This window comes from Peribacillus sp. YIM B13481 (assembly GCF_042787985.1).
Classification (GTDB): domain Bacteria; phylum Bacillota; class Bacilli; order Bacillales; family DSM-1321; genus Peribacillus; species Peribacillus simplex_A.
In genome coordinates this window covers 1-57671 of sequence record NZ_JBHZPE010000028.1, presented here as the reverse complement: position 1 = coordinate 57671, position 57671 = coordinate 1, and the positions used below count along the sequence as shown (strand labels likewise).

The following is a 57671-nucleotide window of genomic DNA, read 5'->3' as shown; positions in this document are numbered from 1 at the left end:
GTGGACCTTTCGGATCCTGAAATCTCAATGGGGAACAGAACTGTCACATTTAAAATAAGTGATTTGAATGAAAGGTTAGTGGCGACGGTCGATCCTGAATATGCGGAAGTCAATGTTCAGGAACGGGTGACGAAGGAATTCCCCGTTGAAGCCGAGTATAACAACTCTTTACTAGAAGAGGGATATACCGCTGACCAGCCAACAGTAAGCCCGAAAACTGTCAAAATAACGGGTGCTAAAGATACGATTGATCAAATTTCCTATGTAAAGGCAAACCTTGAAATAAGTAAGGGACTTAACGAAAATGTGAACGGAAAGGCAACCGTTAAAGCCCTTGACCGGGACTTGAATAAGTTGGACGTGACGATCGAGCCCGCTTCAGTTGCCGTTTCCTTAAAAGTGAGCATTCCTTCCAAGACGGTGCCGATAACCCCGAAGCAAACTGGGAAGGCAAAGGATGGCATCAGGATCAAGAGTATAAGTGTCGATCCAAATGAGGTCACCTTATTCGGGTCAGAAACGAGCCTTGGGAAAATAAGTGAAGTAAATCTTCCTGTAAATATCTCGAAAATTGACGGTGATACAGACCTGGAACTCGATCTTACTAAACCCGAAAGTGTACAAAAAATGTCCTTGGGTAAAGCAAAGGTCAAGATTCGCACAGAGAAAGTGGATGTGGATGCGGATGAAGCGAATGTAGATCCAGTTGAAGAAGAGGAAAAACCGGAAACTGAACAAAAACAAGAAGAAAAGGTAGTCGATAAAGATGAACCGGCTGCCATTGAATCTAAAACATTCAGCAATATAAAAATAGTGCCTGTGGGCATAAAGGATGACCAAGACGCCGAATTGGAAACCGATGTAGCAAGCATCACCTTGCTTGGTGAAGCGGATGACTTGAAGAAAATAACTAAAGAAGACATTAATCTTACAGTAGATGTAAGTAATTTAGATGAAGGTACGCATGATGTAGAACTGATGGTAAACGCGCCTGAGGGAGTGACCTGGGAACTGGATCCTAAAACGACTTCGGTAACCATTACTCAAAAAGACGAAAAAGAGACATGACCTTCCTTTAACATCATTTAATTCAGTAAAGATTCGAAGAAGGAGCGATAAAGATGGGTAAATATTTTGGAACAGACGGAGTTAGGGGTATAGCGAATAGCGAATTAACACCGGAGTTGGCATTTAAACTAGGCCGTTTAGGTGGCTACGTTCTTACTAGAAATACAGAAAAACCCAAAGTGCTGATAGGGCGCGATACACGTATTTCTGGTGAAATGCTGGAAGGTGCACTTGTTGCCGGACTATTATCCATTGGGGCTGAAGTGATGCGCCTGGGTGTAATTTCGACACCGGGAGTTGCATATTTAACAAAGGCTTTAAGTGCTGAAGCAGGTGTCATGATTTCAGCTTCGCATAATCCGGTAGCGGATAATGGCATTAAATTCTTTGGACCGGATGGGTTTAAGCTATCCGATGATCAAGAAGCGGAAATTGAAACACTGTTAGATTTGGAAAAGGATGAACTTCCGCGCCCGGTTGGCGGAGATTTGGGCCATTTGAACGATTATTTCGAAGGAGGGCAAAAGTATCTCCAGTATTTGAAACAATCAGTGGATGAAGACTTTACAGGCATTCATGTTGCGCTTGATTGCGCACATGGGGCGACATCGGCCTTGGCCATGCATTTGTTTGCCGATCTTGATGCAGACATCTCTACAATGGGGGCATCGCCCAATGGATTGAACATTAATGACAAGGTAGGTTCCACACACCCTGAAGCACTTGCTGAATTCTTAAAAGAAAAAGGTGCTGATGTTGGACTTGCTTTTGATGGTGACGGAGACCGCGTCATTGCCATAGATGAAAAAGGAAATATAGTGGACGGCGACCAGATCATGTATATATGTGCGAAATACTTGAAAGAAAATAACCGTCTGAAACAGGGAACAGTGGTTTCTACGATCATGAGCAACCTTGGTTTTTATAAAGGTCTTGAAGAGCATGGTATACAAAGTGCCCAAACGGCAGTGGGGGATCGCTATGTGGTGGAAGAGATGCGAAAAGGCGGCTATAACCTTGGCGGCGAACAATCCGGACATATCATTTTCCTGGACTATAACACGACAGGAGATGGCTTATTGACGGGCTTACAGCTTGTGAACATCATGAGTGACACCCAAAAAACCTTATCGGAACTAGCTGGCGAGATGAAGAAATATCCACAGACACTCATCAATGTCAGAGTTACCGATAAGCACGGTGTAACTGATAATGAAAAGGTACAGGAAGTCATTAAGGCAGTCGAAGGGGAAATGGCAGGAAACGGTCGTATTTTGGTGAGACCATCCGGTACGGAACCGCTAGTCCGTGTAATGGCTGAAGCACCGACTGCTGAGGAATGCACTAATTATGTAGATCGCATCGTCTCAGTTGTTAGAGCGGAAATGGGAATAAACGAATAACAATCCAATCGTATGCATAAAAGGAACAAAATTTCCTTTTATGCATATTTTTATAAAGAAGTTCTTTTTCGTAGGTCAATGTAATAAAGAATTGACCTATGTCCCTTGTTTAAGGTATGATTATCCTGATTTACAACTCATTTTCTGAAAATGGTTGTTTCAAAAAAGGAGGGTAGGCAAGGAGAAACTGATTTACAAAAGCGCCTGAACTAAGTCTGGTCGAAAAAGGCTTAGTTGACGAGGAGGAGGTTTATCGAATGATCGGCGGATACCTCCCGGCTGAAGTGCACAGCCGCAGTAATTCCAATCTTAAAACAGTAGGGCAACTTACTGCACAAAGGATTGGAAATGCACAATGGGAAAAGTGCTTTAGGGCATTTCCTTTATAAAAATATATATCAGAGATGAGGGGGCAGGGATGCCCCCGTGCATTCCTGTTCCCTCGAATCGTTTGGAGGAACAGAAATTATGTGTGGAATTGTTGGATATATTGGACTTAATGATGCGAAGGAAATTTTATTAAAAGGTCTTGAAAAACTTGAATACCGCGGTTATGACTCTTCAGGGATTGCTGTGAGAAATGAAGCAGGCGTGACAATCTTTAAGGAAAAGGGACGAATTGCGGACTTACGCGGAGCCGTGGATGAAAACACTATTGCACATACTGGAATAGGACATACACGCTGGGCGACCCATGGTGTGCCAAGCCGTGATAATGCCCATCCTCACCAAAGTAATTCAGGTCGATTGACTTTAGTTCATAATGGGGTCATTGAAAACTATGCGATTCTAAAACGTGAATATTTGAAGGATGTTGCCTTTAAAAGTGAAACGGATACGGAGGTCATCGTTCAACTCATAGAGAAGTTCGTAAACGATGGTATGGAAGTGGAAGAGGCGTTCCGTCAAACACTCACTCTATTAGAAGGCTCATATGCAATCGCCCTATTGGATGCTGAAAATAATGAAACCATTTTTGTCGCAAAAAATAAAAGCCCGCTGCTAATCGGCGTCGGAAAAGACTTTAACGTTGTCGCTTCGGATGCAATGGCCATGTTGCAAGTCACAGATCAATTCCTTGAACTGATGGATAAGGAAATGGTTATCGTGACAAATGAAAAGGTAACGATCAAGAATCTTTCCAACGAAGAAGTTATGCGTGCTCCATACACTGCTGAACTAGATGCAAGTGATATTGAAAAAGGAACGTATCCTCACTATATGCTCAAAGAAGTCGACGAGCAGCCAGCTGTCATACGTAAAATCATTCAAGCATACCAAAATGAAGAAGGTAAACTTGCAATCGATTATAGCATTACTGAAGCCGTAAGTGAGGCTGACCGTATTTATATCATCGCTTGCGGAACTAGCTATCATGCAGGGTTGATTGGTAAGCAATTCATTGAAAAAATGACGGAAATACCGGTTGAGGTCCATGTGGCATCGGAATTCACTTACAATATGCCGTTATTATCGAAAAAACCGCTATTCATCTTCATTTCACAAAGTGGTGAAACTGCAGATAGCCGTGCCGTGTTAGTGTCCATCAAAGCGCTAGGTCATAAAGCCTTGACCATCACGAACGTACCTGGCTCTACATTGTCACGTGAAGCGGATTATACGCTCTTGCTGCATGCTGGTCCTGAAATTGCCGTTGCCTCAACAAAGGCCTACACAGCTCAAGTGGCGGTCTTGGCCATATTAGCAAATGTAACTGGCCAATTCGGTAACATGGAGTATGATTTCGACCTTGTAAAAGAGCTTGGAATCGTTGCAACGGCAATGGAAGCCCTATGTGATTCGAAAGAAGAGATGGAAGACATCGCCCGTGAATATTTGTCCGTTACAAGAAATGCCTTCTTCATTGGCCGTTCCCTTGACTACTATGTTGTTCTTGAAGGGGCGCTTAAGCTGAAGGAAATTTCATACATTCAGGCGGAAGGCTTTGCTGGCGGCGAGCTTAAACACGGAACGATCGCCTTGATTGAAGAAGGTACACCTGTCATAGCCCTTGCTACTCAGGCAGGCGTCAACTTAAGCATCCGTGGTAATGTGAAGGAAGTGGTTGCCCGCGGCGCCAACCCTTGCATCATTTCCATGAAGGGTCTGGAAGAAGAGGATGACCGTTTCGTCATCCCGGAAGTGAATGAACTATTAACACCCCTTATCTCTGTTATCCCGCTGCAGCTCATTGCTTACTACGCAGCCTTGCACCGCGAATGTGACGTGGATAAACCACGTAATCTTGCGAAAAGTGTAACGGTTGAGTAAGTTTGAATGAATGCAATGTAGATTATAAAAAGTTGCGAAGCTTTACCCCTTTGGCTATGATTAGCCAAAGGGGTATTTTTATGTTTAAAACAACGAGAACCTCTCAAGTTGACAAGTGGATTAGAAGACCGAGGTAATAAGAATCGGTGTGCAGTGTAATGCAATCTATCAAATCCATCAGTAGGTAGTCATGGCATCCATTAGTGCAATGTTAATGATCTTCCTATGGTGCATTGTTGAAAATGAAGTCTTCATAAAATTTTTTTAATTTAGGAGAGAATGACATGGAAGTCTTTGCAGAGTTTTTAACGAATATTGATAACCCGCAACATAGGGAACGAACGGAAGAAGTCCTGGCTTGGGTATCTAAGAAATTTCCAAATCTAATGCCGAAAATTGCGTGGAATCAGCCTATGTTTACCGATCATGACACATATATTATTGGCTTTAGCGTAGCCAAACATCATTTGGCTGTTGCCCCTGAAAAGGCAGGGATCGATCATTTCTCTGATGCAATCGTGCAGGCTGGCTATGATCACACCAAGCAGTTGGTACGTATCAAGTGGGACAGTCCGGTTGATTACTCATTACTTGAGAAAATGATCGAGTATAATATTTTTGATAAGGCAGACTGTTCAACTTTTTGGCGGAAATAAATAAAAATCGGAGGGTGGGCTGAATCTCTATTAAAGTGTCCATTATTCGGGGTTCTGTTCCATATTAGAAGTGAAACGATGTGGTCCTGAGGTTATAAGCTCTCCATAGGCAAAAAGGCATATGCTCCGTCCTTAATGACCTACCTTTACGGTTGCGACTCCATATAGTTTAAGTTCAAAAAAAGCACAAGGAGTTCCAAGTTTGGAACTCTTTGTGCTTTTGTTTTTTGATAAAATCGAGATAACAAATATTACAACCAAACTACTTAAGATATTAAATCAAAAATTCATAAGGGGTATCTAAGGAAAAAATATTAGGTGAGGTGAAGAGATGAAGAAGTTATTATACCTTTTTATATTAATAATTCCTGTATTTTGGTTTGGATTTAATCCCACATCAACCTTTGCAAGTTCTCCAACTGAATTAAAAGAGGAAAGCCAATCAGGTGAGTTTCTGACAGAATATACAACTCTATCAGGCTCTGATGTACTTTTAGGTCAAGAAATACCTATACTTGTAGATGAAAAAACAGGAGAAATCACGAATAATAGAATTGGTATATCTCCTGTGTGTGCTACTTGTAATCGGTATACTTGGAAAACAGCCACAGATAAACGACAATCAAGTGTCTTTCACAAAAAAGTGACTGATACTACAAACTGGAGTCTTAACCTTACCTTCAGGGTGGAGATAGCTGGTAAATTAGTTATTTCTGGTGGCGGAGAAAAGGTATATTCGGCAACGAAAAAATGGAACCAATACAAAGAAACATGGAAATTGACTGGAACTCTAAAAACATATAGTCCAACTGGTAATTTGATAAAAACAGAGCAAAGAAATGCAACTTACATTAAATATAAAAAAATGGCAATAAAATAAGTTGAAAACAGCACAAATATAAACCCTTATTCTAATATGGCTTCTTTGAAATTATTGTATAATAAAGGGGTAAGAATGGATACTGAAATTAAGCAAACACATCGTTTTATATTATACATAACTATACTAATTATGATTATTTTTCCTTTTGTCCAACTTACATTACAAGAACTTTTTTTGCAAATAAACAAACAATTATTTTTCTTTATAAGTAAACTGGTTATTATCTATGTTCTTTTTCTTTTCTTAAAAAAGAAAAAAATAACCTTATCGAGCATTAGGCTTAATAAGGTACATATAAAATATATTCTTCTGGGTATTTTAATGGGGAGTATAGCTCATATGCTAACTGTGTTTTTTGGGAGGAGCCAACATTATCTACTAACGGGCGAATGGCTTACTGCTGAAAAAATTGTTGGTACACTTATGGAGAGTAGTAAAAACATAAGTTTTTACAGCATTATGATGATTGGCTTTTCAGTGGCGATTAGTGAAGAAATTCTTTTTAGGGGTATATTATTAAAACAATATCAGAGAATGAACATAAAATCGGCCATAATTTTAAGTGCTCTTATTTTTAGCATTTATCATATGACGGTAGGAAATTTTGTTTTTGCATTTGTAATGGGTATTTCTCTTGCACTATTATCCATCTATACTGGGAGTATCGTCCCGGCTATCTTTTTTCACTTTTTGGTGAATGAAATAATGAGGATCATCATGCATTTCCCGGATAAGGTTACTGAAACTTATTTTAAGGTAATGGTATCTCCAATTACCACCATAACTGGTTTAATACTTTTTCTATCTATATTGACTTTCTTATTTGTAAAGGTAAGAAAAAATAACCATTTTCAAAGTGGAAAAGTTAAATTCTTTGATGGATATATTATTTTGTTGTTTTTGATGTATGTTATTTTCCTAACATAAATTTTAATCAAAGATAATACAGGTATTATAACGATTTCATTTAAGCGGAATGTCCATATTTATTGCCAACAACAATTTTTCCGGCTTGTTAATCGTTAGGTATCAAATTCGCTTTTTGTACCCAACGTTTATAATATAAGTAATATTAATATGTTTAAATTATCCAATTCCTATTTCGATCTTTTAAGGAAGTTTCTCCGAAATTTCAAACAATCTTTAGTAGAAGTGTTGATATTACAATATAATCATCAACGAACGGGCAGTGTTTTTAAAAATAGCAGGCAGCATTAATGATTAAAAAGGTTTTTAACAATCACAAAACCCTCACGAAACAGGCAGCAGTATCGTAAAGGTCGTTCCTTTTTCGAGTTCACTTTCCACGGATATGGTCCCTTCATGCATCTTTATAATTCTTTTCACGATGGACAGACCTAAGCCGCTGCCGCTTTTTGTACGTTCCCTTGCCAGGTCGGCTTTATAGAATCGCTCGAAAATGTGAAACTGGTCCGTTTCGGATATGCCAATTCCATTGTCGGATATCGTTATAGATGCCAGGTCATCAATCTGCTTTAACCGAATCGTGATTTTTCCACGATGGCGGGTGAATTTGATACTATTGTGTATTAAATTTGTCCATACTTGGCTCATTAAATCCTGGTCTGCAAAAATTCGAATCTTTTCTAAAGCTATATCCAATTCGAGTTCCTTTTCCAACCACGTAGGTTCACAAGCCAAAATAATGGTTCGTATTTGCTGATCCAGCCGGAAATCTGTCCTTTCAAAAGGATGATGCTCGGATTCAAGGGATGTAAGCTTTAGAAGGTTATCACTTAATTTAGATAATCTCCTGCTCTCTGTCTCTATTATATGAAGATAATGATTTCGTTCTTCAGTTGTCAGCTTATTAAATTGAAGAGCTTGGGCAAAACCTACAATGGAGGTTAGGGGCGACTGTATTTCGTGTGAGACGTTAGAGATGAATTCCTGCCGCATTTCTTCCATTTGCTTCAATTGCTTGGCCATGTGATTGAAGTGGTTAATGATATCGGTCATTTCGTTTTTCTTTTCCATTTTAAAATCCAATTGTACATTATAATCGCCATTTGCTATTTTCCTTAAGGCATCTATGATCTCGAGGTAAATATTTACCCGTTTATTGTGATGGATAGCGCGGATAAGATAACCGATGGATATCATGATTGCGATGCTTGTCATGATAGTGGCCAGAAACCGAACATAATCGGGTAACCTTAATGGCAATAGCTGAATGATATAGTAACCGGCCGAAAAGCAAATTGAAATAAACGTAAGAAAAAACAGTATGCCAAGTGTTTGTTTGAAAAATCGATCGCTTCTCATCTCGTTATCTCCAAACGGTAGCCCAATCCCCAACTCGTTTTAATCCGGAAGGGGAATTCCGATTCCGGAAACCGTTCTCTCACTCTTTTAATATGAACATCGACAGTTCGTTCATCACCTTCATAATCATAGCCCCAAATGTCTTCAATAAGATCTTCCCTGGAAAAAGTTTTTCCAGGATAGCTTGCTAATTTAAACAACAATTCGAATTCTTTTAATGGAATTGTATATTCCTGGTCTTTGAATGACATTTCATGCGTGTTGCGATTCATCTTTAATTCGCCGATATTTAATGTTTGTGAAATAGTGATTTTATACCGTTTTAATAATGCTCTTATTCTAAGAACCAATTCGATCGGTTCAAATGGCTTTACAAGATAATCATCTGCCCCAAGACCGAATCCTTTTACTTTTTGTGTTGTTTCCCCTTTTGCAGTCAGCATTAAAATGGGGATATCACTAAATTCCCTTAACTCTTTGCATAATTGCCATCCATCCATGTTAGGCATCATAATGTCGATGACTGCCAAATCTATTTTCACTTTCTCCATTACTTTCAATGCTTGCAGTCCATCCGAGGCTTCATATAAATCAAATCCTTCTTTTCTTAACAACAGGTTTATAAGCTCGCGAATATGTGCATCATCATCGACTATTAATATCTTTGTCATCCTTCTTCCTTCCTTTCGGTGAATTAGGCCAGTTCAAGTTTGTGCAACTGCTGTTGGGCAAATTCGCGATATAATGAATGCGTATTATACAGCTCTTTATGTGTACCGCTACCTGTTATTCTCCCTTTTTCCAGGAAGATGATTTGATCTGAACCGATAACGGTCGATAGGCGGTGGGCGATAACTATTGTTGTTCGGCCTTTCATTAAATCATTCAATGCCTGTTGAACGACATTTTCCGATTTGCTGTCTAGGCTGGAGGTGGCTTCATCAAGCATTAATATTTTAGGGTTTCTTAAAAATGCACGAGCGATTGCAATTCTTTGCCTTTGACCGCCTGATAATTTCATGCCCCTTTCACCAACCTCTGTATCAAATCCGTTGGGAAGCTCGGAAATAAACTGATCTGCATACGCCATTTTAGCGACTTGATTTAATTCCTCATCCGTTATATCCTGATACATTCCATAACAAATATTATCTCGAATTGTGCCTGATACAATTGGACTTTCTTGTGAAACATAACCAATCTGGCTTCTCCATGAAAGGAGCGTGAAATCATTTATGGACTTCCCGCCTATGGCAATGGAGCCTTGCTGTGGTTTGTAGAAACGCTCGAATAAAGAGAAAAGTGTCGTTTTTCCGCTGCCGCTTGGTCCGACAATTGCAGTGACCTTACCAGCTTCAACGTTAAAGCTTATATCTTTAAGTACCTGTTCTCCATTATTATAACTATAGTTCAGGTTCTCCACGCTGATTGATTGACTTATATTTTGAACTGGCTGCATCGCATCTTCTTCTTCAACTGAATCCAGAATGGAAATGATGCGCTCTGTGGCACCCGTTGCTTTTTGGAATTGTGTAAAGAAACTGGCTAATTGAGCCATGGGCATGATAATTTGAAAAAGATACATAATGAATGCAACCAAAGCTCCAGCTGTCAGGGCTCCTGAAGAAACTCGCATTCCCCCATAACCTAAAATCAGCACGAGTAATGCCATCATGACAAAACTCATTAGCGGCGCAATCAAAGCTTGGATTTTTGCCTCCTTTAATCCGAAATGAAATAATTTATGGATTCCTTTTTTGCCATTTTGATATTCCAAAGCTTCTGCATTCGATGCTTTAACAAGGCGTATTTCCGTTAGCACCTGCTGAAGGACTGAGGTGAAGCTTGCTGTCTCATCCTGCATCCCTTTTGAAATTTTATGCATTTTTTTCCCTAGTGGCATTAATATCAAAACAGAGAGTGGGATGGCAATGAACATCAACAATGTCATTTTCCAATCCAGTACAAATAACACGATCATGGAGCCAACGATGGAAATAATGCCTGTAACGAAATTAGAGAGGTGTTCAGAGATTAATCCCTTCACTACAGTTGTATCATTTGTCATGCGACTGACCGTTTCACCCGATGGATGCTCATCAAAATAACTCACGGGTAATACGAGTAATTTTTTCCATAGTTGATCGCGGATACCCGCCACTACAGATTGACCGATTCGATTTAATAAATAGATGGAAAATCCACTGGCCAATGCTTGAACAATGATGGCAAGAACGAGAAGTGTGATCCTTTCAGTGCTTAGTGAACTGATTGAAAAATCATTAATTAGATTTTTTGTGAATAAAGGGACTAATAAACCTACACCTGTTGTACCTAGGCTTAATGCTAATGCAATCCCTATCATTAGTTTAGAAGGCTTCGTTTGATGAACTAACCGAATGAACTGGCGCCATCCTTTTTGTTTTTTCTCTTCTGACATATGTTAATACATCCTTTCTTGATCTTCATAGGGCAAGTATATAAAAAAGTTATGAATTGAATATGAACTCCTAAGTATTTTTCTATTTAGTCTTAGTTATTCCACGAAATTACTGGTGAACTTTTTCTGAATGATAAATTTGAAAAAATATGGCGGACACTTAAAATAGTGTCGGCCTTTTTTAATGAAGATTCAAGAAAATTAAATATTCGATGGTATGTGTAAGGACCTCAAGGCTAGATCTGATGGGATAGGTAAAAAGATATATTGATATCTTGATTTTTAATGCATTTTTAATAATAAATACCTACATAAGCTAAATACTTACCGCTTTTAACCGATTAAATATGGAGATACAAAAAACAGATAAGTTAGGTGAAAAGAATGATTATTTTGAATGAGTCCATTGTGTCGCCAATTCTTCTAAAGGTGTTAGAGAAACAGCAAATTCCAGTACTGGAACAAGGGCAATGGGGAGACACTTTAACATCGGAAAAGCTAAACATTCAAAAAGATACAGAATTTTTCAATTCCATGGAAAAGGAAAAAAGAATTCTTACAAACTCTGAAAATGGCATAACAGTATTAGGTCATTTTCAACCAAATAGCAATGAATACATTTGGTCAAAGTTATTGAAGGATAAGAGTCAGGTACGAAATTTGACGAAATCTTTATATCCTGATTTCTATTTCCAAGATATCGATTTATCCATAATAAGTGACCTGGATAAAAATCAAATACCGTATCCAGTGGTTATCAAACCCAATATTGGCTATTCAAGTGTAGGGGTGCACAAAGTCAAGAATGAGCAGGATTGGGAAATAGCCGTGAACCAGCTTAAAGCGGATTTACTTCATTCGGGTGGATTATATGATTCAGAAGTGGTCGATTCCCAGACCGTTTTAATAGAAGAGTGGATTCAGGGTGAAGAGTATGCCATTGATGGTTATTACAATCAAGATGGTGAACCGGTCATTTTGAATGTCTTCAAACGATTATTCAAGGATGATTACGATACTTCCGATCGAATTTATTATACTTCGAAGTTGGCCATCAATGAAATCTATCATGATGCACTAAAGTTCATGAAGAATATCCAAACGATCCTTCCACTTAGGAATTATCCTATACACTTTGAAATTCGCAAAAAGGGAGACCACGTGATACCCATCGAAATCAATCCCCTGCGTTTTGCTGGGGCGGGTACAACGGATCTAGGTTACCATGCCTATGGAATGAATCTGTATGAGCACTATTTTTCAGGAACGAAACCCGATTGGAATCGGATATTGGAAGAGATGGACGATCATATATATAGCTTTTTCTTTGCAGAGGTTCCACTGGAAATAAATCTGGAGGATGTTTCATGTATTGATCATGATGGACTTCGTCATGAATTCGAACATGTATTGGAATATAGACATCTTCCTTTCCAAAATGACCGGAGCATGGCAATCATCTTTTATAGAAGTGAGGATTTGAATAAAAATCTCCAATTGCTTCATTTGGACTTAATACCATATTTGACTATAAAACACCTGGTTTTAATCTAAGGGGGGCACGGAAATGAAATTTTCAAAGCTAAATCCTAAAAAATCTTTGCTGGCAAAACTATTCTTGTTTTATATTATTCCATTCGTACTTTTCGCAGGGGTCATGGGCCTTTGCTTTTCTTATATTACTAATAAAATGATCAATGAGAATGTCCTTCCGCAATTCGATGAGCGTCTTTCTGAAAATGCCCACAGCTTAGCAGCAAGCCTCAATCCCACTGTGATAAACAATGCTTCGGTGCGGGGAGAAGAGATTAAGCGGAAATTAGATGCCTTTGTTGAAGATAAAAAGGGCATTGAATATGTTTATGTACTGAAGCGGGAGAATGATGCCGAAATGATTGTAGCCCTGAACGGCAGCGAGGACTTCATGGTGGAATCCCCTTTCACGCCGGAACAGGCAAAATCGATAAATGGAAACCAAGGCGTATTAAGTAAAATATATAAAGATAAATGGGGTACACACAAGTCATACTTTACGCCAATCAAGGGAACGGACGCGATTGTCGGAATCGATATGGATGCAAAATTCATTGATGAATTGAAAAGCACAATGATATTCTATAATATCTTATTTCTTGCAAGTGTCATTATATTAGGCGTGCTATGCGCCGTTGTCATCGGTAAAAAGATCTCGGGACCCGTCAATGAGCTTGTTGGTTACACGAATGAAATGGCAGAAGGAGACTTAAGTAAATCGATGCCCATTGGCAGACAGGATGAGATTGGCGATCTGTCATATGGATTCGAAGAAATGAGATTAAGTTTGTCCCATATAATTCAGAATGTCCGTGAACATGCTCAAAAGATGAATCAAACGACAGTGTCCATTCACCAATCCTTTGAAGAGATGGTGGAATCCTATGGCCAGATAGTAACGGGGACAACGGAAGAGGCAAAAGCTTCAGAAGAACGTGCCCATCATATTGACCGAATTTCCAATATGATCAGTGACTTAACGGATACAATCCGTTTAATGAGCGAGCAAACGAATAAAATGAATGAATTTACCATGCATGCGAATACACTTGCAGAACAAGGAAGTAAACAAGTGCAGGATGTAACGAGCCAGATGGATAAAATCTTGGAAAATGGCCAAGCGAATAAAGTCAATTTGGTGAGCCTGGAAGAGGATGTAGTGAAGATAAATGAAGTGATAGGTTTAATAAGGGTCATTGCTTCTCAAACGAACCTGCTATCACTTAATGCTTCCATAGAAGCGGCACGGGCGGGGGAGGCCGGCAGAGGTTTTGCTGTAGTCGCTCAAGAGGTGCAAAAATTGGCTGTGCAAACAGATGAATCCATTGATATCATTTCAGAATCGATCATGCGGATTAATGAACAAACAGCCAAAGTCATCCAAAATAACGATGGAAGTTTCCAGGATATATTAAATGGTGTTTCCTTAGTGGAAAACAATGGCGAGATTTTCAATAAGATATTCGAATCCGTAGAGAAATTGTTGGAAGGCACAGAACAATTAGCGACCCATTCGAAAAAAATCAACGAGTCCTCGGATGAAAGCCTAGCATCCATTCAGGAAATAGCAGCGATTTCAGAAGAGGGAGTCGCAACAACGGAGCAAATCTCTGCGGCTGCCATTCAACAAAGCTCCATAATGACTGGATTGAAAGAGCAAAACGAAGAGTTAGCAAACGAAGCGGCCATATTAGAAGAGATGGTAGAAAAGTTTATTACGAAAAAATAATTTTTTACATCCCTTAAGCTTTGTTTACGGGATGTTTTTGTTTGTGGAAATGCATGTGAGATGTCATCTGGGCCAGTAAGCTATAACACATAGAGTCCATTCATGCTTATTTGATGAATTTAAAGAGTATTAAAAATTGCTTGAAAAAAGTTTGCCCAAACTATTTGCAATCGCTGCCATTTAATGTTATGCTTAGTCTTAATTATTTTTGTTCGGTACTAAGGATACTAAAAGTACTACTTTTCGTTTTCGATGATGACTTAGAGCAAGGATAGTAATACAATGTGCTTAAATGCACTAGGAGGCAACAACAATGGAACAAGGTAAAGTGAAATGGTTTAACGCAGAAAAAGGTTTTGGATTCATCGAACGCGAAAACGGAGACGACGTATTCGTACATTTCTCAGCTATCCAAAGCGAAGGTTTCAAATCTTTAGACGAAGGCCAAGAAGTTACTTTTGAAGTAGAACAAGGTCAACGTGGACCTCAAGCTTCTAACGTTCAAAAAGCATAATTTCAAAAACAAATAAAGACAGATCCTAGTTATAGGGTCTGTCTTTTTTGTTTTGTGAAAATACATAACAAAAAACCCTGCTCAACGATGAGCAGGGTAAATGGTACAAGTAAAGTAAAACGCTTAAAAAGGTTTGACTAAGTATATCATAGTTCTTCAAGAAAATACTAAATTAAATATATTATACTTATCAAGGTACGGATAGGGAATTACTGAAATCATTGGATTGAAGGGGCGTGAAGGACTTCTTTTTTTTTCACTGGCAGATAAAAGTTTCGGTTCACGCGATTCGAGAAGGATGGGTTCCTGGAAAGAGGACAGGCGGATATTCTGGGGCCTGTCTTTTTTTGTTCAGCAACATTCTAGGGGGGCGAGAAAAATCGTGGATGTGAAACAAAAAAGTGATACCCACATATAAAGACATATAGGGTACTTTCACTATGCCGTTTGGAGGAAGGGGAAAGATTCTTAAACATTCCAATATGGATTTGAATATTCGGGGAATTATGTTATATTATAATCAAACGCAGATTTGAATGAGGGTGTGAGAAGATGACGGAACTGAAAGATGTATGTGATGTCCACCTGCATGATGAAATGAAGGTTAATCGCATACAAGAAGAGATGAGCCAGGTGAATATATCCAGCATGTCGAAGCTGTTTAAAGTGATAGGTGATGAAAATAGGGCGAAGATAGCTTATGCGCTCTGTACGGACGAGGAATTGTGTGTGTGCGATCTGGCCAATATCATTGGTGCTTCGATGGCGACAACGTCACATCATCTTCGTACACTTTATAAACATGCAATCGTAAAATACCGAAAAGAAGGAAAGTTAGCTTTTTATTCTTTGGATGATCACCATATAAAGCAATTGATTCTCATTGCATTAGAACATCAGCAGGAGGTAAAGGTCGATGGCTGAGTCCCCATTAAAAACGTATCGTATTCAGGGTCTATCCTGCACGAATTGTGCTGCTAAATTTGAAAACAATGTCCGTGATCTGGAGGGTGTGAAGGAAGCCAAAATTAACTTTGGTGCTTCAAAAATTTCTATACAGGGAAGCGCGACAATTGAAGAGATTGAAAAGGCGGGGGCATTTGATAACCTGAGAATCCGGGATGAACAGGAACAGGTGACGCAAAGGGAACCAATTTGGAAGCAAAAAGAAAATATTAAAGTGGTGTTCTCGGTTATCCTTCTGCTAATCAGTTGGATATTGGATAAGCAATATGTTGATGGAGGCACCATACCGATAATCGGTTATGCGGCTGCAATCATAGTTGGAGGATATTCATTATTTTTCAATGGGGTGAAAAATCTTGCCAGACTTCGTTTTGATATGCACACCCTTATGACGGTTGCCATCATCGGAGCGGCCGTGCTGGGTGAATGGGGCGAGGGGGCAACTGTCGTCATTCTATTTGCAATAAGTGAAGCGCTGGAAAAATATTCAATGGATAAAGCACGTAATTCCATAGAATCCTTAATGAATATCGCACCTAAAGAAGCCTTGATCCTAAGAGGGCATCACGAAATGATGGTTGCTGTTGGTGAGATTGAAGTAGGCGATATCATGATCGTTAAACCCGGCCAAAAGATTGCCATGGATGGCAGGATCATGAAAGGGGCCTCGACACTTAATCAAGCAGCCATTACAGGGGAATCCGAGCCGGTTTTCAAAACGGTTGAGGGTGAAGTATTTGCTGGAACCTTAAATGGGGAAGGGCTGCTCGAAGTGGAGGTCACGAAGCGGGTCGAGGATACGACGATTGCAAAAATCATCCACCTTGTTGAAGAAGCACAGGCAGAAAAGGCCCCTTCCCAAGCTTTCGTGGATAAGTTCGCAAAATTTTATACGCCGGCTATTATGCTCATTGCCTTGGTCATTGCCGTGTTACCCCCGCTTGTGAACAATGGAGATTGGAGTGAATGGATTTACCGGGGATTGGCTGTACTGGTTGTCGGTTGTCCATGTGCTTTGGTCATTTCAACGCCCATCGCCATTGTGACAGCAATAGGAAATGCTGCTAAACATGGTGTGCTGATTAAAGGCGGGGTCCATTTGGAGGAAGCAGGAGCCTTAAAGGCGATTGCGTTTGATAAAACGGGTACTTTAACAAAGGGTGTACCTGAAGTGACTGATTTCACAGTATTGTCTGATGTGTTGAATGAACAGGACGTGCTAGCGATCGCTGCCGCTTTAGAAAGCAGATCACAGCACCCCCTTGCCACGGCCATTCTTCAAAAGGCGGAAAACCATGACGTGGACTATCATTCTTTATTGGTCGAGGATTTTACAGCAATCACCGGTAAAGGTATAAAAGGGAAAATTAATCAAGAAATCTATTACATTGGTAAACCCCATCTTCTTGAAGAAGTGGCAGGTATAGTTTTCCCTAATGATGTCCTAAAACTGATCAGCGGCTTTCAAAATGCAGGGAAAACAGTGATGGTGCTAGGCGATCAAATGAAGCTCCTGGCACTCATTGCGGTGGCTGATGAAATAAGGGAAAGCAGTAAGGAAGCAATTCGGAAACTGCATGCATTGGGCATTGAAAAAACGATAATGCTGACCGGGGATAATATCGGAACAGCAAAAGTAATTGGAGCTGCAGCTGGGGTTCAGGAAATTGAGGCGGAGCTATTGCCACAAGATAAACTGACCATCATCAAACAATGGAAACAAAAATATGATCGAGTGGCCATGGTGGGCGATGGTGTCAATGATGCGCCTGCCTTGGCAGCTTCCACGGTAGGGATTGCGATGGGCGGGGCAGGTACTGATACGGCCCTTGAAACAGCAGACATTGCCTTAATGGGTGATGACTTATCGAAGCTGCCTTATACAATCCGCTTAAGTCGCAAAACTTTAAAAATCATTAAGCAGAACATCACGTTTTCGTTGGTGATTAAAATCCTGGCCTTATTATTGATAGCGCCGGGCTGGTTAACACTTTGGATGGCGATTTTTGCCGATATGGGTGCAACATTATTAGTTACATTGAACAGCCTAAGATTACTGAGAATAAAAGAATAAAAGAATAAAAGAATAAAAGAATATGGGCTCCCTGGTGCATTTTAAGGTGCTGGGGAGCCTTTGTTATGCACTTTCCGATTGTTTCATGTGAAACTTGGAAAATATGCATCCATATTCCTTTGGAAACGTAAATAGATTTGAACAGGGAAAGTGTTAACGGTGTTCCAAGGGAAATCATGTTAGTCAACCAAAGTAATAATATCAATAGGATATATAGCATGATAGGTCATATTTAGTCCTGTTATTTATAGTTGAATTTATTTATTAGTAAAAGGAATTCTAATAAGAACATTTTGCTTGGCTAAGCAATCGTTATGCAAGTGATGGTTAGTATGCTACAATGTGGCTGACTTTTAGTGCAGTATGATAGGTATGGCTATGTGTAAGGTTATTGGGAGTACGGTATGTAGGAAGGGATTTGAAAGGATGGAATTACAGCAGAGGGCAATCTTGGTTGGAGTTAATCTCAACGGTCAAAAGGATTTTGAGTATTCAATGGAAGAATTGGCCAATTTAACGGAAGCGTGTGAGGTAGAGGTTGCAGGGGCCATCACACAAAATTTGCATCGGGTGAACTCATCACATTTTATCGGTACCGGGAAGATTGAGGAAGTAAAAAGTCTCGTTGAGTATAAGGAAGCTAACGTCGTCATTTTTAATGATCAGCTCTCACCTTCGCAACTTCGGAACCTGGAGAGGGACATGGATTGCAAGGTGATCGATCGGACAATCTTGATTCTTGACATCTTCGCGCACCGGGCGAAAACGAAGGAAGCACAGCTTCAGGTAGAAGTGGCAAAGCTTCAGTACATGCTCCCGCGCCTTGTTGGTTTAAGGGAGTCATTAGGGCGTCAAAGTGGTGGAGTCGGCACAAACAAAGGGGCAGGTGAAAAGCAGTTAGAGCTTGACCGTAGGAGAATCGAGGAAAATATAAGTGTTTTGAATAAAGAATTGGAAGAGCTTGTTGCGCACCGGCAAACGCAGAGAAAACAGCGGAAAAAGAATTCCATCCCTGTTGTATCCTTAGTAGGGTATACCAATGCAGGGAAATCTTCGATCATGAATGCCCTGATTGGGATGTTCCATCCAACAGCCGAGAAGCAGGTTTTGGAAAAGGATATGCTGTTCGCTACCCTAGAGACATCCGTTCGAAACATTCCGCTTCCGGATAAAAAGGAATTCTTATTGACGGACACGGTGGGCTTTGTGTCTAAATTGCCCCATCACCTTGTGAAAGCATTCCGATCCACATTAGAAGAAGTGGTAGAAGCGGATCTGTTGATCCATGTTGTCGATTTTTCCAACCCTAATCATGAACAGCAAATAGAGATAACTGATAAGACTTTAGAAGAGATAGGCATTAAAGGGATTCCAACGGTTTGTGCCTATAATAAAGCGGACCTTACCGATTTGGAAATTCCGCAGGTGAATCGTGGATCTGTATATATGTCCGCAAAAAACAAAGTCGGCATTGAGGAATTGATCAATCAAATTCGCGGACATATTTTTGTCGACTATACTCATTGTGAAATGCTGATTCCATTTGATCAAGGACAGCTGGTTTCTTATTTCAATGAAAATGGTCATATAACGGAAACTGAATATGAGGAAAACGGATATCGAATTAAGCTTGAGTGCAAGAAAACGGATTATGAAAAATATAATCGTTACGTTATTCATCCAGAATGAACCTTCCTGTTGATAAGTTGTTAACAGCTTGTTGATAAGTAGGAAAATAAATTTAATCTTGTGGATAACTTTGGTTGTAATGCTTTTGTTCCGCAAAAATAAAGAGAATAAAGCAATATGTTATGTGCATAAGTTGTGGATAAAAATAATAAGCCCAGGAAAACTTGAATAAAGTTTCTGGGCTTTTTTTATGTGGACAAAGTGTTGATAAATAGGTTTTCTGAACAAATCCTCAAAGAATATCAGAAAGTATGATGAATATTAAGTTTGAATGTAGAAAAATGACGATGTTTATCATTTGTTGTTAGGAAATATAACATGGATATTACAGATTGCATATCTGACAGCTGGCAATACTTTACACTTTGTATAATGTAACTTACTTTTTAACATTATAAAATAAAGAATAACTCATTTCTCAGATCAATCATCAGGATTTGAGTTTTTAAGATTAGTAGTTTCAATCCTTTAAATGTGAGGATTGTATTATTAGAGAAATGCATGCAATTCCTCCCTTTTTATTTTTCGAAAAAATAAATTTTTGGAAGGAGAATAGTAGATGAGTATGACGAGCCCGTTAAAAGGTGGCCTAGAGATTAACTTTCAGGAAGCGGAGAGGGGGCTGTCCCCAAGGGAAGCTTTGGAAGAATCGAATCGATGTTTATACTGCTATGACGCCCCATGTATCCAAGCCTGTCCGACAGGGATAGATATTCCGAGTTTTATCAAGAAGATAGCTTCAGGTAATTTTAAAGGGTCGGCCAAGACGATTATGACGGCCAATCCCGTCGGTGCCAGCTGCGCGCGGGTATGTCCGACTGAAGAGTTATGTGAGGGGGCATGTGTCCTGAACCATTCTACAAAGCCAATCATGATTGGCGATCTCCAGCGTTATTCCACAGATTGGGCCATCCAAAATAAACAAGCCCTTTTTAAGACCGGGAAGAAGAATGGCAAAAAAGTTGCCATTGTAGGAAGCGGTCCAGCGGGCTTATCTGCAGCAAGAGAATTAGCCTTGCTTGGCTACAGTGTAACCATTTTCGAAGCTGAAAAAAATCCAGGCGGATTAAATACTTACGGAATTGTATCGTTCCGTTTGCCTCAGAGCATTTCTTATTGGGAGGTCGAACAAGTAAAGAGTCTGGATGTTGAAATTAAAACGAATACACAGGTCGGGGTTGATGTTTCCGTAAATCAGCTGACTGCCGACTATGATGCGGTCATTTTAGCTATTGGCATGTCCGCTGTTCCGAAGCTTGGAATAGAAGGAGAAGATTTGGCTGAAGTTTATGATGCAATCGAATTCGTCAAGGCAACGAAAACGGAGGGCATCACTGATAAATTCATTGGGAAGAAGATGGCGGTAATTGGGGCTGGAAATACGGCGATCGATGCCGCGACCTGTTCTGTACGCCTAGGTGCCGAACAAGTGAGCATTATATATCGTCGTACCCAAAAGGAAATGACAGCTTATGATTTTGAATATGAGTTTGCAAAACAAGAGGGTGTCGGGTTTCACTGGCTGACTAATCCTTCCAGAATCCTGTCGGATGAAAGCGGTCAGGTAACGGGCATCGAGTGTGTGAAAATGATGCTTAGCGAGGCTGGGGAAGATGGCCGGCGCCGTCCAGTCACAATTTCCGGATCGGAGTTCGTCATACCGGTCGATGGAGTCATTCGCGCTATAGGCCAATCGAGGTATGTAGGATTGATTGAACAGTTTGGCATTCAACATGATGGTGGAGTCGTAACATTGGAGGGTGATTCCTACAGAACATCGAATGAAAAGGTTTTTGCGTGCGGTGACGTGATTTTCGGAAAAGGCCAAGGTGAGGCAATGGTTGTTTCAGCTGCCCAGCAAGGGAAGAAGACAGCCTATGAAATTGACTCGGTTTTAATGGGTGAAGCGGTGGATATTGCTTAATAATAATGAAAATTAGGAGGCTTATCATGGCTGATTTATCAATTGATCTTGCAGGTATTAAATCTCCCAATCCTTTTTGGCTTGCTTCAGCACCACCTACTAATTCGGGTTATCAAGTACAGCGGGCATTTGAAGCTGGCTGGGGAGGAGCTGTTTGGAAGACACTGGGTGATCCCATCCTGAATGTTTCATCACGTTTTGCAGCTGTCAGTTTTAATGGACAAAGAGTCGCCGGGTTCAACAATATAGAATTAATTACGGATAGGCCGCTTGAAGTGAATTTGAAAGAAATATATGAAACGAAGAAGAGGTTCCCTGATCATGCAATCATTGCTTCAGTTATGGTGGAGCCACAACAGGACAAGTGGCATGAAATCATCAAGCGTATAGAAGATGTAGGTGTCGATGGTTACGAGTTGAACTTTGGCTGCCCGCACGGTATGGCAGAGCGTGGGATGGGAGCTGCTTCGGGACAGGTTCCCGAACTGGTGGAAAAGCAAACATATTGGGCGAAGGAAGCCGCATCCAAACCTGTCATCGTCAAGCTTACACCGAATATAACCGACATTACGGTTACGGCTGAAGCGGCGGTGCGCGGCGGTGCGGATGCAATAAGCATGATCAATACGATTAACAGCTTAGCGGGAGTGGATATTCATTCATGGAATACGATTCCCCATGTAGGCGGCAAGGGGGCTCATGGAGGGTATTGTGGTCCTGCTGTGAAGCCAATCGCATTGAACATGGTGGCAGAGTGTGCAAGGAATCCAATGATTAATGTTCCCATCTCAGGAATAGGCGGCATTTCAAATTGGCAGGATACAGTGGAATTTTTACTGATGGGTTCAACCGGAGTGCAAATTTGTACGGCTGCCATGCATCACGGTTTTAGGATAGTGGAGGACATGATTGATGGCCTGTCCAATTACCTTGATGAAAAAGGGATATCGTCTGTGATGGATATTGTCGGTAAGTCTGTACCGCGCTATTCCGATTGGGGGAATTTAGATCTTAATTATAAGGTAGTTGCGCGCATTAATAATGATGTGTGCATTAACTGCAACAAATGCCATATTGCCTGTGAAGATACTTCTCATCAATGTATAGATATGTTAAAGGACACATCAGGCAGCTCCTACTTGAGGGTGCGCGAAGAAGATTGCGTAGGATGTAATCTTTGCTCGATCGTATGTCCTGTCGATGGGGCAATCGATATGATTGAATTGACAAATGAATTACCGCCAATGACGTGGAATGAACGCCAATCATTACTTGGGGGCATCGGCAGTGAAAGTGTTGATTTCGTAAAATGATGGAGGGATCGAATTTGAAGAAAATCATTAAAAATGGAACGATTGCAACGGCTGCAGATACGTATCAAGCAGATATATTAATTGAAAATGAGAAGATTGCAATGATTGGCAAGGACCTGCCTGCTGAGGGGGCTGAAATCATTGATGCAAAAGGAGCTTATATTTTTCCGGGGGGCATTGACCCACATACCCATCTCGATATGCCGTTTGGCGGGACAACCACAAAGGATGATTATGAAACAGGTACGATTGCCGCTGCATATGGAGGAACGACAACGATCATCGACTTTTGTTTGACCGCAAAAGGGGTGCCGCTAAAGAAAGCGATTGAAACATGGCATGAAAAGGCAAACGAAAAGGCCGCCATAGATTATGGTTTTCATTTAATGATCAGTGAGATTAATGATGATGTATTGGCTGAGTTGCCAAGTATCATCGATAATGAAGGGATTTCCTCCTTTAAAGTGTTCATGGCCTACAAGAATGTTTTTCAAGCAGATGATGCCACACTATACCGCACTTTGTTGCAAGCAAAGGAACTTGGGGCACTAGTCATGGTTCACGCCGAAAATGGTGATGTCATCGATTATCTTACAAAGAAGGCGCTTGCTGAAGGTAACACCGATCCAATTTACCATGCGTTAACAAGACCGCCGGAGCTTGAAGGTGAAGCAACCGGAAGGGCAGCTAAACTGACGGAAATGGCAAACGGTCAGCTCTATGTCGTTCATGTCACCTGTGAAGATGCAGTTGAAAAGATTATCGAGGCAAGAAATAAAGGGGTGGATATTTGGGGGGAGACCTGTCCGCAATATTTGGTCCTTGACCAGTCTTATCTTGAAAAGCCCCATTTCGAAGGATCTAAGTATGTATGGTCCCCGCCATTAAGGGAGAAGAAAAACCAGGAAGTGCTATGGAATGCTTTAAAAATGGGACAATTGCAAACGATCGGCTCAGATCAATGCTCTTTTGATTTTAAGGGTCAGAAGGACCTTGGACGTGAAGATTTCACGAAAATACCAAACGGCGGCCCAACGATTGAGGACCGCATGAGTATCCTCTTTTCTGAAGGGGTCATGAAAGAGCGCATTACCTTGAATCAATTCGTCGACATGACCTCTACGCGTGCTGCCAAACTATTTGGATTATTCCCTAAGAAAGGGACGATTGCAGTAGGCTCGGATGCTGATATTGTCATTTTTGACCCGGAAGTTGAAAGGAGCATTTCTGCAGATACTCATCACATGGCTGTGGATTATAATGCGTTTGAAGGTATGCAAATTACAGGTGAACCGGTTTCCGTCCTATCCAGAGGTCAATTCGTCATTAAAGACAAACAATTTGTAGGCGAAGCTGGAAAAGGGCAATTCTTGAAACGGGCAAAATATAATGCGGCGCTGAAGCAGGATACAGGGAAAAAGCTTTCAGTCTAACTTCGGTAAGGAATCTTGCAAATTAATATAGGGGGATTTTATATGAGTGAGAAGAAAGATTATTTAAAGTCTCCCGATTTGCTGCCTATACCTCATAGTGAGAAAAACATAAGTGCAGCCGGATTTGGTTTCATTTGGGTGGGCATGGCTGTAGTATTGGCTGCCTTCGCGATTGGCGGGAATGGTGTTCAAAGTTTATCCTTAGGCTGGGTCGTTCTTGCAACGGTCATTGCCTGTGTGGTTCTCGGATTTTTGATGACAATGACAGGGGATATTGGTGTTGAACATGGAATATCATTCCCAGTCTATATGAGGGCGCCGTTCGGTACGATAGGAACCCATATCCCTTCGGTTGTACGGGGGTTTGTAGCTTCATGCTGGTTTGGTCTTAACACTTACTTTGGAGCTACTGCAATGAATGCTATCTTTACAACCCTTTTTGATTTTGATAATTGGTTTACCTGCTTCCTCATTTTTGCCGTTTTACAATTGGTCAACACGGCAATGGGAATAAAATCGATAGAACGTTTTGCCGACTTGGCAGCGCCTGTTATCATTTTAATTTCTGGCTGGATGTATTTTACCCTTTCCGATAAAGCTGTGGCCCAAGGAAGAGATGTATGGTCCTGGATTGAAAGTCCAGTCACTGGCGGGGCTGCCGCTACGGCTTTCATGGTCGTCATTATGGCAAATATGGGATTTTGGGGCACATTGACTGCAGATATGCCGACCCTCTCTCGCTATATAAAAGCACCAAAAAATGAAAAAAATTGGTTCAAGCGCAATAAGGGGCAGATAATTGGGAATATTATCACCTATCCCATCACTCAGACGTTCATGGTCATTATCGGTGCGGTTTCCTATATGGCTGTTTCCAATTATGATCCCGTAGTTGCTATACAGGGATCAGCAAGTGGAATTGCTCTCGGCGTCCTTTTAATCATGATCGTATTCGCTCAATGGTCGACGAATACTACGGCTAATGTCATTCCCGCAGCTACCATTTTCTCCAATATCCTGGGTCCTAAATTGCCATTTTGGACGGGAGTCGTTGTGGCGGGGGTTATTGGGATAGTAGTTCAGCCATGGAGCCTGTTCGGCATCATAATAGAAGTTCTATTAATAATAGGCGGAATCCTGGCATCCATTGTCGGCATCCTGATAGCGGATTACTATTTCCTCCGAAAACGGAGGGTGAATGTACGAGACCTCTATGAGAGTGAAGGCCAGTATAAATATTTGAATGGAGTGAATTGGGCAGGAATCATTTCTTGGGTGATTGGCGGAATCGGTGCCACGATTTTTTCAAATTACTCGTTTATTATTGGCTTTCTTCTCGGCGGTGCAAGTTATTATTTATTAGCTAAGTATTGGTGGTTCAAGCAATATGAACAAGCTGAAATCATTGATCCCAGCGATGAGAAATATTTAGGAATTTCCGTTGGCAGGGATTGGAAGATTGGAAAAAGTCCAGAACTTGAGGAAGAGATGGTTTTTCCGGCTTCAACCGGCAAAGAGAACGTATGAAAAGGGGGAATGGAAATGTCCGAATATCAAGAGTATCGCTTAGAAAGGGAACAAATCGATTTTTTACTTGAAAGAGGATATCGAATCACCCGGGTTTCCGAAAGTTTAAGTGGAGCTTTTCTCGATTTTGAACTGATTGAAGGAACGAAGCAGGAATGGAAGCAATTGAACATCAAAACCCCGGAAGGAAGGAAATACTTCTCTACATTGCTAGTAAAAAAATTGCATTGAAATAGTTATGAACCGGGCCTATTCCTCACGAATGGGTCCTTTTTCTTGTTCCTGTTCGATTTTTTTGTAGAATTTTGACGTTAGATCTTCTAACAAGTGTCTGGAGATTTAGGGGTTGTCCGTTTATAATAGATTTTAAAGCAGTTTTATAAAAGGATGTGTATGGATGAATACGTCGATTACAATCGAGGAAATTCTAACACGCAAGCATTTTAATCTGACGGATATAATTGCAGGTAGCAGTGGGATAAAGCGTCAAGTGAAGTGGGTCCACTGCATGGAAGTCACTCAAATCAGCCATTTGTTAAATGGAAATGAACTGATTCTGACTACCGGTTTAGGGTGGAAAGATTGCGATGACACATTTCTATCCTACTTAAGACAGTTAATTGAATGCAATGCAGCTGGACTCTGTATAGAGGTTGGCGCAGACACCATGGCCGTGCCGCAATGTGCCATTGATCTCGCAAATGAACAGCAATTCCCTATCATCCTATTTCATGAGGAAGTCCCTTTCGTAGAAATCACTCAGGATATTCATTCCCTTATCATTAATAAACAATATCAAATGATCTCCAACTTAGAAAACTACTCCCAGCAGTTAAATAAAAATCTCCTCGAAATTGACCATTATGAACCAATTCTAAAATTTCTCCACAGCTATTTAAATGTACAGGTTATTCTTATCTTTAATGAAAACGATATAGCCAGCATTCCCAAAACGAAGAAAAAAATAACCTATCAAATGGTAGCGGACATATACGAAGAATCGAAATTCGATAAAACCATTCATAGACAGCCAATTCAAGTGCTCGGTGAAAATTATGCGGAACTGCTCATTTGCAGCAAAGACAGAGAGTTGACGGACTTTGATTCACTGATTTTGGATCGAACGGCTACCGCTTTGGCACAGCATCTATTAAGGGAGTTATATATTGAAGAAAAGAAAATGTCGGAAGAGAGTAAATGGCTTACAAATTGGATTGAAGGTGAGTATAGTGACGAAGCAATCCGGGAAAGGCTTTCCTATATTGATCCGAAAATGCAATTGGATGGCGGAATTGTTTGCATTTGCAAACAACACCCAAGATATAATAGAAGTTCTGCAAAATTAGATGGAACCTATTTTAAGATAATGTTTAAGACAGTTTTTGAACAGTACGGCTTTCAGATATTTTCTATGGAAATTAATCAGCATCTAGTTTTTATTTTAGGTGATAATCGTTCATCTGAAGATTGGAAATCAAGGGTGACAAGCGCAGTGGATCGAATCATGAAAATGGATGTTAGCGGGCGTAATCGAATGAGTTTGCTCTCCATTGGTTTTGGAAAGCATGTTCGAGGGTTAAGCGAGATTTATAAAAGTTATGAAACGGCCCGTGAGACTCTGCTGCTTCAGGATACATTACCAGAGGATAACAGGAGCTTCTTTTATCAGGATTTACATATGCATCGCATGATTTCGCTCATAAATAAACATGGTAATCTGGAGGAAACGGTGCACGAATATTTAGGTCCTGTCATTGAATACGACAAGCAAAACAATGGTGAGTTAATGCCTACCCTGAAGACCTATCTTGCTTGTAACGGTTCTAAACAGGAAACCTCAAAACAACTATTCATTGTCCGGCAAACGCTATACCATAGGCTTGAAAAATTAGAAAAACTGTTAGGTTCGGATTTTATGCGTTCAGATAAGCGTCTAGGACTTGAATTCATGATTTTTGCATTGGACTTCTTACAGTACAGCAGCAGGAAAGTCAGTGGAAAATATGTAGATAAATATATTGGGAAGTAAAAAATAGTACGAATGAAGGGTGTCCCGAGGACATCCTTTTTTGAATGTAGAAAGGGAAGCTAATACAAGGTTAATGCTGACATCAAACCTATAGAGCTTCTTGATGTCAGCATCTTTTATTAATATTCATTTTTTTTGGAAAGGCAGTGGTCACATTCCAAGAGGTAGGATTCAGCTTGTTCAGTAATAGGAGTACCGCATTCCGTACATTGTTTAGGTGGCAGTGTCCTGAAGAATTCCAATGGGTTTTTAGTTTGCATGATGATTCCTCCTTATGATTTGGTTTAGTTATTCTTCGCGTTTGGAAAGGCAGTGGTCACATTCCAAGAGGTAGGATTCAGCTTGTTCAGTGATATGGGTTCCGCACTCTGTACATTGTTTAGGCGGAAGTGCCCTGAAGAATTCCAATGGGTTTTTAGTTTGCATGATGGTTCCTCCTTTTTGATTTGGGTTAATTAGTCTTCACGTTTGGAAAGGCAGCGGTCACATTCCATTAAGTAGGATTCAGCTTGTTCAATAATATGGTCACCGCACTCGGGACAATGTTTAGCAGGGATATTGTTAAAAAATTCAATGGATTTTTTCATTTGCATGATGATTTCCTCCTTTTTAATGTTTTATTATTTTTTCGATCGATTTATTCCTCACGTTTGGAAAGGCAGCGATCGCACTCCAACAGATAGGAATCTGAGTGATCCACATGTGTTTCACCACATTCTGGGCAATGTTTAAACGTATCGATTATAAATGTCTCCGATTGATTTGCTTGCATGGTTCGCACCCTCCTTATAGTACAGTTATTGTTATTTGTTTGTTGTTATAATACAGTATATACCCGAATTTGGAAAATGTATAGGTATTTAACAGAAAATTTGAAATTTATTTCAAAAAGAGTCTGAAAACCTTATAGATAGGGAGTTTTTTTAACTTTTTTTTGTATTTCTTTTCACGGCAGCTTGGAAAATGAAGAAAAAATGGGTTTTATAAATGGGGAAAACAAAGGGGGGCGAAAGGGACAGACAATTTTAAAGTTGATTAGAATAGGTATTACTGTAACAGAAGAGGAACAGGAGGTTCAGGGGTGATGATTACCTGTTTCACAGTCCATGAACATATAAGAGCTGTTCAAAATGTCAGCAAACCGTCAAGCGGCAGCAATTATGAAAGTTCCTGCCAAACTTCTTTATTCAACAATCGGAAAAATTGTCCGTGTGGTTTTATTACTTCAGTAAAGAGGTAACTTGCTAGTAGATATACAATAAAGGGAGGTAGCATATGTCGAAAGTGATGATTATCATAAATCCATCTTCAGGTAGGGAAAAGGCAGGAAAGATTTTGCCGAAAGCGGAAAAGGCACTTGGTGATATATATGATGAGGTGTCCGTCCGTCAAACCGAAGGAGAGGGGGATGCCACGGATTTTGCCAAGGAGGCCTGTGAAGAGAGGTTCGATGCTGTCATTTCCATGGGTGGGGATGGAACGGTGAACGAGATAGTGAATGGGTTGGGCGAGCAGCAGCATCGGCCAATTTTCGGAATCATCCCACTAGGAACCGTTAATGATTTCGCTAGATCTTTGGGCATACCCTTGAATCCCAATACGGCCATTGAGATATTAAAGGACATGCATATTAAGGAATCGGACATAGGGAAGATCAATGACCGTTATTTCATGAATGTGTTGGCAGTAGGGGCGATCGCTGAGGCCACCTATAATGTATCCGTAGACCAAAAAACCCGCCTGGGGTCTTTTGCATATTTCATTGAAGGAGCAAAAGCGATGATTAAAAAGAATCCGTTTCCTTTAACGGTTGAACATGATCAGGGAAGGTGGATGGGTGAGGCTCATTTACTGATTGCAACAATGACTAACTCTGTCGGCGGTTTCGAACAACTTGCACCCGAGGCGGAAGTGAATGATGGAAAGCTGCACACATTCATCATTAAGGATTTATCACTTCCTTTTATCGTCAAGATCGTTCCCAGTTTAATGAAAGGAGAGATCAAGGGACATGACGAAATTGAATATATTCAAACATCCAAGCTCAATTTATCCACAACAGACGAACTTGCAGTCAATATCGATGGAGAAGAAGGCTTTCTCCTTCCATTTCAATCAAATGTACTGCATAAACACCTTCGTCTCTTTGTCCAGGGGAACTAAATGGTGTTTTAACATAAAGCAGTGCCGACTTGTTCTGTGGGTTAGTCTTTTCACAAAATGCTGATTAGGGTAAGCCAATCAGCTTTTTTCTTTGAAATCCGATGCTGATTTGAGTCGATTTTGTATTCATTCAATCACCTCAATTTTCATGGTGATCCATCACGCAAAAGGTATTATTATTCAGGAGTATTCTAGGCTAGAATAGTAAATGCATGAATGGATGGGTCTGAATATGTTACGATTATAGTTATGAGAATAGATGAGAGAGGAAGTTTGATGTTTGAATGGAGTTTTTTCTTGTTATATTAGCCCTTCTTATATTGATTGGAGTGTCTAATGTAATTAACCACTTTATACCCTTTATACCTGTACCATTAATACAAATAGCACTGGGTGTCATACTGGCACTTTTACCCCTGGGTATGCATGTTGAGATGGAGACGGAATTGTTTTTACTGTTATTCATCGCCCCTCTTTTGTTCAATGATGGCAAAAATGTGCCCCGCACTGCACTTTGGAAGTTGAGAGCACCCATTCTCATGCTTGCACTAGGCCTGGTATTCATAACGGTTTGGACAGGCGGGTATTTAATTAATTGGATGATTCCTTCGATTCCATTGCCAGCAGCATTCGCCTTAGCAGCCATTTTGTCCCCTACAGATGTAGTGGCAGTAAGCGCTTTGGCGAGTCGAGTTAAGTTACCTAAGAGCATCATGCACCTTCTTGAAGGAGAAGGGCTCATGAATGATGCCTCAGGTCTAGTTGCCTTTAAATTTGCCGTTGCAGCTACAGTCACTGGTGTTTTCTCATTAGTGGATGCAACGTTCAGTTTTATATGGATTTCGATTGGTGGTTTTGTAGGAGGAGCAATTGTTGCCTTCATCATTATCAGGCTCCGTGTATTTCTTCGCCGTTTAGGAATGGAAGATGTTACGATGCACATGTTAATCCAGATCCTGACTCCTTTTATTATTTTCCTCGCTGTGGAACATTTCCACCTTTCTGGGATTTTAGCGGTAGTGGCTGGGGGGATTGTCCATGCCATTGAACGAGACCGGGAAATATCACCAACTGTAGAACTTCAGGTCGTTTCAAAGAGTACATGGTCCGTCATTTTATATGTATTGAATGGTCTTGTATTCGTTTTGCTAGGTTTGCAAATTCCAAGCGTTGCGAAAATTATCTTTCAAGATCCAGTCTTCAATAATGGGCAAGTGATCCTATATATTGTGGTCATTACACTTTTCCTCTTTGCTTTACGATTCATTTGGCTTACTGCTGCCTGGTCGATTGGCTGGATGACGAAAAAAGCAGGCGCCCAAAAACCAGACTTCAAAGCAGCTGGAATCATTACCATTTCCGGTGTTCGCGGAGCTGTAACGTTAGCGGGTTCGTTCTCGATTCCGTATGTGTTGGCAGATGGAAGTCCTTTTCCGGAGCGTTCGTTAATCATCTTCATTGCAGCAGGTGTCATATTGCTGACTTTGATCGTTGCCAGTGTTTTTCTGCCAATCATAGCACGGGCAGAAGAAGAGGAAATCGTGGATAAGCAGGCTGATAAAACGAAAGCGGCTGCCATTCACACACATCAAGCGGCGATTAAAGTTATAGAATCCCAAATGACAGATGAAAACCGGGAAGCGGCTTTATCGATCATTTCGAGGTACTGTACCAAGATCAATGCACTGTCCTATGTAGAACAGGAGAAAGAGCCAGCTGCATTAAGGGAAGAAGAAAAGGGTCTTCGCTTTAAAGCCCTTGAAGCAGAGCAAAGATTTCTTGATAAACTTATTAAGGATGAGAAAGTGGACCGGGAAACGGCATTTATATGCAAAGAATATATCCAGCGTATGGAAGGCGCGGTTACAAACCGGATGAAATTCCGTTTTTTCAGGTCCGTAACGCTTTTCAGAAGAAGTATGCTGAGGGTTTTTAAATTATTTTTCCCTAATAAAAGTGAAATAAGAAGGATCAATATAGAGAGATTGGAAAAGGTGAGAGACCTTAAAAGCAGGATGTATAAAGCTGCCATCCAAGAGATACAAGCGGGTATCACTTCTGAAAATCATGAGACGTCTTCGATGATCATAGAAGAGTATAAAGTGTTGATATTAAAATGCAAACGTGAAAATAGAGGCCGTATCCCTAGTAAAATGGTCGATTATGAAAGGGAGCTATTCTATAAAGCGATCCAGGCAGAACGGGACGAAGTGCAGGATATGTTTGAAAAACGACAAATTTCCCGCGAGGTTGCCAATATACTCCGCAAGCAAATCAATTTACGAGAAGCCCTGACAATCAATGAAAGCACCCATTGATTATTTTAAGGAGCGCTGCCGATATATTCTGCAGTGCTTCTTTCATTTAGTGGAGGGATTTTAGGGTGACGCGTCGAATCATTGAGGTATCCAATAATTGATGAAAGCGGTGTGCCAAATGAAACAGGACAAGGAAATCGAGATCATCACCTTAACGCATTATTTACCGGAACATCATCACCAGCTGTCACAGTTTTATTTACCGGATACACAAACCCCTTTTTCGGCTCTGCCGGAAGAGTCACTGAAATATTGCCGAAAAGATGTTGACAGACACCCTTTCGTTATTTTGGCTGCGGGTATTCCGGTCGGGTTTTTCGTTTTACACATTGGGGAGAACATCAGCCCTTTCACCAGCAATAAAAAAGCGATATTACTCCGTGGATTTCTTGTTGATCAAAAGCATCAAGGGAAACGGATTGCGAAGAAAGCCTTGCAAATCCTTCCGGAATTCGCAAAAGGGATTTTTCCAAACAAGGATTCGATTGTACTGGCAGTGGACGTCAAGAATATGATTGCCAAAACTCTTTATACGAAATCGGGGTATCAGGATACAGGAATTCATAAAGAAGGCAGAAGCGGGTTGATGGAGATAATGGAATATAGATTAAATCATATGAACATGGAATAAGGAAATGAGATACGAGTATCGATATGAGGGTATTTAGACTTTTCGAATGAGAGAAGGTCTTTTTTTTGTCCAATTTGTTACAGGTTTCATTACGAAACTAATGAATTAAAGGGTCGCTTTTAATAATGCTGCTGCCTTATGGTACACTTTACTTAATGTAAATTTCGTTAATCGAGGTGTATTCTAATGAAAACGGTCGTAGTGGTAGGTGGAGGCATTACGGGTTTATCAACCATGTATTATTTACAAAAAGCTGCTAAAGCGAACAGTCTCTCCGTACGATTAATATTAATAGAAGGAAATGAGAAACTAGGCGGTAAAATCAGGACAGTGCATGATGGTCCATTTAAAATCGAAGCGGGTGCCGATTCGATTGTCGCCAGGAAACAAAATATAAAACCATTTCTTAAAGAATTGAACCTAGAAGATCAAGTTGTCTATAATGCGACGGGAAAATCATTTATCCATACCGATGGCGTGCTGAAGGGAATTCCTGAAGATGCCCTATTCGGAATTCCAATGAGCCTGGAGTCCCTGGCGAAAAGTGATCTGGTTTCTGCACAAGGAAAGGTCGATGCCTTAAAGGATTTCTATACAAAGAATGAGACGTTTACGAAAAACGACTCAATCGGTTTATTTCTTGAAAGTTTCTTAGGTAAGGAATTGGTGCAAAAACAGATATCACCTGTCCTATCTGGTGTTTATTCAGGAAAATTAAATGAATTGACCATTGCTAAAACACTGCCGGAGATGCTGGATTATAAAAATGAATATGGCAGTATCATACGCGGTCTATCGGAAAATAAGCAGAAATATCAAAGCAAGGGAAATAAGAAGTTCCTTTCGTTTAAAAATGGCTTATCGGTATTGATTGAACGTATTGAGGAAAGCCTCGATATGGTGGAAATTATAAAAGGGGTCAAGGCAGAAAAAATCAGAAAGAATGATGAGAGGTATATCATTTCATTGGCAAACGGTGAATCGCTGGAAACGGACTTCATTGTATTGAGTACACCGCATACCGCTGCCCAGAAATTATTGGGTGATCGGGAGTTGGATGAAGACTTCGACGGCTTAGTCAATAGTTCGATGATAAGCGTTTACCTTGGATTCGATATCCCGGACAGCATGCTTCCTAATGATGGGACAGGTTTCATTGCAGGTGATAATAGTGATTTGATCTGCAATGCATGTACGTGGACGAGCCGGAAATGGGAGCATACTTCTGAAAACAGTCAGCTTTTGGTAAGGCTTTTTTATAAAAGCTCTAGTCCGGACTATGAACGCTTACGGTCCCTTACAAATCAGGAATTAATCCAGGTGGCTTTACGAGACATTAAAAGCAGTTTAAGTATTTCTGGGACTCCAATTACAAGTGAAGTGACGAAATGGCATGAAGATATGCCGAACTACCATATTAAACATCCTAAAATCGTTCAATCACTGGAGGCGAAAATCTCCGAGAATTATCCGAATGTTTTACTTGCGGGATGTTCATACAATGGTGTCGGAATACCGGACTGTATTGCAGATGGTGAAAAGAAAGCCCAAGAGATTTGTCTGAAGTTGTAAAAGGGGGACTGCCATGTCATGTGGCGGTCCTTTTTTGCATGACTGGAAATTCCGTTTGAAGTTTCCAGCATTTCCTGTATAATAATATCCATAAAATTAAACTGGAAGTTTACTTATATAAAACTTTATCTACTTCATGTTTACTATAAGTAAACTAATTGAGGGTAAATAGGATGCAAATTGGAAAAAAAATAAAAAACCTTCGCTTGAAAAAAGGATTGACCCAGGAAGAATTGGGAGAAAGAACGGATTTAAGCAAAGGATATATTTCACAGTTAGAAAGGGATCTTAGTTCCCCTTCCATTGAAACTCTTTTCAATATATTAGAAGTACTCGGCTGCAAGCCGAAGCAATTCTTCGATGAAGAGGATCAGGTCCAAAAAGTAGTGTATGAAGAAGAAGCACAAACATTTTTTATCGATGAGGAACGAGGGTATCAAATTCAGTGGCTTGTGCCTGAATCGAATGAGAAGGAAATGGAACCGATTCGCCTGACCCTTCAGGAAAAAGGGGAATTCAAACAATTTGAACCATCCTTGTCGGAAACATTCGGTTATGTAATAAGCGGAAGAGTCATTGTAAAGCTTGGTACACATACGTATTTCGTCAAGGCAGGTGAATCAATTTATTTTCATGCTTCCGATGAACACCAAATCATCAATGATTTTGGGGGTCCATCCGAGTTATTGCTTGTGGTGACGGAATCATACTTATAGAATTCAAAGCAATTGCTATCGTCTATGTAAAGACGGATGAAGTAAGGTAATGGAAAGAGGGAAGTAGCTATGGCAAACGAGAATATAATACACTTCGATCAGGTTACGAAGCAATTCGATGATGATACGGTAGTTCTCGATAATGTTAGTTTTGAAATCGAGAGAGGGAAGTTCTATACGCTTCTGGGTCCTTCAGGCTGTGGGAAGACAACGATCCTTCGCTTGATTGCCGGATTTACGGAGGCCTCCAAGGGTGATATTTACTTTGAGGGAAAAAAGATCAATGATGTGCCAGCCAATAAAAGGCAAGTAAATACAGTATTTCAAGATTATGCACTTTTTCCGCATTTAAATGTTTTTGAAAATGTAGCATTCGGTCTTCGCATCAAAAAAATGAAAAATACCGAAGTGGAAATAAAGGTGAAGGAAGCCCTCAGCTTTGTTAATTTGGAGGGTTATGAAAAACGGGAGATCAGGGAAATGTCCGGCGGTCAGCGGCAACGTGTAGCGATTGCCAGGGCGATAGTTAATGAACCGGAAGTCATCCTGCTGGATGAACCGCTATCTGCCCTTGATTTGAAATTGCGTACAGAAATGCAATATGAATTGCGGGAGCTACAACAAAGACTTGGAATCACGTTCATCTTCGTCACTCATGACCAAGAGGAAGCATTAGCGATGTCAGATGAGATTTTTGTCCTTAACAAAGGGAAAATTCAGCAAAGTGGGCCCCCTACGGATATTTATGATGAACCGCTGAATCGATTCGTTGCCGATTTCATTGGTGAGTCGAACATTGTAAAAGGAAAAATGATTGAAGATTACCTAGTGGAATTCGTCGGCAGACAGTTCGAATGTGTAGACCAAGGTTTGAATAGCGATGAAGCTGTTGATATTGTCATCCGCCCGGAAGATTTAGAGATTACTTCCGTCAATCGCGGGAAACTGCAAGTTCGGGTGGACTCTCAGCTATTTCGCGGTGTGCATTATGAAATCAGCTGCTATGATCATGATGGGAATGAGTGGCTTGTCCAATCAACGAAGAAGGCAACAGTTGGAGATGAAATAGGTCTTTATTTCGATCCCGAAGCGATTCATGTCATGCGATTGGGTGAAACTGAAGAGGAATTCGATAAGCGTTTGGAAGCGTATCATGATGGGGAAAGTCATGCAGAATAAACTATCACGGAATATTTATTTCATACCCTATGTCTTATGGATTGCTTTATTCGTTGTCGCACCCATTTTGTTAATCCTTTACTATTCCTTCTTCGACATTGAAGGTAATCTTTCTTTGATTAACTATCAAAAGTTCTTTACACCAGTATATTTAAAAATGACTTTAAGCTCATTTTGGTATGCTTTCCTCATTACGGGAATATCCCTTTTAGTGGCTTACCCTACCGCATATTTGTTAACGAAAACCAAGCATAAGCAGTTGTGGCTTTTGCTGATAATCGTGCCTTCCTGGATTAATTTACTCTTAAAGGCTTATGCCTTCATTGGCATTTTTGGCACGTATGGTGTGGCGAATGGTTTTCTGGAGGCAGTAGGAATCGGAAAGCAGCAAATTCTCTTTACGGATTTCAGCTTCATATTCGTTTCGGTTTATATATTCATCCCGTTTATGATCTTACCGATATTCAATGCGCTGGATGAAATGAATCCCACCCTTTTGGATGCGGCCAATGACTTGGGAGCGTCCCGGTGGATGACATTCCGCCGCGTCATTTTTCCTTTGACGATAGATGGTGTAAAGACGGGATGCCAGGTAGTCTTCATCCCGGCACTTTCATTGTTCATGCTTACAAGACTAATTGCCGGTAATCGAGTCATTACGCTTGGTACGGCTATCGAGCAGCACTTCCTTGTGACACAGGATTGGGGAATGGGTTCCACAATCGCGGTATTTTTGATTATTATAATGTTCCTGATTATGTTTGTAACGGGTAACCGAAAGCAGGGTGTGTAAATTGGGTAGTAAGTTATCACCAATATCAAAAGGGTTTCTCGTTTTGATTTTTCTCATACTCTATGCACCGATTTTCTTTTTAGTCTTTTACTCGTTTAACAGCGGTGGAACGATGTATGACTTTAAAGGGTTCACCATGGAGTGGTACAAGGAGTTGTTCCAAGATACAAGGCTGTTGATCATTGTATTGAATACGCTTGTGATCGCTTTATTATCTGCACTGATCGCCACGATCATTGGGGTGATTGGAGCCATTGGAATTCGTTCCTTTACGAGCAGTAAAGCTAGGAATACGGTATTGTCATTGAATAATGTATTGATTGTCAGTCCCGATGTGATTATCGGTGCTTCCTTCCTGATTCTATTCACAATGGCTGGGATCAAGCTTGGATTCTACTCAGTACTGTTGTCGCATATCGCCTTCAGCATCCCGATCGTTGTGCTGCTGGTCCTTCCGAAACTTCAGGAAATGAGCCCTACCTTAATTGATGCGGCCCGGGATTTAGGGGCAAGCCGTTGGGATGTATTGACGAAGGTCATCCTACCATACATCTTACCAGGTATCTTTGCTGGTTTTTTTATGGCTTTGACTTATTCACTTGATGATTTTGCGGTTACGTTCTTTGTGACCGGTAATGGCTTCTCCACTCTATCAGTGGAAATCTATTCATTGGCCCGCCGTGGTATTTCATTGAATATCAATGCACTATCGACACTGCTGTTCGCCTTGACACTATTGTTGGTTGTCGTTTATTACTTTATAACTCAACGTGCAAGGCAAACGGGAATGGGGGGGAAACGATGAAAAGGCTGGTCCAAATGTTTTTAATCATTTCCCTCGTATCCGCCTTGCTGCTATATGCGATTTCAAGATTGAACTCATCACAGGGGTTTACGAGCAATAATACGCTTACCATCTATAATTGGGGCGATTACATCGATACGGATCTAATCGACCGTTTTGAAGAAGAAACGGGTATAAAGGTCATTTATGAGACGTTCGATTCAAATGAGGCAATGATGACTAAAATTGAGCAGGGCGGTACGACTTATGATATTGCCATACCGTCTGAGTATATGATTGATAAGATGAGACAAGAAGACTTATTGGTTCCCCTGGATCATTCCAAGCTACCAAATTTGAAAAATATCGACGAGCGGTTCATCAATCTGCCATTCGATCCGGAGAATAAATATTCCGTGCCTTATTTCTGGGGAACAGTTGGAATTGTTTACAACTCCAAGATGCTCGGTGGCAAAGAAATAACGGCTTGGGCGGATTTATGGGATAAAGATTTAAAAAATGAAATACTTTTGACGGATGGGGCTAGAGAAGTGATGGGCATGGGCCTGAACTCTTTGAATTATTCATTGAATGATATAGATGAAGAACACCTTCAAGAGGCAAAGTCCAAGCTTGATGCACTCACTCCAAATATTAAAGCGATCGTTGGAGATGAAAGCCGCATGCTATTGGAAACCCAGGAAGCGGCGATTGGGCTTGTTTGGTCCGGAGTGGCTTCTGAAATCATGGCTGAAAATGAAGATCTCGAATATGTGGTCCCTAAAGAGGGGTCCAATTTATGGTTTGATAATATGGTCATCCCGAAAACAACCAAAAATGCCGATGCGGCTCACCAGTTCATCAACTTCATGCTGGACCCAAAAGTTGCGGCACAGAATGCCGAATATGTAAGCTACTCGACCCCTAATAAAGAAGCACTGAAATATATGCCTGAAGAAGTGGTGAAGGATGAACGTTTCTATCCATCACCAGAACTGACAGAGAAGCTGGAAGTGTACGAAAACCTTGGGAAGAAAAACTTGGCCCATTACAACGAACTCTTCCTTGAGTTTAAGATGCATCGTAAATAATATAAGAAAAGCATGGTGTAAAGGTATCCCCCTTATACCATGCTTTTTTCTGAGTTTTTGACGTATGATCTCCGTTGCTTCGCCACCATTACCTATATATCAAAAGTCAATATAACGGTATAATTTAGAGCTTTGTAATAATGGATTTATAGCAATGTAAAATGTTAGTAGGCCAGAAAATGCTCTAAAATATCAGTAGGGATATAAGTATGTTAGTATAATGATGGGAAATACCACAGGTGGAACTAATATTTCCAAGCTATCATAATAGAAAAATTAAGGGAGAGCATTCATGAACCTATTAAGAAGCACGAAGGCATATGTTTGGGCAGGGAGCACTTTAATCATTGCCGGGATCATGGCATTTGCGATGATTTCGTCTACGGAAAAGAATAAGACAATGGCAAGTATCGATGGCGAGAAAATCAGTAAGGATGAGCTGTATGACGCGCTTGTTGCAGAGTACGGAGCAGATACTTTAGACCTGTTAATTACGAATAAATTGGTTGAATTGGAAGCGGAAAAAGAAGGAATTAAAATTAAGGATGAAGAAATCCAAAAAGAAATAGATACCATGGCTGAGTCCTATGGCGATGAAAAGTCGTTAAAAGAGCAATTGGAAGCAAGCGGTTCGTCCATGGAAGCCTTGAAAAATGATATCGTGGTTTATCTGCAAACGAAAAAACTGATCGAACCGAGAATTACCGTTACAGACGATGAAATCAGTACGTATTTTGAAGATAATAAAGATACATTTGCACAAGCTGAACAAGTGGAAGCCAGTCACATTTTAGTCGAAGACGAAAAAACGGCTAAAAAGGTTGAGAAGGAAATTGCAGAGGGCGGTGATTTCGCTAAATTGGCAGCTGAATATTCCACTGATACAGAAACGGCGGATAACGGTGGAAGCTTAGGATACTTTGGGAAAGGGAATATGGTGGATGAGTTTGAAGATGTTGCCTTTGATCTTGATATAGGCAAAGTCAGTGATCCAGTCAAATCCGATTATGGTTATCACATCATAAAAGTAACCGGTAAAAAGGAAGCAAAAAAAGCTAATTTAGAAGACAGTAAAGAGGAAATCAAGGAAACGCTTCTTTCTGAAAGATTACAAGAGGAATATCCAGCTTGGTTAGCTGAAGTGAAAAAAGATCATGAGATTACGAATAAAATAGAGGGTTCTGAATAAGGTTATCAAGTGAAATGATATATGGAACAACAAAAAGCTGGGGCGTAATAAAATGTACCCTATAGAATAGACACTTTGAAAAAAGTCTATCCTGTAGGGTACTTTTGTTTATGATAAGAAAAAACACGTCGGAGTGAACTAAGATGACCAAACGATTATTTGCGGAGAAAGAACAAGCACAACTAAAATGTAATCCTCATGTTCAAGCTGTTAGTGACAAGGCCATCACGTACACAGATCATTTTCGTCGAAGAAAAAAAGGTGCGTGTCAAATTAAAATGACGTTAGAAAATCAGTATCAAATCACTTACAACTTAAAAGAATTCGTCGCATTATGAATAAATTTAATAGGATCTGCCCGATCTGAAAAGCGAATCCTTATCGCCGAATGGCAAAAGTGACACACGAACACCGTACTTATCCAAACCTCCTACAGCGTCCATTCAAACAAGGTGTCGCAGGCAAAGTATTATTAACGGACATCACTTACTTAACTTACCATCACGGCAAACGTGCTTATTTGTCGACCATTAAAGATGCCGCCTGCAAAATACAGACAGCATCTCCTTCAAGTTGCCTAGCTTTTTTTTAAAATGTCCTTTACAAAGGGACACTTCATAATGCCTCAGCTTTTTTATATATTAGAAGTTCGATGAAATTGATTTTTGATTGGATAATCCTGATTTTGTAACGACGTCATCGCTCTCTTTTTCACTTTTTTTATTATCTGACTTCAATGATTGTGTTGGTGTTTCCTTCAGTTGTTTACCGGCAACGACCACTTTTGAGCTGATGTCCTTTAATTCATTTGTTGCGTCCTTAGCTGTACCAAGGGCGTTAGTGGAGATATCCTTTACTTCGGATACTTTACCCACCACGTCTTCATTGACGGTTTCATATAAGGTTTCAACGTCATCTATTGCCTCTTTAATCGTCTCTGTTGCGCCTTTGACTCCTGATACCATTTGTTCCTTCATTTCGCCCGGATTCTCCTTGACCTGTTCAATCATATTCATGGAATTGTCTTTTAAAAGGACGGCTGAACGCTTTACTTTATTTCTTGTATTGGAGTCAAGCAAGGTTAACGCACCACCAACAAGTCCTCCAATTAGAATCCCTTTTAACAGTTTGCTATTCGTTCGAGTTTCGATAGTTGTTTGAGTCATTTATATTTCCTCCCTTAGAATAGTAGATTGTTTGCTTACTTTGGTTTTCCCTTATTTACCATAAGTTAAACTAGGAATAATAAACTATTATGGGATTGATATGTTAAATAAAACAGTAGTAAGCTACATATAGTTTAATGATTGAGCTACTTTTTGAGAGGTGCAACAATGACAAATGAAAAATTTTCTGGTTTGATTGATCGGTATATGGAAGTGTACTTCTATGTCAATAAGATGGGGGAACTTTTGCTGCGATGATGCCGGCTGGGGTTTTATCACTCTTGGAGACTGCCACGTTAATATTGGTGGGGCTTGCTTTATACGCGTTTGTCATCTTGCCGTTGTTCAGTAATGGTTGCAACGTTTGGAAACGCGAATTGGTGGCCATTTTCGAAAAAAAAAGGATTAAAAGGGACTATAAAATAAAGAAGGCATTCGAATGGATGCCTTCTTTATTATTTCATCATGTGGAACATAAAAGCTTATGTATGCCATTTTGGCTATATCGATTCACAATTTGGGGATTCTTGTTTTATATTTCGCGATAATCTTTTGATTGTGTTCATCCGCCCCTTCGATATTACTGCTTAGAAATACGGGAGGGGTCACTCCTGATTCAATAATCGTTTCAATGACTTGTGTGAAAATCATATTGAGAAGGACGGCCCCGATTACGGTCGATCCGGAACCAAAGGATATATTATTTGATTTCAGCAATGTGTCACCTTTGGAAATATGATTGTCTAAGACCAAATCAACGACATCGTGGAGATAAAGCTTCTTTTTATGCCGTGAAGGACAACTGTTTGCATACTCCGGTGATGTAAGTCCAATGACAAAGGCGCCCTTTTCTTTTGCGATTATAGCTACATCGATAGGAACGGGATTCACACCAGACGATGAAATGACAATACAGACATCGCCAGGACGGATATCCTCATCAAGCATGAATTTCTCAGATAGGTCATTTTGCCTTTCGAGTTGCGATGACCTAGATGCTCCCTTAAAAAGCATCAAATCTTCAACGAAAATAGGATGAATGGCGGCTAACCCACCTGCCCGGTAGAATACCTCTTCCGTCAAAATATGAGAATGTCCGCTTCCAAATAGATGAATGATTCCATCCGACACCAATGCTTTCGAGATATGTTCCACAGATTCCTTAATTGATTGCTTTTCCTGTTCTCCCACAATTTTGAGCAAAGCCTGAACTTCTTCAAAGTATGAATTCATATATGTGACACCCTCCGATTACCTTTAGCAATTAATAGACTCTAGTGATTGGCCCTTCTGTATATCAAAAATATTCAAGATTATCTGGTTATAGTGATAGTAAACTTATACCTGTCTGCACGATAAGCCGATTTAACATATTCAAGAGGGGTTCCATCTATTAAAAATGTATTCCTTTGAATGAATAATATGGGTGAGTCCTTTGGGATCGCTAAATGGGTCACTTCCAATTCAGAAGCAATCGCTGATTCCAATGTTTGTGAAGCATAGTCTATTTTAAGTTTAATGTAATTCTCCACATATTGGTAAAGGGAAAGGTTAATGATTTCTTCCGTTAGTCCTTTAATTAAATTAGCAGACATGTACACGGTCTCGAGTGCCATTGGAACATCATCAGCCAAGCGAATGCGCTTTATTTCATAAACGGGAGCATGAAGGGAAATGTGCAATTCACTGGCAATTTTCTTATTAGCCGGAATGATTTCAAAGCTCAGCAGCTTACTGCTTGGATTTAACCCCCTGGCTTTCATATCCTCTGTAAAGCTGGTCAACCCATTGAGCTGCTGCTCCAACTTCTTATCGGCGACAAAGGTTCCCCTTCCTTTTTGACGGTATAAGTATCCGTCATTCACCAAATTATTTATGGCTTGCCGGACGGTCATCCGGCTAATTCCGAATTGCTCGGCATATTCGCGTTCAGATGGAAGGGCATCGTGCGCTTGGAACTCACCGTTTTCTATTTGTCTTTTTATTTGTTCTTCGATTTGAAAATAAATCGGAAGAGGTGAGTTTTTATCAATCATCGACTTTCGCTCCTTTTAGGGTATTATCACTCCGGATAACGCTTTTTGGTCTGCGATAATTGTAACATTATTATGTTTTTTTAGGATAGATGCAGGGAATTCCTCTGAAATGTCACCGTGTATCAATTTCTTCAAGGTTTCGGCTTTTTCTTCACCAGATATCAACAGCAGAATTTCTTTGCTTTTCATGATTGTTGAAATGCCCATCGTAACGGCATGTGTAGGAACTTCGTCGATGGAATCGAAATAACGTGCATTCGCTTGACGCGTGGATTCTTCGAGTGTCACGACATGTGTACCTGATGTAAAGGAAGTTCCAGGTTCATTAAAACCAATATGGCCATTTTGCCCAATGCCAAGTATCTGAAGATCGATCCCTCCGACGGAATCAATCATTTCATCATACCGTTTACATTCTCCGTTGGTGTCATCTGCTGTGCCATTTGGCAGGTGAGTGCGCTCTTTACTTATATTGATGTGAGTGAATAGGGAGTCATTCATATAATAATGGTAACTGTTTGGATCATTTGGTTTTAAGCCGATATACTCGTCAAGATTAAAAGACGTTACATGTTCATAAGAAGTATGATTGCGCACGTGATCTTCAATCATATTATCGTACATTCCTTTAGGGGTACCGCCTGTTGCAAGGCCCAATTTGATATTAGGATTTCCTTTGACTTTTCCGATCAATATTTCTGCGGCTGTCCGGCTCATTTCCATGTAGTCCTGCACTTGTATGATATTCATTATACATTCTCCTTTTTAAAAGCCAAATTTCCTCTGCAGAACGTCATTTCAACGTCCAAGCGGTCATTCAATATTACAAGATCGGCGTCTTTGCCGACCTGGATGCTTCCTTTTCTGTCAAAAATCCGAAGTTGTTTGGCAGGGTTTTCCGCAGTCATTTTTATAATGTCAGTCATGGAACAATCGGTATATTCCATTGTGTTCTTGATGGCATCGTTCATTTTCAATATACTGCCGGCTAGTGTACCATCTGAAAGCGTTGCTTTCGTTTCGTTAACATACACAGGCTGACCACCTAAATCATAGGTTCCCTTTTCAAGCCATTTGGCACGAAGCGAATCCGTTATCAAGATCATACGGTCGCTGGTTATTTGGTTATATGCCAGCTTGATCATTTCCGGCCTGCAGTGAATGCCGTCAGCAATAAGTTCAACATATAGCTCGTCTCGAAGATAAGCAGCTCCCAAAACACCAGGTTCACGGTGATGGAGTCCCCGCATCCCATTATAAAGATGTGTAACGTGGGTAGTCCCTGCTTGGATTGCTTCATCGATTTGGTCATATGTTGCATCTGAATGTCCAATGGAGGCGACGACACCAGTTGCCTTTAAGTGAGCGGCAAGATCTAATCCGTTTGGTTGTTCAGGAGCAAGCGTTACAAGCTTGATTTGATTTTCGGCCATTTCCTGCCACCTTTTAAATAGAGTGACATCAGGGTCAACGATATGCTCTTCAGGCTGTGCTCCTTTACGGACCGGTGAAATGAAAGGACCTTCTAAATGGATTCCAATTATTTCAGCGTGTTCTTGAGATTGATTTTCAATATATTTACCAGCATTAAGTAGTGCTGATTCAATGGCTTCGGTAGTTTGAGTCATTGTAGTGGCCAGAAAGCTGGTGGTTCCTTCTTTGGGAAGAGTCTCTGCCATTGTGGATAATGCTTCATATGTGGCATCCATTGCATCGGAATTGGATGCTCCGTGGATATGAATGTCGATGGCACCGGGAATTACCTGGTAATCTGATGAAAGAGTAATTACTTTAACATCATCGTCATGTTTGTATTGGTTTAATGGCCCAACTTCGGCAATTTTTCCATCCACGACCTTAATGTACCCATTTTTGTATGTTTCGTTTTCGCTATGAACTATCAGATCATTAATAATGAATGTTTTCATACATAATCTCCTTTGTGAAAGTAAAACTTAATGAATGAGTCATGAATTGGTCTCTTATATTTTGCCCTCATTTTATCGTTTTTATTAATAGTTGTCTAGACCAGTTAAGGGGTAAATGATGATGTTTTTCTCTTATATTCTAAGAATATAGTATATTTCCAGATGAATTGGTATAGACATCTATATCTTTTCTGTGCTAGTATAAGCCAAAGAAAAATTATTCTATTGACAAAATGAAAACGCTTTATATGTCTTGTCATTCTGCTGAATTAAAAGATGTTAGGAACAAGGGAGATGAGTTAGATGTTAAATTTTCTACAAAAAATTGGGAAAGCTTTGATGTTGCCAATTGCTGTTTTACCAGCAGCTGCTTTATTGCTTCGGTTAGGGCAACCGGATTTACTTGATATTGCATTTATGGCTGCCTCGGGAAAAGCAATTTTTGATAACCTTGCCATACTGTTCGCTTTAGGTATAGCGATTGGATTATCCAAAGATGGGAGCGGTGCTGCGGCATTAGCTGGTCTTGTTGGTTACTTTGTTTTGACGAATGGTACACAAGCGATTAATAAAGATATCGACATGGCTGTATTAGGAGGTATTATATCGGGTATAGTTGCTGCCTTCCTATATAATAGATACTCTGAAATAAAACTCCCTGAATGGCTTGGATTCTTTTCAGGGAAACGATTTGTTCCGATCATCACATCTCTGGCGATGATTTTACTTGCGGGAATATTCGGTTTTGTATGGCCTCCTATTCAAGATCTAATCAATAACGTTGGAGACTGGATTACAGGTGCAGGAGCTTTAGGTGCTGGCGTATTTGGCGTATTGAATCGCTTATTGCTTCCAGTAGGTTTGCATCACGTCCTGAATAGTATGGTATGGTTCGTATTTGGTGAATACAATGGGGCGACCGGTGATATAAACCGTTTCTTCGCAGGTGATCCAACTGCTGGACCTTTCATGACTGGTTTTTTCCCAATCATGATGTTCGGCCTTCCCGCTGCAGCATTAGCGATGATTGCAGCTGCTAAGAAAGAGAAACGTAAATTGGTGACGGGGATGCTGCTCGGGTTAGCTTTCACCTCGTTCTTAACAGGAATCACTGAACCGATTGAATTTCTGTTCATGTTCATCGCGCCAGTGTTATATGTAATACATGCCTTATTAACCGGGGTCTCTCTGGCACTTGCTGTTATATTGGATATTCATCACGGTTTTGGATTCTCCGCAGGAGCCATTGATTATTTCTTGAACTTTGGCATTGCGCAAAAACCACTATGGTTAATACCGATTGGCTTAGTATACGCTGTCGTTTACTTCGTGATTTTCTATTTTGTCATCAAGATCATGGATTTAAAAACACCTGGCCGGGAAGATGATGAGGAAGATGTGGAAGAAGAAACTATTGTGAAAACAGGGGATAAATATACCGATATGGGATCGCTTTTCATTCAAGATCTTGGCGGTAAAGAAAACATAAAGCTAATTGATAACTGTGCAACACGCTTACGTTTAGAAGTTGCCGATACAGGTAATGTGAATGAAGCCGCCTTAAAAAGGCATGGTGCGCGTGGTGTAATGAAATTGAATAAATCAAGTGTGCAAGTCATTGTTGGAACGAATGTTGAATTTGTGGCAAATGCGATGAAACAACTTGTCAAGAATGGCGTCGATCCAATCCAAGTGAAAACAGGTCCATCTGCACAAGTGGCAGAGGAAAGAGTGGAAGAAAACCAAGCTTTGGGGGCAAATGACTTTGTCCTTCCAATTGAAGGAACCGTTTTGCCGATAGAACAGGTTCCCGATCAAGTATTTGCGATGAAAATGATGGGCGATGGCTTTGCTATCGAGCCAGTCAATGGGAAACTAGTATCACCAATCGATGGGGAAGTGCTTAGTATCTTCCCAACAAATCATGCATTGGGATTGAAAATGAATAATGGACTGGAAATTCTGATCCATGTTGGCTTAGATACAGTTAAATTAAATGGAGAAGGCTTTACATCTCTTGTGCAAGAAGGTCAAAAGATAACAAAAGGAACACCTCTTTTGGAAATTGATTTAGATTTCATAAAACGGAATGCTCCGTCTACGGTCACTCCTATCATATTCACTAACTTACCAGAAGGAACGGCAGTGAAATTGCAAAAGGCAGGGATCCAGACACAAAACACACCAGGTATCATCCAGTTGAAAAAACTATAAAATGATAGGTGCAAACCTTGAAAAAGGGCTGTCGACAATGTCGACAGCCCTTTTATATGCTGAAATCCACTCACAGAGAGTGGACGGAATTTCCTTCTGGTTAATTTCCCCTTTCCTCACTTCTTGGCTTTACAGGTCGCCTCCGAATGTGATCAAAAAAAAGAGCCTGTTCGATTCAAACAGGCCCCAAACACAGAGTAGGTTTTAAAAACACTCAGCAGAAAATAGTGTTAAGCATTCGAGCATACGCTTGTTATTTCTGAAGCATCAACGATACGCTGAACTTCTGATCCATCGAGTGTTTCTTTTTTCAATAACTCATCAACGAGCTCATCATACTGTTGGCGATTCGTATCAATCAACATTTCCGTTTCCTGAATCGCTTTGGTGAATAATTCCTGCATCTTTTGTTCCTTCTCGCCTTTATTGAAAGTGAGGGTAAATCCATCTTGGAGCATTCCGGTATCGACCATTTGTTCAAGTAGATGTTTCGCCTGCTGTACATCTCCGCCTACACCAATGCTGTGTTCCCCTAAATACATTCTTTCCGCCACGCCGCCCGCTAAAATCATTTTGACTTGATCAAGCAATTCGCTTGCTGTAGCTAGATGTAGTTCTTTTGGTATCGGCGCTACATATCCAAGGGCTTCCCCACGCGGAATGATGGTCGCCTTTCGAACAGAACCAGGCTTTGTCAAAGCTGCAATCAGGGCATGTCCACTTTCATGAATGGCCACACGCCGCTTCGTATCCACATCATTCAAAGTACGTGATGTGGCTCCAAGTATCGTACGGTCAATGGCATAATCAAGATCCTGTTTACGAATCATATCCTGTTCATTCCTCAGTGCATGACGTGAGGCAGTATCGAATAGAGCACTTAAGTCAGCACCTGAGAAACCGGATGTACTTTCAGCCAATTCATCCAAGGAGGCAAGGACGTCCGTTGCCAAATGCTTTCCCTTCGAATGGATATCGATGATTTCCTTTCTTCCTTGTGTATCTGGAAGTGGAACTTGGAAAGAGAAATCGATCCTGCCCGGACGTAGAAATGCCTCGTCGAGCATATCTTTCCGGTTGGTCGCTGCGATGAATAAAATGCCTTCATTTGGATGGCCACCATCCAATTGCACAAGCAGTTCAGTTAACGTTTTTTCGCCTTCTTCCCCGCCATGAGCTTTCCTTTTGCCGGCCAACGCATCCACTTCATCGATGAAAATGACAGCTGGAGATTGCTTACGTGCATTTTGGAAAAGACTGCGGACACGGGCTGCACCGACTCCAACAAACATTTCGTTGAAGGCCGAACCGCTCGTAGAGAAGAAGTTTGAACCAAGCTCTTTTGCGATTGCCTGGGCAAGCAGCGTTTTCCCCGTCCCAGGGGGTCCGTATAATAAAATGCCTTGAGGCGGCTTAATTCCAATCTTTGCTGAACGTTCAGGTTCTTTTAGTGTAGTGAGCGTCTGTAGGATTTCCTGTTTGATTTCGGTTTGCAAACCGCCTACATCATCCATGGTTATCTCTGGTAGAGGCTTAGGGGTGGAAAGGCTTTGTTTCTTGCTGCCGATCCGTAATCCACCTTTTGATCTTTTCTGTATAATGACACCGGTTGTGACGAGAGCCGCCAACAATCCGCCTAGAATCCATATTGCTGATTTATTTGTTGATGAAAAAGAATATTGAACGTTATATGTTTCGACAAGTTTATTGATCATTTGACTGTTGGGAGGAATACTAGAAACGTATTCTCCATCTGGTGTGGAGATGTGAAGAGTGCCATTCTTTTTTTCTTCAATGGTGACAGGGGCTCCATTTTGAGCTTTAATCGTCTTTTCTACAGAAGAAAAAGGAATGACCGTATCCTTTGACTGTGTAACAACATACCAACTGATTCCAGCAATTATCACAATGAAAGCCGTCAAGAACGGCAGCAACTTCGAAACTAATTTAGAGTTCGAATTCAATTTTTCATCTCCTTTAAGAATATATATTCAGTATAGAATTTTTAAACGTTTAATACATAGGTCTTTGTACCCTAAAGTTGAGGTAAATAATGTTAGAGTAAGGAAATGAAATTTAATATTGAAAATTTTAGTAATGGAGTCCAGAATTTAGGGATATTTATTCTAACCTGCATATTAGACTTTTTAAATGCGAAATGCTAAAGTGAAATGGTCTAAGTCATGAAAAAATAAAATGGTAGAAGAGTGTGAAGTTCTATGAGTAAATTTATAAAAGACTATATGATTACGATGAAGGATATCGTTAGAGAAGGAGATCCAATTCTGCGTCAGGTAACGGATGAAGTTAGCCTGCCGATTTCGGATGAAGATCGTGAAACGTTGGAATGCATGATGCAATACCTTAAAAATAGCCAGGACCCAAAACTCCAAAAGAAGTACAACTTGCGTGAAGGCGTTGGGTTGTCTGCAAATCAGATAGGCTTGAATAAACGCATGTTCGTCATGTATTTTCCAGACGAAAAGGGGAAGCTGTTTGAATATGCCCTTGTGAATCCGAAAATTATCAGTCATTCTGCCACAATGATCTATTTACCGCAAAGTGAGGGCTGCCTTTCTGTCGATCGTGATGTTAAAGGATATGTACCGCGTTATGAACGGGTTAAAATTAAAGCGGTGGATGGTAATGGTGAGGAAATAGAGATGCGGCTGAAGGGCTTTGCTGCAATCGTTTTTCAACATGAGCTAGATCATTTGAACGGGATGATGTTTTATGACCGGATCAATACCGAGAACCCTTTCAAGCTTCCGGAAAACGTGGAAGTGAAAAGTCTATAAAAACAGAAAAAAAGGCAAAGCGCCATGCTTTGCCTTTTTTCTGTTTTAATGCCGAGGATTTATTTCTACTGCCATATGCTTTTGCAAATCATAGAATATGGCCATGCTCATTTGCTGATACCCTTCGGAAGTGAGGTGGATGCCATCATCACTAATCAAGAGACCCAAGTCGCCGGAGGATTTAATATGGGAACGGACATCAATCAAAGGCACCTTAAGTTCTTCGGCAAGGTTTTTCAATTGGCGATTATACATCCCATGCCAATGTTCAATACCTCCGACATGGGAAACGAAATGCCCGATTGAATGCCCGAATTTATCAGCTATAGATCTGTAATACCTGGCAGGGTCCAAAGGTGGGAGAGTTAAAAGGAAAGGTGTTACATGCTTGTCCTGAACCTGCTTGACAAGTTGTGTGATATTTTCCAGATAACGTTCGATTGGAACGATGGGCTCATGGTTACCTTCTGGATTCTTGGCTACTTCATCCCAATGGAAGTTACAGTCGTTTCCACCGACCTCTATTAATACGATATCGGGATTTTCCGACATCACGTCTTTCTCGATCCGGCCAACCAACAGGTCGGAGTTGTCATTGAAAACCCCTTTATTCAAAACTTCCACGAATGGCAATGATTCTGTAAGCTTAGTTAAAGAGTTCGGATAATTTTCTTTAATAATGCGAAGCCGTCCCTTAACATAAGAAATGCCTCTGGTTAAACTGTCACCAAAACATACAATCTTCAAACTTCTCACCTCGGTATGTGAATGTGTTACTTTATATTTTAGTAGTAGACTGATTTTTCGGCAATTTTCACCTCCTAAATAGAAGGAATGAAAATAAATAAAAAGCGCTGGAAGTCCAGCGCTTTTATTATTTTAATGATTCCTCATTTGAAGTTGTTTCCACTCTTGTTTTTCCCATAAAGAACACAGTGATTGCTGCAAGACCAATCGGAATGAGGGCCAAGGTAAATATTAGTGAAATCGAATCGGACATCGCATGAACGATTTTATCCAGGACAAAGTCCGGAATCTCGGCACGTGCGTCCGATTGGAAGAGTTGACGTGGGTCCTTGATTAATCCGGCTGTATCCGGGCTTTCTTGCATTCCTTTAAATGCATCCGCCATTTTACTTGTGAACACATTGTTCTGAATCGCCCCATAAATCGTTACACCGAGTGTCATCCCAAAAGAACGGAGGAATGAGTTTGTTGAGTTGGCCGACCCCCGGAATCTTGGTTCCAAATTGTGAATGGAGGCAATAGGCAAAAGGGAGAAGGAAAAGCCCATGCCAAACCCAGTCAGAATCATGTATAAAGTTAATAAAGTCCTGCTGGTATCAGGAGTAATGGTCCCTAATAAAAGCATCCCCGAAAAATAGCAGATGACGGAAATCGTCATTAAGTTGCGAAAGCTTGTCTTTGTATTGAATATCCCGCCAATTGCACTGCCGAATACCGAACCGAGCATCATAGGGGTGAGGATCAATCCGGCATTTGTTGCGGAACCACCGTAAACCGCTTGGACGAAAATCGGGATATAAACGGTTAAAATAATGAATGTACCGCCATAAAGAATGGCTAAAATTTGAGAAGTGGCAAATAATCGCCTTTTAAACAGCCATAATGAGATGATTGGATCCTTTGCCCTTTTTTCGAAAAAGAAAAAAGAAATGAAGAAAACCACAAAGCTAGCAAACAGACCTATGATAGGAGATGAACCCCAGCCATACTCTCCGCCCAGTTCGAGAGCGAACATTAAGCTGATAACGGCAATGACGAGAGTTGCTGCGCCACCCCAATCAATTTTTTGCTCTTGGGTGTTGGCTGACTCCTTGTAATATTTCCAGATAAAAAATAAAGAGATGATTCCAATCGGAACATTGACGTAGAAAATCCAGTGCCAGCTGGAATATTCGGTAATATATGCACCTAAAAGTGGTCCCAATACGCTGGAGGCCCCAAATACAGCACCAAAAAGCCCTGTCAATTTTCCTCGTTTCTCAGGTGGGAATATATCGAAAATGATCGTAAAGGCGATTGGCATCAAAGCTCCTCCGCCTATACCTTGGATGGCACGGAAGATACTTAACTGTACTATGCTCTGGGCCATACCGCATAAAGCGGAACCGATTAAAAAGACTATGAGTCCAAAAATGAAAAACCTTTTTCTTCCATACATATCGGAAAGCTTACCGAAAATCGGCATACTTGCCATCGTGGCGACCATATAGGCAGATGTCACCCATACAAACTTATCGAACCCGCCTAAATCGGAAACGATCGTTCCCATTGCAGTCGCAACAATCGTATTATCCATTGCTGACATCAAGATACCCAATAATAAACCGGCAACAATGAATCTTTGTTTTTTTTGATCGTTCATTTATTTTCCTCCTTCGCATCAACCAGCTCATGAATTTCCTTTACATGGTTGAAGGGTAAACGTTAAGATGAAACAAAACATTTATCTTGAAAATCAAGATAAATTCAAGTGTAAAAGGGGTGGCATTTTATGTCAAGCGATTATGGGGTGAATGCAGCTCTGTTAGAGAGTTTAACACACAGTTTGCAAAGGTATGGAATGAGATCCGTTTTATTTCAACAAAACATGGCTCAGAAAATAGGGGTGTCCCATACGGATCTAAAGAGTGCTGAAATATTGAATGAAACAGGACCAATAACCGCTGGAGAACTATCCAAAATTACAGGATTGAGTACGGGTTCGGTTACGGCACTGATCAATCGCCTTGAGAAATCCGGTTATGTTAAAAGAGAACGAGATCATATGGACGGAAGACGGGTAATGATTGCACCGATATCCGAAAGACAGGAACAGATTAAATCACACTATCAATCACTCTCTATGGCCACCAAAGATTTATGTTCCGCTTATAATGAGCAAGAGCTAATATTTATCAATCAATTTGTTGAGGACATCACAAAAATCATGGACAAAGAAAATGACAAGTTAATGAGTGAGCGTTAGAGGTAGCTGAAAGAACACTGCCTTTTTTTATTTTTAGCCGCTGTAAGCTTTTTATATACGGAAGGGAAAAGGTAAAGTGTGTGAATTTTTTCGAAGAGAATGAAAAATGTCGCATTTTCATTAAAATATATATTGATAATGATTTTCATTATCTGATAATATGAATCTACAAATCATTTCTAAGGGAGAATACAATATGAAGAAAGCGAAGGCGACATTAGCAGTCTTACTATCAACCAGTCTATTATTTGGCTGTACGCAGAAAAAGGAAGAAACTAAGCCAGCAGATGATAACGCCAAAGAAGCAAGTGCGAGTGCGAGTAAGCTTGATGATGTATCTACCGCGTACAGGGAATATGCAATTGGTGAAATAGAAGAGTTCGTAAACGCAACGGAAGAATTTACTACGGCGGTATCTTCCGGAGATATTGAAAAAGCGAAGGAAGCATACGCACCAGCCCGCATGCATTATGAGAGAGCGGAACCAATCGCAGAAGTATTTGGAGATCTTGATCCGAAAATTGACGCGCGTAAAGGGGACGTCAAAGATTCAGAATGGGGCGGTTACCACCGGATTGAAATGGGGTTATGGGAAGAAAACACAACCAAGGGGTACGAAAAGTATGCAGATCAATTAATGAGTGATGTCAATTTGCTTCGTGCCAAAGTTGAAACGGTTGAGGTCACACCTGATTTGTTAATCACGGGTGCAGTGGATTTATTGAATGAAGTTTCTACCAGTAAAGTTACAGGAGAAGAGGACCGATACTCTCATACGGATTTATATGATTTCGTTGCAAATGTAGAAGGTGCAGAAAAGATCTATGAACTGCTTACGCCAGCGCTGAAAGAAAAGGATCCGAAGCTTGCTGCGGAAATCCAAAAACGTTTTGACGATGTATACGGCTTGCTTGAAAAGCATAAAGAAGGAAATGGCTACATCTCATATACGGATTTAAAGGAATCTGAAGTCAAAGAGTTGAGCCAAGCAATTGATGCATTAGCTGAACCACTTTCGCAAATAGGGATTGTAACGGAGGAATCATAATTGAAAGCAAACACGCCAAAAGATGAAACTGGTATTTTTACAAAAAAAGTAAGTCGTAGAAATATGTTGAAAACGGCAGGAGTCGGTGGAATCGGAGTCGCGATAGGGGCATCTGGATTTGGAGGACTGCTGACTCTTTCTGATCAAAAGGCAAAGGGGCAAACTAAAGATATTGTCCCATTTTATGGATCGCATCAGGCTGGTATCACCACTGAAGCGCAAGATAACCTTTATTTTGCATCATTGGAAGTAACGACAGATAATAGGTCTGATTTAATCCAGCTGTTTAAGGATTGGACAGAGGCTGCGGCTCAGATGACAGCAGGAGATTTAATTGGTGAAGCATCTCTTAATACAAATATGCCTCCAAAAGATACGGGGGAAGCGAAAGAATTATCACCTTCCAATTTAACGATTACTTTTGGAGTGGGTCCTACCCTATTTTCGAAAGACGGGAAAGATCGATTTGGTTTGAAATCGAAACGACCTGCTGAATTAAAGGACCTGCCCAAATTCCCTTTAGATGCATTAGAAGAAGAATGGAGCGGTGGGGATATTTGTATTCAAGCATGTGCAGATGATCTTCAAGTGGCTTTTCACGCTGTTCGGAATTTAGTGAGAATCGGGAGAGGGAAAACAATCATTCATTGGGCACAGACAGGTTTTCAACGGACTAAGCAAGCCGATTCACAAAAAACGACACCGCGAAACTTATTTGGGTTTAAGGACGGGACTGCCAATCCGGATAAGAATAATAACAGTGAAATGAATGAGCATGTTTGGGTAAAGGCTGATGATGGGCCTGACTGGCTTATTGGAGGCAGTTATATGGTGGTGCGCCGAATCCAGATGTACATTGAAGTTTGGGACCGCACAATATTGAAAGAACAAGAAAATACGTTTGGCCGACATCGGGACAGTGGAGCTCCACTAGGAATGAAGAATGAGTTTGATAGCGCTGACCTGGAAGCTAAAGACCCAAATGGAAATCGGATCATTCCCAAAGATTCGCATATGAGTCTATCTAGGGGGGACGGAAAAGCAAAGATACTGCGACGTCCTTATTCATATGCAGATGGAATGGATCCTAAAACAGGAAGCTTCAATGCGGGCCTGCTATTCATTTGTTTTCAGCGAAACCCAAGTAAACAATTTATTCCCATACAGGAGCGACTAGCGAAAAATGATAAGCTCAACGAATATATCGTTCACAAGGGCAGTGCCATGTTTGCCTGTTTACCAGGTGTGAAAAAGGGTGGCTATATTGGGGATTCCCTTTTTGGATAAATTGAATTACAAATGAGGACGTGAAAATCGCCAGCATGGATATTATCCGGGTTGGCGATTTTAGTTCATGAAAAAGGAGGGAACGGTATGACCGTTTCTAAATGGAAGAGTGGGATATTGGTTCTAATAGTCAGTCTTTTATTTCTTTCATCTGCTGTAAGGATCGTTTCGGCGGGTGAAAACCATGATCAGCTTTTTGTTTATATTGGCGATAGTTTAATGAAGGTAAAATCCGGGGACCTTAAGGAAGTATCGAAAAATATTGATCTATTCGAGAAAGAATGGAAAACGATAAAAACGGACAGTGAAAGTGCGGTGAAAGTCGACGAGCAACTATCCGCTGTAAAAAGTGCTTTGAGAGAACAAGCCTCAACAGATGAAATCAAAAAGCGGCTATCGGCTTTATCAAGTACTCTTGTTACATATGATACTAATGAAAACCCAGTTGACAAGACGGACTATAAAGAAAGGTTACAAGCGATAATTCCTTTAATAGATGAGTTGGACGCAACGGTAACTAAAGGTGACTTTGATAAAGCTAAAGTTCAATATACGAACCTGCTGAATCAATGGACCGACGCAGAGGTCGTTGTCAGGGAGAAAAGTGTAGCTACATATGGTGAAATTGAAACAAGTATGGCCTTTGTACGAATAGCGATTACACAAGATCCCCCAGATTCGGAAAAAGCCAAAAAGAATCTAATTGAATTGAAGGGTTTAATGGAGGATTTCCTTGCTGGTAAAGTTGAAGAAGGAAGCCAGAAGAAGACCTATTCACTTGGGGATGTAACGAAACTCTTACAAAGTAGTGCAACGGATATTGAAAAGGATGACATCGATTCTGCCGTTGATCAGTTAAATGAAATTTTAACAATTTGGCCTAATGTCGAAGGGGAGGTCTCCACAAGGGACAGCAAGCTTTACAGCGATATGGAAACGAAAGTCCCTACCGCAATCAGCCTATTGCAATCGAAAAAGGTAAAGGCTGAGGAAGCGAAGGGAATCGTATCCGATTTAAACTCAAGGTTACTCCCTTTGATTGATGATACGAGTTATACAACATGGGATGCCGCTCTGATTCTTTTACGGGAAGGATTGGAAGCACTCTTGATTGTGGCTACATTATTGTCTTTCCTAAAGAAAATAGGGCAAGCGGACAAACAAAAGTGGATTTGGACAGGGGTAGGTGCAGGTTTAGTTGCCAGTTCCATATTGGCGGTCATAATCAATATCGTTTTCTCTCAGGTCACGGCTGCGTCGAGCCGGGAATATATTGAGGGAATCACTGGGATAATAGCTGTATTGATGATGTTGACAATTGGTCTGTGGCTTCATAGTAAATCGAATGTCCATGCATGGAACCGTTATATCAGCAAGCAAATGAACCAAGCCATTGCAACGGGAAGCATCATCTCTTTTGCTTTAATCAGTTTTCTATCCATATTCCGTGAAGGTGCGGAGACCATTATCTTTTATGCTGGAATGGCTCCATATATGGAATTAAAGCAGCTGATGAGCGGGATTTTCCTTGCCTTCCTCATATTAGTGGTAATTGGATTCATCATGTTACGCTACAGTGTGAAATTACCGATGACCCTATTCTTTAAAGTCGCAACGATACTCATATATGCCTTGGCTTTCAAGATTCTTGGGGTCTCTATCCATTCGCTTCAGGTTTCGCAAGTGATACAGACAAATACGATCAGTTCCTTCCCATTTGTAGAATGGATAGGTCTCTATCCAACAATGGAAACGCTGGTGCCGCAAGCTGTTTTAATTCTTTTAATCGTATTGGCGACCTATTGGGTTAAAAGGAGTAATTCTTTACATGCAACTGAATAAAAAAATGGGACTGACGTATGTCAGTCCCACAGACTGTAGACAAACTCGATGAAAATCGAGTTTGTCTATTTTTTATGAGTTGTACAATTTGGACGTTGATTGGAACGTAAGGCACTCGCTTTCCGCGGGCGGTCGGGGAGCCTCCTCGGCTTTCGCCTGCGGGGTCTCCCCTAGACGCGCTTTTCC

The 57671-nt window shown here is 40.6% G+C and carries 50 protein-coding genes and 2 pseudogenes (1 of these 52 running past the window's edge); 37 read left to right on the top strand and 15 right to left on the bottom strand.

The window, feature by feature from the left end; genetic code table 11:
• From ACFX4X_RS16115 to ACFX4X_RS16085, 7 genes are all read left to right on the top strand, one after another.
• Positions 1-1068, top strand: the 3' portion of a protein-coding gene (locus tag ACFX4X_RS16115; protein WP_377384775.1) for a CdaR family protein. It extends 288 nt beyond the left edge of the window; the window shows 1068 of its 1356 coding nt (coding positions 289-1356); its start codon lies off the left edge, out of view; the stop codon is at positions 1066-1068.
• A gap of 53 nt (positions 1069-1121) precedes the next feature.
• The gene (gene glmM / locus ACFX4X_RS16110; protein ID WP_284469075.1) at positions 1122-2471 is read left to right on the top strand and encodes a phosphoglucosamine mutase; all 1350 of its coding nucleotides are present in this window, start codon (positions 1122-1124) and stop codon (positions 2469-2471) included.
• A gap of 257 nt (positions 2472-2728) precedes the next feature.
• Complete coding sequence (locus tag ACFX4X_RS16105; RefSeq protein ID WP_284469074.1) at positions 2729-2860, top strand: hypothetical protein; 132 nt, start codon at positions 2729-2731, stop codon at positions 2858-2860.
• Positions 2861-2939: 79 nt separating this feature from the next.
• The gene (gene glmS / locus ACFX4X_RS16100; RefSeq protein WP_377384773.1) at positions 2940-4742 is read left to right on the top strand and encodes a glutamine--fructose-6-phosphate transaminase (isomerizing); all 1803 of its coding nucleotides are present in this window, start codon (positions 2940-2942) and stop codon (positions 4740-4742) included.
• A gap of 284 nt (positions 4743-5026) precedes the next feature.
• The gene (locus ACFX4X_RS16095) at positions 5027-5398 is read left to right on the top strand and encodes an iron chaperone (protein ID WP_377384771.1); all 372 of its coding nucleotides are present in this window, start codon (positions 5027-5029) and stop codon (positions 5396-5398) included.
• 331 nt (positions 5399-5729) lie between these two features.
• On the top strand, positions 5730-6278 hold the full coding sequence (locus tag ACFX4X_RS16090) for a hypothetical protein (protein WP_377384769.1): 549 nt from the start codon (positions 5730-5732) through the stop codon (positions 6276-6278).
• 75 nt (positions 6279-6353) lie between these two features.
• Positions 6354-7208: a CPBP family intramembrane glutamic endopeptidase gene (locus tag ACFX4X_RS16085; RefSeq protein WP_377384767.1), complete on the top strand. Its 855-nt coding sequence runs from the start codon at positions 6354-6356 to the stop codon at positions 7206-7208.
• Between the two features lie 324 nt (positions 7209-7532).
• Here the strand turns inward: ACFX4X_RS16085 and ACFX4X_RS16080 are convergent, their stop codons facing one another.
• The 3 genes from ACFX4X_RS16080 to ACFX4X_RS16070 are packed head-to-tail and all read right to left on the bottom strand — an operon-like array spanning position 7533 to position 11007.
• A complete protein-coding gene (locus ACFX4X_RS16080; RefSeq protein ID WP_284469070.1) occupies positions 7533-8567 on the bottom strand; it encodes a sensor histidine kinase in 1035 nt (344 codons plus the stop codon).
• Complete coding sequence (locus ACFX4X_RS16075; RefSeq protein ID WP_284469069.1) at positions 8564-9238, bottom strand: response regulator transcription factor; 675 nt, start codon at positions 9236-9238, stop codon at positions 8564-8566. The genes ACFX4X_RS16080 and ACFX4X_RS16075 overlap by 4 nt, the downstream gene beginning before the upstream one ends.
• A gap of 23 nt (positions 9239-9261) precedes the next feature.
• Entirely contained in the window at positions 9262-11007 is a 1746-nt protein-coding gene (locus ACFX4X_RS16070) for an ABC transporter ATP-binding protein (RefSeq protein ID WP_377384764.1), read from the bottom strand.
• 384 nt (positions 11008-11391) lie between these two features.
• On the opposite strand from ACFX4X_RS16070, the gene ACFX4X_RS16065 reads away from it, so the two are divergent.
• From ACFX4X_RS16065 to ACFX4X_RS16010, 12 genes are all read left to right on the top strand, one after another.
• Positions 11392-12561: an ATP-grasp domain-containing protein gene (locus ACFX4X_RS16065; RefSeq protein WP_377384763.1), complete on the top strand. Its 1170-nt coding sequence runs from the start codon at positions 11392-11394 to the stop codon at positions 12559-12561.
• Between the two features lie 13 nt (positions 12562-12574).
• Positions 12575-14269, top strand: a complete 1695-nt coding sequence (locus tag ACFX4X_RS16060) for a methyl-accepting chemotaxis protein (RefSeq protein WP_377384761.1) — start codon at positions 12575-12577, stop codon at positions 14267-14269.
• Positions 14270-14582: 313 nt separating this feature from the next.
• Complete coding sequence (locus ACFX4X_RS16055; protein WP_034304915.1) at positions 14583-14783, top strand: cold-shock protein; 201 nt, start codon at positions 14583-14585, stop codon at positions 14781-14783.
• Positions 14784-15335: 552 nt separating this feature from the next.
• Positions 15336-15707, top strand: coding sequence for an ArsR/SmtB family transcription factor (locus ACFX4X_RS16050; RefSeq protein WP_284469065.1), 372 nt, complete (start codon positions 15336-15338; stop codon positions 15705-15707).
• Positions 15700-17823 carry a heavy metal translocating P-type ATPase gene (locus ACFX4X_RS16045; protein ID WP_284469064.1) on the top strand — a complete coding sequence of 708 codons (2124 nt, stop codon included), beginning with the start codon at positions 15700-15702 and terminating at the stop codon, positions 17821-17823. The genes ACFX4X_RS16050 and ACFX4X_RS16045 overlap by 8 nt, the downstream gene beginning before the upstream one ends.
• A 426-nt stretch (positions 17824-18249) precedes the next feature.
• On the top strand, positions 18250-19512 hold the full coding sequence (hflX, locus tag ACFX4X_RS16040; protein WP_377384758.1) for a GTPase HflX: 1263 nt from the start codon (positions 18250-18252) through the stop codon (positions 19510-19512).
• Positions 19513-20077: 565 nt separating this feature from the next.
• Entirely contained in the window at positions 20078-21436 is a 1359-nt protein-coding gene (locus tag ACFX4X_RS16035; RefSeq protein WP_377384780.1) for an NAD(P)-dependent oxidoreductase, read from the top strand.
• 26 nt (positions 21437-21462) lie between these two features.
• Positions 21463-22749 carry an NAD-dependent dihydropyrimidine dehydrogenase subunit PreA gene (gene preA / locus ACFX4X_RS16030; RefSeq protein WP_061461135.1) on the top strand — a complete coding sequence of 429 codons (1287 nt, stop codon included), beginning with the start codon at positions 21463-21465 and terminating at the stop codon, positions 22747-22749.
• A 14-nt stretch (positions 22750-22763) separates the two neighbouring features.
• Positions 22764-24182, top strand: coding sequence for a dihydropyrimidinase (hydA, locus tag ACFX4X_RS16025; protein WP_377384756.1), 1419 nt, complete (start codon positions 22764-22766; stop codon positions 24180-24182).
• A 42-nt stretch (positions 24183-24224) separates the two neighbouring features.
• A complete protein-coding gene (locus ACFX4X_RS16020; protein ID WP_377384754.1) occupies positions 24225-25709 on the top strand; it encodes an NCS1 family transporter in 1485 nt (494 codons plus the stop codon).
• Positions 25710-25724: 15 nt separating this feature from the next.
• Positions 25725-25940: a hypothetical protein gene (locus tag ACFX4X_RS16015; protein ID WP_144529503.1), complete on the top strand. Its 216-nt coding sequence runs from the start codon at positions 25725-25727 to the stop codon at positions 25938-25940.
• 166 nt (positions 25941-26106) lie between these two features.
• A complete protein-coding gene (locus tag ACFX4X_RS16010) occupies positions 26107-27738 on the top strand; it encodes a PucR family transcriptional regulator (RefSeq protein WP_377384752.1) in 1632 nt (543 codons plus the stop codon).
• Between the two features lie 119 nt (positions 27739-27857).
• On the opposite strand, the gene yhfH (ACFX4X_RS16005) is transcribed toward ACFX4X_RS16010, so the two are convergent.
• From yhfH (ACFX4X_RS16005) to yhfH (ACFX4X_RS15990), 4 genes are read right to left on the bottom strand one after another with little or no spacing between them, the layout of a single operon-like run.
• On the bottom strand, positions 27858-27998 hold the full coding sequence (gene yhfH / locus ACFX4X_RS16005; RefSeq protein ID WP_284469059.1) for a protein YhfH: 141 nt from the start codon (positions 27996-27998) through the stop codon (positions 27858-27860).
• A gap of 28 nt (positions 27999-28026) precedes the next feature.
• On the bottom strand, positions 28027-28164 hold the full coding sequence (yhfH, locus tag ACFX4X_RS16000; RefSeq protein WP_089363911.1) for a protein YhfH: 138 nt from the start codon (positions 28162-28164) through the stop codon (positions 28027-28029).
• A gap of 29 nt (positions 28165-28193) precedes the next feature.
• Entirely contained in the window at positions 28194-28331 is a 138-nt protein-coding gene (yhfH, locus tag ACFX4X_RS15995) for a protein YhfH (RefSeq protein WP_081108660.1), read from the bottom strand.
• Positions 28332-28375: 44 nt separating this feature from the next.
• On the bottom strand, positions 28376-28510 hold the full coding sequence (gene yhfH / locus ACFX4X_RS15990; RefSeq protein WP_284469058.1) for a protein YhfH: 135 nt from the start codon (positions 28508-28510) through the stop codon (positions 28376-28378).
• A 503-nt stretch (positions 28511-29013) separates the two neighbouring features.
• Here yhfH (ACFX4X_RS15990) and ACFX4X_RS15985 point away from each other — a divergent pair.
• From ACFX4X_RS15985 to ACFX4X_RS15935, 11 genes and pseudogenes are all read left to right on the top strand, one after another.
• Entirely contained in the window at positions 29014-29901 is an 888-nt protein-coding gene (locus ACFX4X_RS15985) for a diacylglycerol/lipid kinase family protein (protein WP_377384749.1), read from the top strand.
• 284 nt (positions 29902-30185) lie between these two features.
• Positions 30186-32219 carry a Na+/H+ antiporter gene (locus ACFX4X_RS15980; protein ID WP_377384747.1) on the top strand — a complete coding sequence of 678 codons (2034 nt, stop codon included), beginning with the start codon at positions 30186-30188 and terminating at the stop codon, positions 32217-32219.
• A 118-nt stretch (positions 32220-32337) separates the two neighbouring features.
• Complete coding sequence (locus ACFX4X_RS15975) at positions 32338-32850, top strand: GNAT family N-acetyltransferase (RefSeq protein ID WP_377384745.1); 513 nt, start codon at positions 32338-32340, stop codon at positions 32848-32850.
• 186 nt (positions 32851-33036) lie between these two features.
• Positions 33037-34422 carry a protoporphyrinogen oxidase gene (locus tag ACFX4X_RS15970; RefSeq protein ID WP_284469054.1) on the top strand — a complete coding sequence of 462 codons (1386 nt, stop codon included), beginning with the start codon at positions 33037-33039 and terminating at the stop codon, positions 34420-34422.
• Positions 34423-34595: 173 nt separating this feature from the next.
• A complete protein-coding gene (locus ACFX4X_RS15965; protein WP_061461143.1) occupies positions 34596-35138 on the top strand; it encodes a helix-turn-helix domain-containing protein in 543 nt (180 codons plus the stop codon).
• 69 nt (positions 35139-35207) lie between these two features.
• On the top strand, positions 35208-36317 hold the full coding sequence (locus tag ACFX4X_RS15960; RefSeq protein WP_061461144.1) for an ABC transporter ATP-binding protein: 1110 nt from the start codon (positions 35208-35210) through the stop codon (positions 36315-36317).
• Positions 36307-37110 (top strand): ABC transporter permease, encoded by an 804-nt coding sequence (locus ACFX4X_RS15955; protein ID WP_089363939.1) that lies wholly within the window; start codon positions 36307-36309, stop codon positions 37108-37110. Before ACFX4X_RS15960 ends, ACFX4X_RS15955 begins: the two co-directional genes overlap by 11 nt.
• A gap of 1 nt (position 37111) precedes the next feature.
• Positions 37112-37915, top strand: coding sequence for an ABC transporter permease (locus ACFX4X_RS15950; RefSeq protein ID WP_377384741.1), 804 nt, complete (start codon positions 37112-37114; stop codon positions 37913-37915).
• Complete coding sequence (locus tag ACFX4X_RS15945) at positions 37912-38985, top strand: ABC transporter substrate-binding protein (protein ID WP_061461146.1); 1074 nt, start codon at positions 37912-37914, stop codon at positions 38983-38985. The genes ACFX4X_RS15950 and ACFX4X_RS15945 overlap by 4 nt, the downstream gene beginning before the upstream one ends.
• Positions 38986-39277: 292 nt before the next feature.
• Positions 39278-40174, top strand: a complete 897-nt coding sequence (locus ACFX4X_RS15940; protein WP_377384739.1) for a foldase protein PrsA — start codon at positions 39278-39280, stop codon at positions 40172-40174.
• Positions 40175-40413: 239 nt separating this feature from the next.
• Positions 40414-40718, top strand: a pseudogene (locus ACFX4X_RS15935) (IS3 family transposase); the annotation flags it as partial.
• Positions 40719-40815: 97 nt separating this feature from the next.
• Here ACFX4X_RS15935 and ACFX4X_RS15930 read toward each other — a convergent pair.
• Positions 40816-41340, bottom strand: coding sequence for a YtxH domain-containing protein (locus tag ACFX4X_RS15930; RefSeq protein ID WP_377384737.1), 525 nt, complete (start codon positions 41338-41340; stop codon positions 40816-40818).
• Positions 41341-41576: 236 nt separating this feature from the next.
• On the opposite strand from ACFX4X_RS15930, the pseudogene ACFX4X_RS15925 reads away from it, so the two are divergent.
• Positions 41577-41766, top strand: a pseudogene (locus tag ACFX4X_RS15925) (hypothetical protein); the annotation flags it as partial.
• A gap of 84 nt (positions 41767-41850) precedes the next feature.
• Here the strand turns inward: ACFX4X_RS15925 and ACFX4X_RS15920 are convergent.
• The 4 genes from ACFX4X_RS15920 to nagA form a co-directional block, all read right to left on the bottom strand.
• Positions 41851-42573 carry an SIS domain-containing protein gene (locus ACFX4X_RS15920; RefSeq protein WP_377384735.1) on the bottom strand — a complete coding sequence of 241 codons (723 nt, stop codon included), beginning with the start codon at positions 42571-42573 and terminating at the stop codon, positions 41851-41853.
• Positions 42574-42653: 80 nt separating this feature from the next.
• Complete coding sequence (locus ACFX4X_RS15915; protein WP_377384733.1) at positions 42654-43376, bottom strand: GntR family transcriptional regulator; 723 nt, start codon at positions 43374-43376, stop codon at positions 42654-42656.
• A gap of 15 nt (positions 43377-43391) precedes the next feature.
• Positions 43392-44126 (bottom strand): glucosamine-6-phosphate deaminase, encoded by a 735-nt coding sequence (nagB, locus tag ACFX4X_RS15910; protein WP_377384731.1) that lies wholly within the window; start codon positions 44124-44126, stop codon positions 43392-43394.
• A complete protein-coding gene (gene nagA / locus ACFX4X_RS15905) occupies positions 44126-45304 on the bottom strand; it encodes an N-acetylglucosamine-6-phosphate deacetylase (RefSeq protein WP_377384729.1) in 1179 nt (392 codons plus the stop codon). The genes nagB and nagA overlap by 1 nt, the downstream gene beginning before the upstream one ends.
• A gap of 303 nt (positions 45305-45607) precedes the next feature.
• Here nagA and nagE point away from each other — a divergent pair, with 303 nt between their 5' ends.
• Positions 45608-47518 carry an N-acetylglucosamine-specific PTS transporter subunit IIBC gene (gene nagE / locus ACFX4X_RS15900; RefSeq protein ID WP_377384727.1) on the top strand — a complete coding sequence of 637 codons (1911 nt, stop codon included), beginning with the start codon at positions 45608-45610 and terminating at the stop codon, positions 47516-47518.
• A 230-nt stretch (positions 47519-47748) separates the two neighbouring features.
• On the opposite strand, the gene ACFX4X_RS15895 is transcribed toward nagE, so the two are convergent.
• Entirely contained in the window at positions 47749-49482 is a 1734-nt protein-coding gene (locus ACFX4X_RS15895) for an AAA family ATPase (protein WP_377384725.1), read from the bottom strand.
• 255 nt (positions 49483-49737) lie between these two features.
• Between ACFX4X_RS15895 and def the strand changes: the two genes are divergently transcribed.
• On the top strand, positions 49738-50316 hold the full coding sequence (gene def / locus ACFX4X_RS15890) for a peptide deformylase (protein ID WP_089363926.1): 579 nt from the start codon (positions 49738-49740) through the stop codon (positions 50314-50316).
• 45 nt (positions 50317-50361) lie between these two features.
• On the opposite strand, the gene ACFX4X_RS15885 is transcribed toward def, so the two are convergent.
• Positions 50362-51063, bottom strand: a complete 702-nt coding sequence (locus tag ACFX4X_RS15885; RefSeq protein WP_377384723.1) for an SGNH/GDSL hydrolase family protein — start codon at positions 51061-51063, stop codon at positions 50362-50364.
• A 127-nt stretch (positions 51064-51190) separates the two neighbouring features.
• Complete coding sequence (locus ACFX4X_RS15880) at positions 51191-52705, bottom strand: MDR family MFS transporter (protein ID WP_089363928.1); 1515 nt, start codon at positions 52703-52705, stop codon at positions 51191-51193.
• A 129-nt stretch (positions 52706-52834) separates the two neighbouring features.
• Here ACFX4X_RS15880 and ACFX4X_RS15875 point away from each other — a divergent pair, with 129 nt between their 5' ends.
• From ACFX4X_RS15875 to ACFX4X_RS15860, 4 genes are all read left to right on the top strand, one after another.
• Complete coding sequence (locus tag ACFX4X_RS15875; RefSeq protein ID WP_061461159.1) at positions 52835-53308, top strand: MarR family transcriptional regulator; 474 nt, start codon at positions 52835-52837, stop codon at positions 53306-53308.
• A 196-nt stretch (positions 53309-53504) separates the two neighbouring features.
• Complete coding sequence (gene efeO, locus ACFX4X_RS15870) at positions 53505-54356, top strand: iron uptake system protein EfeO (RefSeq protein ID WP_125162462.1); 852 nt, start codon at positions 53505-53507, stop codon at positions 54354-54356.
• Positions 54357-55643, top strand: a complete 1287-nt coding sequence (efeB, locus tag ACFX4X_RS15865) for an iron uptake transporter deferrochelatase/peroxidase subunit (RefSeq protein ID WP_377384720.1) — start codon at positions 54357-54359, stop codon at positions 55641-55643.
• Positions 55644-55730: 87 nt separating this feature from the next.
• Positions 55731-57485 (top strand): FTR1 family iron permease, encoded by a 1755-nt coding sequence (locus ACFX4X_RS15860; protein ID WP_377384718.1) that lies wholly within the window; start codon positions 55731-55733, stop codon positions 57483-57485.
• The last annotated feature ends 186 nt before the right edge of the window (positions 57486-57671 follow it).

Excerpts from the sequence above, each read along its gene's own strand:
- glmM (WP_284469075.1), top strand. The coding sequence starts at position 1,122 with ATGGGTAAATATTTTGGAACAGACGGAGTTAGGGGTATAGCGAATAGC.
- ACFX4X_RS16105 (WP_284469074.1), top strand. The coding sequence starts at position 2,729 with ATGATCGGCGGATACCTCCCGGCTGAAGTGCACAGCCGCAGTAATTCC.
- glmS (WP_377384773.1), top strand. The coding sequence starts at position 2,940 with ATGTGTGGAATTGTTGGATATATTGGACTTAATGATGCGAAGGAAATT.
- ACFX4X_RS16095 (WP_377384771.1), top strand. The coding sequence starts at position 5,027 with ATGGAAGTCTTTGCAGAGTTTTTAACGAATATTGATAACCCGCAACAT.
- ACFX4X_RS16090 (WP_377384769.1), top strand. The coding sequence starts at position 5,730 with ATGAAGAAGTTATTATACCTTTTTATATTAATAATTCCTGTATTTTGG.
- ACFX4X_RS16085 (WP_377384767.1), top strand. The coding sequence starts at position 6,354 with ATGGATACTGAAATTAAGCAAACACATCGTTTTATATTATACATAACT.
- ACFX4X_RS16080 (WP_284469070.1), bottom strand. The coding sequence starts at position 8,567 with ATGAGAAGCGATCGATTTTTCAAACAAACACTTGGCATACTGTTTTTT.
- ACFX4X_RS16075 (WP_284469069.1), bottom strand. The coding sequence starts at position 9,238 with ATGACAAAGATATTAATAGTCGATGATGATGCACATATTCGCGAGCTT.
- ACFX4X_RS16070 (WP_377384764.1), bottom strand. The coding sequence starts at position 11,007 with ATGTCAGAAGAGAAAAAACAAAAAGGATGGCGCCAGTTCATTCGGTTA.
- ACFX4X_RS16065 (WP_377384763.1), top strand. The coding sequence starts at position 11,392 with ATGATTATTTTGAATGAGTCCATTGTGTCGCCAATTCTTCTAAAGGTG.
- ACFX4X_RS16060 (WP_377384761.1), top strand. The coding sequence starts at position 12,575 with ATGAAATTTTCAAAGCTAAATCCTAAAAAATCTTTGCTGGCAAAACTA.
- ACFX4X_RS16055 (WP_034304915.1), top strand. The coding sequence starts at position 14,583 with ATGGAACAAGGTAAAGTGAAATGGTTTAACGCAGAAAAAGGTTTTGGA.
- ACFX4X_RS16050 (WP_284469065.1), top strand. The coding sequence starts at position 15,336 with ATGACGGAACTGAAAGATGTATGTGATGTCCACCTGCATGATGAAATG.
- ACFX4X_RS16045 (WP_284469064.1), top strand. The coding sequence starts at position 15,700 with ATGGCTGAGTCCCCATTAAAAACGTATCGTATTCAGGGTCTATCCTGC.
- hflX (WP_377384758.1), top strand. The coding sequence starts at position 18,250 with ATGGAATTACAGCAGAGGGCAATCTTGGTTGGAGTTAATCTCAACGGT.
- ACFX4X_RS16035 (WP_377384780.1), top strand. The coding sequence starts at position 20,078 with ATGACGAGCCCGTTAAAAGGTGGCCTAGAGATTAACTTTCAGGAAGCG.
- preA (WP_061461135.1), top strand. The coding sequence starts at position 21,463 with ATGGCTGATTTATCAATTGATCTTGCAGGTATTAAATCTCCCAATCCT.
- ACFX4X_RS16020 (WP_377384754.1), top strand. The coding sequence starts at position 24,225 with ATGAGTGAGAAGAAAGATTATTTAAAGTCTCCCGATTTGCTGCCTATA.
- ACFX4X_RS16015 (WP_144529503.1), top strand. The coding sequence starts at position 25,725 with ATGTCCGAATATCAAGAGTATCGCTTAGAAAGGGAACAAATCGATTTT.
- ACFX4X_RS16010 (WP_377384752.1), top strand. The coding sequence starts at position 26,107 with ATGAATACGTCGATTACAATCGAGGAAATTCTAACACGCAAGCATTTT.
- yhfH (WP_284469059.1), bottom strand. The coding sequence starts at position 27,998 with ATGCAAACTAAAAACCCATTGGAATTCTTCAGGACACTGCCACCTAAA.
- yhfH (WP_089363911.1), bottom strand. The coding sequence starts at position 28,164 with ATGCAAACTAAAAACCCATTGGAATTCTTCAGGGCACTTCCGCCTAAA.
- yhfH (WP_081108660.1), bottom strand. The coding sequence starts at position 28,331 with ATGCAAATGAAAAAATCCATTGAATTTTTTAACAATATCCCTGCTAAA.
- yhfH (WP_284469058.1), bottom strand. The coding sequence starts at position 28,510 with ATGCAAGCAAATCAATCGGAGACATTTATAATCGATACGTTTAAACAT.
- ACFX4X_RS15985 (WP_377384749.1), top strand. The coding sequence starts at position 29,014 with ATGTCGAAAGTGATGATTATCATAAATCCATCTTCAGGTAGGGAAAAG.
- ACFX4X_RS15980 (WP_377384747.1), top strand. The coding sequence starts at position 30,186 with ATGGAGTTTTTTCTTGTTATATTAGCCCTTCTTATATTGATTGGAGTG.
- ACFX4X_RS15975 (WP_377384745.1), top strand. The coding sequence starts at position 32,338 with ATGAAACAGGACAAGGAAATCGAGATCATCACCTTAACGCATTATTTA.
- ACFX4X_RS15970 (WP_284469054.1), top strand. The coding sequence starts at position 33,037 with ATGAAAACGGTCGTAGTGGTAGGTGGAGGCATTACGGGTTTATCAACC.
- ACFX4X_RS15965 (WP_061461143.1), top strand. The coding sequence starts at position 34,596 with ATGCAAATTGGAAAAAAAATAAAAAACCTTCGCTTGAAAAAAGGATTG.
- ACFX4X_RS15960 (WP_061461144.1), top strand. The coding sequence starts at position 35,208 with ATGGCAAACGAGAATATAATACACTTCGATCAGGTTACGAAGCAATTC.
- ACFX4X_RS15955 (WP_089363939.1), top strand. The coding sequence starts at position 36,307 with ATGCAGAATAAACTATCACGGAATATTTATTTCATACCCTATGTCTTA.
- ACFX4X_RS15945 (WP_061461146.1), top strand. The coding sequence starts at position 37,912 with ATGAAAAGGCTGGTCCAAATGTTTTTAATCATTTCCCTCGTATCCGCC.
- ACFX4X_RS15940 (WP_377384739.1), top strand. The coding sequence starts at position 39,278 with ATGAACCTATTAAGAAGCACGAAGGCATATGTTTGGGCAGGGAGCACT.
- ACFX4X_RS15930 (WP_377384737.1), bottom strand. The coding sequence starts at position 41,340 with ATGACTCAAACAACTATCGAAACTCGAACGAATAGCAAACTGTTAAAA.
- ACFX4X_RS15920 (WP_377384735.1), bottom strand. The coding sequence starts at position 42,573 with ATGAATTCATACTTTGAAGAAGTTCAGGCTTTGCTCAAAATTGTGGGA.
- ACFX4X_RS15915 (WP_377384733.1), bottom strand. The coding sequence starts at position 43,376 with ATGATTGATAAAAACTCACCTCTTCCGATTTATTTTCAAATCGAAGAA.
- nagB (WP_377384731.1), bottom strand. The coding sequence starts at position 44,126 with ATGAATATCATACAAGTGCAGGACTACATGGAAATGAGCCGGACAGCC.
- nagA (WP_377384729.1), bottom strand. The coding sequence starts at position 45,304 with ATGAAAACATTCATTATTAATGATCTGATAGTTCATAGCGAAAACGAA.
- nagE (WP_377384727.1), top strand. The coding sequence starts at position 45,608 with ATGTTAAATTTTCTACAAAAAATTGGGAAAGCTTTGATGTTGCCAATT.
- def (WP_089363926.1), top strand. The coding sequence starts at position 49,738 with ATGAGTAAATTTATAAAAGACTATATGATTACGATGAAGGATATCGTT.
- ACFX4X_RS15880 (WP_089363928.1), bottom strand. The coding sequence starts at position 52,705 with ATGAACGATCAAAAAAAACAAAGATTCATTGTTGCCGGTTTATTATTG.
- ACFX4X_RS15875 (WP_061461159.1), top strand. The coding sequence starts at position 52,835 with ATGTCAAGCGATTATGGGGTGAATGCAGCTCTGTTAGAGAGTTTAACA.
- efeO (WP_125162462.1), top strand. The coding sequence starts at position 53,505 with ATGAAGAAAGCGAAGGCGACATTAGCAGTCTTACTATCAACCAGTCTA.
- ACFX4X_RS15860 (WP_377384718.1), top strand. The coding sequence starts at position 55,731 with ATGACCGTTTCTAAATGGAAGAGTGGGATATTGGTTCTAATAGTCAGT.